This is a genomic window from Streptomyces sp. NPDC051664 (genome assembly GCF_044453545.1).
Classification (GTDB): domain Bacteria; phylum Actinomycetota; class Actinomycetes; order Streptomycetales; family Streptomycetaceae; genus Streptomyces.
Genome location: NZ_JBITCU010000014.1, coordinates 112,978 through 169,904, shown reverse-complemented (window position 1 = coordinate 169,904; position 56,927 = coordinate 112,978). Strand labels below are relative to the sequence as shown.

47 protein-coding genes and 2 pseudogenes (2 of these 49 only partly in view) are annotated in these 56,927 nt (G+C 70.6%); 18 read left to right on the top strand and 31 right to left on the bottom strand.

From position 1 onward, the window contains the following. Positions 1-1,267: the 5' portion of a dipeptidase gene (locus tag ACIA8E_RS25430; protein WP_399301622.1), read on the bottom strand. The gene continues 98 nt to the left of window position 1, outside the view; 1,267 of the gene's 1,365 nt are visible here — the first part of the coding sequence; it begins with the start codon at positions 1,265-1,267; its stop codon lies beyond the left edge, outside the window. A gap of 184 nt (positions 1,268-1,451) precedes the next feature. Between ACIA8E_RS25430 and ACIA8E_RS25425 the strand changes: the two genes are divergently transcribed. Then, on the top strand, positions 1,452-2,666 hold the full coding sequence (locus tag ACIA8E_RS25425) for a geranylgeranyl reductase family protein (RefSeq protein ID WP_030920920.1): 1,215 nt from the start codon (positions 1,452-1,454) through the stop codon (positions 2,664-2,666). Between the two features lie 417 nt (positions 2,667-3,083). Here the strand turns inward: ACIA8E_RS25425 and ACIA8E_RS25420 are convergent, their stop codons facing one another. Next, entirely contained in the window at positions 3,084-3,533 is a 450-nt protein-coding gene (locus ACIA8E_RS25420) for a nitroreductase family deazaflavin-dependent oxidoreductase (RefSeq protein ID WP_399301621.1), read from the bottom strand. 130 nt (positions 3,534-3,663) lie between these two features. Between ACIA8E_RS25420 and ACIA8E_RS25415 the strand changes: the two genes are divergently transcribed. The 3 genes from ACIA8E_RS25415 to ACIA8E_RS25405 all read left to right on the top strand — a co-directional run bounded on the left by ACIA8E_RS25415 (position 3,664) and on the right by ACIA8E_RS25405 (position 6,577). Beyond that, entirely contained in the window at positions 3,664-4,401 is a 738-nt protein-coding gene (locus ACIA8E_RS25415; RefSeq protein WP_399301620.1) for a TetR/AcrR family transcriptional regulator, read from the top strand. 128 nt (positions 4,402-4,529) lie between these two features. After that, entirely contained in the window at positions 4,530-5,915 is a 1,386-nt protein-coding gene (locus ACIA8E_RS25410; RefSeq protein WP_399301619.1) for a sensor histidine kinase, read from the top strand. Continuing rightward, complete coding sequence (locus ACIA8E_RS25405; protein ID WP_399301618.1) at positions 5,912-6,577, top strand: response regulator; 666 nt, start codon at positions 5,912-5,914, stop codon at positions 6,575-6,577. Before ACIA8E_RS25410 ends, ACIA8E_RS25405 begins: the two co-directional genes overlap by 4 nt. On the opposite strand, the gene ACIA8E_RS25400 is transcribed toward ACIA8E_RS25405, so the two are convergent. Next, positions 6,538-6,852 carry a DUF6332 family protein gene (locus tag ACIA8E_RS25400; RefSeq protein WP_399301617.1) on the bottom strand — a complete coding sequence of 105 codons (315 nt, stop codon included), beginning with the start codon at positions 6,850-6,852 and terminating at the stop codon, positions 6,538-6,540. The two genes, ACIA8E_RS25405 and ACIA8E_RS25400, sit on opposite strands and share 40 nt — an antisense overlap. Before the next feature lie 102 nt (positions 6,853-6,954). Next, entirely contained in the window at positions 6,955-8,469 is a 1,515-nt protein-coding gene (locus ACIA8E_RS25395; protein WP_399301616.1) for an MFS transporter, read from the bottom strand. An 87-nt stretch (positions 8,470-8,556) separates the two neighbouring features. Here ACIA8E_RS25395 and ACIA8E_RS25390 point away from each other — a divergent pair, with 87 nt between their 5' ends. Beyond that, entirely contained in the window at positions 8,557-8,958 is a 402-nt protein-coding gene (locus ACIA8E_RS25390; protein ID WP_030975065.1) for a MarR family winged helix-turn-helix transcriptional regulator, read from the top strand. A 44-nt stretch (positions 8,959-9,002) separates the two neighbouring features. On the opposite strand, the gene ACIA8E_RS25385 is transcribed toward ACIA8E_RS25390, so the two are convergent. The 3 genes from ACIA8E_RS25385 to ACIA8E_RS25375 form a co-directional block, all read right to left on the bottom strand. Further along, positions 9,003-9,764 (bottom strand): maleylpyruvate isomerase family mycothiol-dependent enzyme, encoded by a 762-nt coding sequence (locus ACIA8E_RS25385; RefSeq protein ID WP_399301615.1) that lies wholly within the window; start codon positions 9,762-9,764, stop codon positions 9,003-9,005. A 21-nt stretch (positions 9,765-9,785) separates the two neighbouring features. Then, positions 9,786-10,154, bottom strand: a complete 369-nt coding sequence (locus ACIA8E_RS25380) for an SCO4225 family membrane protein (protein ID WP_399301614.1) — start codon at positions 10,152-10,154, stop codon at positions 9,786-9,788. 121 nt (positions 10,155-10,275) lie between these two features. Continuing rightward, on the bottom strand, positions 10,276-11,493 hold the full coding sequence (locus ACIA8E_RS25375; RefSeq protein WP_399301613.1) for an MFS transporter: 1,218 nt from the start codon (positions 11,491-11,493) through the stop codon (positions 10,276-10,278). Positions 11,494-11,732: 239 nt separating this feature from the next. Between ACIA8E_RS25375 and ACIA8E_RS25370 the strand changes: the two genes are divergently transcribed. Then, a complete protein-coding gene (locus ACIA8E_RS25370; RefSeq protein ID WP_399301612.1) occupies positions 11,733-12,947 on the top strand; it encodes an ROK family protein in 1,215 nt (404 codons plus the stop codon). A gap of 98 nt (positions 12,948-13,045) precedes the next feature. On the opposite strand, the pseudogene ACIA8E_RS25365 reads toward ACIA8E_RS25370, so the two are convergent. After that, a pseudogene (locus ACIA8E_RS25365) lies at positions 13,046-13,648 on the bottom strand (phosphotriesterase); the annotation flags it as partial. Between the two features lie 174 nt (positions 13,649-13,822). Here ACIA8E_RS25365 and ACIA8E_RS25360 point away from each other — a divergent pair. From ACIA8E_RS25360 to ACIA8E_RS25350, 3 genes and pseudogenes are all read left to right on the top strand, one after another. Beyond that, a complete protein-coding gene (locus ACIA8E_RS25360; RefSeq protein ID WP_399301611.1) occupies positions 13,823-14,125 on the top strand; it encodes an SHOCT domain-containing protein in 303 nt (100 codons plus the stop codon). Then, entirely contained in the window at positions 14,122-14,892 is a 771-nt protein-coding gene (locus ACIA8E_RS25355; protein WP_399301610.1) for an ABC transporter ATP-binding protein, read from the top strand. The genes ACIA8E_RS25360 and ACIA8E_RS25355 overlap by 4 nt, the downstream gene beginning before the upstream one ends. Positions 14,893-14,896: 4 nt before the next feature. Next, positions 14,897-17,461: pseudogene (locus tag ACIA8E_RS25350) on the top strand (ABC transporter permease); the annotation flags it as partial. Positions 17,462-17,580: 119 nt separating this feature from the next. On the opposite strand, the gene ACIA8E_RS25345 reads toward ACIA8E_RS25350, so the two are convergent. Both ACIA8E_RS25345 and ACIA8E_RS25340 read right to left on the bottom strand, forming a co-directional pair. After that, positions 17,581-18,102 (bottom strand): ATP-binding protein, encoded by a 522-nt coding sequence (locus ACIA8E_RS25345; protein ID WP_399301609.1) that lies wholly within the window; start codon positions 18,100-18,102, stop codon positions 17,581-17,583. A gap of 241 nt (positions 18,103-18,343) precedes the next feature. Next, the gene (locus tag ACIA8E_RS25340) at positions 18,344-18,661 is read right to left on the bottom strand and encodes a hypothetical protein (protein WP_399301608.1); all 318 of its coding nucleotides are present in this window, start codon (positions 18,659-18,661) and stop codon (positions 18,344-18,346) included. Between the two features lie 252 nt (positions 18,662-18,913). Here ACIA8E_RS25340 and ACIA8E_RS25335 point away from each other — a divergent pair, with 252 nt between their 5' ends. Next, the gene (locus ACIA8E_RS25335) at positions 18,914-20,047 is read left to right on the top strand and encodes a PLP-dependent cysteine synthase family protein (RefSeq protein ID WP_399301607.1); all 1,134 of its coding nucleotides are present in this window, start codon (positions 18,914-18,916) and stop codon (positions 20,045-20,047) included. A gap of 29 nt (positions 20,048-20,076) precedes the next feature. Here ACIA8E_RS25335 and ACIA8E_RS25330 read toward each other — a convergent pair whose 3' ends face one another. From ACIA8E_RS25330 to ACIA8E_RS25320, 3 genes are all read right to left on the bottom strand, one after another. Next, positions 20,077-20,562 (bottom strand): SRPBCC family protein, encoded by a 486-nt coding sequence (locus ACIA8E_RS25330; RefSeq protein WP_399301606.1) that lies wholly within the window; start codon positions 20,560-20,562, stop codon positions 20,077-20,079. Positions 20,563-20,664: 102 nt separating this feature from the next. After that, positions 20,665-21,111 (bottom strand): SRPBCC family protein, encoded by a 447-nt coding sequence (locus tag ACIA8E_RS25325; RefSeq protein ID WP_399301605.1) that lies wholly within the window; start codon positions 21,109-21,111, stop codon positions 20,665-20,667. Between the two features lie 85 nt (positions 21,112-21,196). After that, positions 21,197-22,042: a DeoR/GlpR family DNA-binding transcription regulator gene (locus ACIA8E_RS25320; protein WP_399301604.1), complete on the bottom strand. Its 846-nt coding sequence runs from the start codon at positions 22,040-22,042 to the stop codon at positions 21,197-21,199. A gap of 290 nt (positions 22,043-22,332) precedes the next feature. Between ACIA8E_RS25320 and ACIA8E_RS25315 the strand changes: the two genes are divergently transcribed. After that, positions 22,333-24,669 (top strand): hypothetical protein, encoded by a 2,337-nt coding sequence (locus ACIA8E_RS25315; protein ID WP_399301642.1) that lies wholly within the window; start codon positions 22,333-22,335, stop codon positions 24,667-24,669. Here ACIA8E_RS25315 and ACIA8E_RS25310 read toward each other — a convergent pair. The 3 genes from ACIA8E_RS25310 to ACIA8E_RS25300 form a co-directional block, all read right to left on the bottom strand. Continuing rightward, positions 24,639-27,065, bottom strand: a complete 2,427-nt coding sequence (locus tag ACIA8E_RS25310; RefSeq protein ID WP_399301603.1) for a right-handed parallel beta-helix repeat-containing protein — start codon at positions 27,063-27,065, stop codon at positions 24,639-24,641. The genes ACIA8E_RS25315 and ACIA8E_RS25310 overlap by 31 nt on opposite strands. A 151-nt stretch (positions 27,066-27,216) precedes the next feature. Then, positions 27,217-27,825, bottom strand: a complete 609-nt coding sequence (locus ACIA8E_RS25305) for a hypothetical protein (protein ID WP_399301602.1) — start codon at positions 27,823-27,825, stop codon at positions 27,217-27,219. A gap of 388 nt (positions 27,826-28,213) precedes the next feature. Next, positions 28,214-28,687: a DUF6643 family protein gene (locus ACIA8E_RS25300; protein ID WP_399301601.1), complete on the bottom strand. Its 474-nt coding sequence runs from the start codon at positions 28,685-28,687 to the stop codon at positions 28,214-28,216. Between the two features lie 257 nt (positions 28,688-28,944). Here ACIA8E_RS25300 and ACIA8E_RS25295 point away from each other — a divergent pair, with 257 nt between their 5' ends. After that, positions 28,945-30,264, top strand: a complete 1,320-nt coding sequence (locus ACIA8E_RS25295) for a TerD family protein (RefSeq protein ID WP_399301600.1) — start codon at positions 28,945-28,947, stop codon at positions 30,262-30,264. A gap of 52 nt (positions 30,265-30,316) precedes the next feature. Here the strand turns inward: ACIA8E_RS25295 and ACIA8E_RS25290 are convergent, their stop codons facing one another. After that, the gene (locus ACIA8E_RS25290; protein WP_399301599.1) at positions 30,317-31,495 is read right to left on the bottom strand and encodes a glycosyltransferase; all 1,179 of its coding nucleotides are present in this window, start codon (positions 31,493-31,495) and stop codon (positions 30,317-30,319) included. A gap of 58 nt (positions 31,496-31,553) precedes the next feature. Between ACIA8E_RS25290 and ACIA8E_RS25285 the strand changes: the two genes are divergently transcribed. Together ACIA8E_RS25285 and ACIA8E_RS25280 are read left to right on the top strand one after the other, a co-directional pair. Next, a complete protein-coding gene (locus tag ACIA8E_RS25285) occupies positions 31,554-32,339 on the top strand; it encodes a glutamate racemase (protein ID WP_399301598.1) in 786 nt (261 codons plus the stop codon). 68 nt (positions 32,340-32,407) lie between these two features. Further along, the gene (locus ACIA8E_RS25280) at positions 32,408-32,971 is read left to right on the top strand and encodes a hypothetical protein (protein WP_399301597.1); all 564 of its coding nucleotides are present in this window, start codon (positions 32,408-32,410) and stop codon (positions 32,969-32,971) included. A 38-nt stretch (positions 32,972-33,009) separates the two neighbouring features. Here ACIA8E_RS25280 and ACIA8E_RS25275 read toward each other — a convergent pair whose 3' ends face one another. Continuing rightward, entirely contained in the window at positions 33,010-34,167 is a 1,158-nt protein-coding gene (locus ACIA8E_RS25275) for an O-antigen ligase family protein (protein WP_399301596.1), read from the bottom strand. A 193-nt stretch (positions 34,168-34,360) separates the two neighbouring features. Here ACIA8E_RS25275 and lnt point away from each other — a divergent pair, with 193 nt between their 5' ends. Both lnt and ACIA8E_RS25265 read left to right on the top strand, forming a co-directional pair. Beyond that, positions 34,361-35,953, top strand: coding sequence for an apolipoprotein N-acyltransferase (gene lnt, locus ACIA8E_RS25270; RefSeq protein ID WP_399301595.1), 1,593 nt, complete (start codon positions 34,361-34,363; stop codon positions 35,951-35,953). 33 nt (positions 35,954-35,986) lie between these two features. Continuing rightward, the gene (locus ACIA8E_RS25265; protein ID WP_399301594.1) at positions 35,987-36,466 is read left to right on the top strand and encodes an NUDIX hydrolase; all 480 of its coding nucleotides are present in this window, start codon (positions 35,987-35,989) and stop codon (positions 36,464-36,466) included. Positions 36,467-36,560: 94 nt separating this feature from the next. On the opposite strand, the gene ACIA8E_RS25260 is transcribed toward ACIA8E_RS25265, so the two are convergent. The 4 genes from ACIA8E_RS25260 to ACIA8E_RS25245 form a co-directional block, all read right to left on the bottom strand. Beyond that, positions 36,561-37,943, bottom strand: a complete 1,383-nt coding sequence (locus ACIA8E_RS25260; RefSeq protein ID WP_399301593.1) for an MFS transporter — start codon at positions 37,941-37,943, stop codon at positions 36,561-36,563. A 413-nt stretch (positions 37,944-38,356) separates the two neighbouring features. After that, positions 38,357-39,124, bottom strand: a complete 768-nt coding sequence (locus ACIA8E_RS25255; protein WP_399301592.1) for an FAD:protein FMN transferase — start codon at positions 39,122-39,124, stop codon at positions 38,357-38,359. After that, positions 39,117-39,560: an FMN-binding protein gene (locus tag ACIA8E_RS25250; RefSeq protein ID WP_399301591.1), complete on the bottom strand. Its 444-nt coding sequence runs from the start codon at positions 39,558-39,560 to the stop codon at positions 39,117-39,119. Before ACIA8E_RS25250 ends, ACIA8E_RS25255 begins: the two co-directional genes overlap by 8 nt. Before the next feature lie 11 nt (positions 39,561-39,571). Beyond that, positions 39,572-40,933 (bottom strand): ferric reductase-like transmembrane domain-containing protein, encoded by a 1,362-nt coding sequence (locus ACIA8E_RS25245; protein WP_399301590.1) that lies wholly within the window; start codon positions 40,931-40,933, stop codon positions 39,572-39,574. 170 nt (positions 40,934-41,103) lie between these two features. Here ACIA8E_RS25245 and ACIA8E_RS25240 point away from each other — a divergent pair, with 170 nt between their 5' ends. Next, a complete protein-coding gene (locus tag ACIA8E_RS25240; protein ID WP_399301589.1) occupies positions 41,104-41,838 on the top strand; it encodes a response regulator transcription factor in 735 nt (244 codons plus the stop codon). Beyond that, positions 41,835-43,259 (top strand): ATP-binding protein, encoded by a 1,425-nt coding sequence (locus ACIA8E_RS25235; protein WP_399301588.1) that lies wholly within the window; start codon positions 41,835-41,837, stop codon positions 43,257-43,259. Before ACIA8E_RS25240 ends, ACIA8E_RS25235 begins: the two co-directional genes overlap by 4 nt. Positions 43,260-43,607: 348 nt before the next feature. On the opposite strand, the gene sbnA is transcribed toward ACIA8E_RS25235, so the two are convergent. The 9 genes from sbnA to ACIA8E_RS25190 form a co-directional block, all read right to left on the bottom strand. Continuing rightward, positions 43,608-44,690 (bottom strand): 2,3-diaminopropionate biosynthesis protein SbnA, encoded by a 1,083-nt coding sequence (sbnA, locus tag ACIA8E_RS25230; RefSeq protein ID WP_399301587.1) that lies wholly within the window; start codon positions 44,688-44,690, stop codon positions 43,608-43,610. A gap of 211 nt (positions 44,691-44,901) precedes the next feature. Continuing rightward, on the bottom strand, positions 44,902-45,972 hold the full coding sequence (gene sbnB / locus ACIA8E_RS25225) for a 2,3-diaminopropionate biosynthesis protein SbnB (RefSeq protein ID WP_399301586.1): 1,071 nt from the start codon (positions 45,970-45,972) through the stop codon (positions 44,902-44,904). Next, positions 45,969-46,973 carry a TauD/TfdA family dioxygenase gene (locus tag ACIA8E_RS25220; protein WP_399301585.1) on the bottom strand — a complete coding sequence of 335 codons (1,005 nt, stop codon included), beginning with the start codon at positions 46,971-46,973 and terminating at the stop codon, positions 45,969-45,971. The genes sbnB and ACIA8E_RS25220 overlap by 4 nt, the downstream gene beginning before the upstream one ends. Positions 46,974-46,996: 23 nt before the next feature. After that, on the bottom strand, positions 46,997-50,251 hold the full coding sequence (locus ACIA8E_RS25215; protein WP_399301584.1) for an amino acid adenylation domain-containing protein: 3,255 nt from the start codon (positions 50,249-50,251) through the stop codon (positions 46,997-46,999). Positions 50,252-50,313: 62 nt separating this feature from the next. Next, positions 50,314-52,848 carry a Pls/PosA family non-ribosomal peptide synthetase gene (locus tag ACIA8E_RS25210; RefSeq protein ID WP_399301583.1) on the bottom strand — a complete coding sequence of 845 codons (2,535 nt, stop codon included), beginning with the start codon at positions 52,846-52,848 and terminating at the stop codon, positions 50,314-50,316. Positions 52,849-53,392: 544 nt separating this feature from the next. Beyond that, positions 53,393-54,583, bottom strand: coding sequence for a thiolase family protein (locus ACIA8E_RS25205; RefSeq protein WP_399301582.1), 1,191 nt, complete (start codon positions 54,581-54,583; stop codon positions 53,393-53,395). A 112-nt stretch (positions 54,584-54,695) separates the two neighbouring features. Beyond that, positions 54,696-55,340, bottom strand: a complete 645-nt coding sequence (locus ACIA8E_RS25200) for a CoA transferase subunit B (RefSeq protein ID WP_399301581.1) — start codon at positions 55,338-55,340, stop codon at positions 54,696-54,698. Beyond that, the gene (locus ACIA8E_RS25195) at positions 55,340-56,122 is read right to left on the bottom strand and encodes a CoA transferase subunit A (protein WP_399301580.1); all 783 of its coding nucleotides are present in this window, start codon (positions 56,120-56,122) and stop codon (positions 55,340-55,342) included. The genes ACIA8E_RS25200 and ACIA8E_RS25195 overlap by 1 nt, the downstream gene beginning before the upstream one ends. Positions 56,123-56,211: 89 nt before the next feature. Further along, on the bottom strand, positions 56,212-56,927 hold the 3' portion of the coding sequence (locus tag ACIA8E_RS25190; protein ID WP_399301579.1) for an FAD-dependent oxidoreductase. The gene runs 1,048 nt beyond the window's last position; the window shows 716 of its 1,764 coding nt (coding positions 1,049-1,764); its start codon lies off the right edge, out of view; its stop codon occupies positions 56,212-56,214.

Here is a 56,927-nt window from a genome sequence, read left to right as displayed (position 1 = left end):
GGATCTGGGCCTCCGGCTCGCTCAGGCCGATCAGCAGGATCTCCGCCTCCGGGTAGAGCGTCGCGAGAGTGTTGCAGAGCGGGATCGAGCCGCCCATGCCGGACGACTGCATCTTCTCGCCGGGGTAGGCGGTCTCCATGGCCTGCGCCATCGAGGTGTACGCCGGGCTGGAGATGTCCGCGCGGAACGGCTGGCCCTGGCCAACCTGCTCGACGGCCACCCGTGCACCCCACGGGGCATGCGCCTTCAGATGGGCGGTCAGCAGCTGCGTCGCCTCGGCGGCGTCCTGGCCCGGCGGCACCCGCAGGCTGACCTGCGCCCGCGCCGTCGCCTGCAGAGACGGCGTCGCGCCGACCACGGGCGGGCAGTCGATGCCGATGACGGTGACGGCCGGTCGGGCCCAGATGCGGTCGGCGACCGTATCCGTCCCGATCAGCTCCACACCTTCCAGCACCTTCGCGTCGGTGCGGAACTCGGCCTCCGGGTACTGCAGTCCCTCCCAGTCGGCGTCCGTGGCGAGCCCGTCGACGGTCGTGGTGCCGTCCTCGGCGCGCAGCGACGCCAACAAGTGGATCATCGCGGCCAGTGCGTCGGGCGCTGCGCCGCCGAACTGTCCGGAGTGCAGGTTGCCTTCGAGGGTGTCGAGGGTGACGCGGAGCATCGTCATCCCGCGCAGCGTCGCGGTGACCGTCGGCAGACCGACCCGGAAGTTGCCCGTGTCGCCGATGACGATGGTGTCCGCGGCCAGCAGATCGGGGTGCGCCTCCGCGTACCGCTCCAGACCGCCGGTGCCCTGCTCCTCCGAGCCTTCGGCGATCACCTTGACGGAAACCGGGACGCCGCCGTTCGCCTTGAGCGCGCGCAGGGCGAGGAGGTGCATGACGAAGCCGCCCTTGCAGTCCGCCGCGCCGCGGCCGAACCAGCGGCCGTCGCGCTCCGTCAGCTCGAACGGCGGGGAGAGCCAGGCGCACTCGTCGAGCGGCGGCTGCACGTCGTAGTGCGCGTAGAGCAGCACGGTCGGGGCGCCGGCCGGACCCGGCAGGAAGCCGTAGACCGACTGGGTGCCGTCGGGGGTGTCGAGCAGGGCGACGTCCTGGAAGTCCTCGGCGCGAAGCGCGTCGGCGACCCAGTTGGCGGCCGCCTCGCATTCGCTCTTCGGGAACTGCGCGGGATCCGCCACCGACTGGAAGGCCACCAGCTCGGCCAGCTCCGCCTTGGCGCGGGGCATCAGCGAGGCGACAGTCTCGGAAATCGGATGGGCGGTCATGGGCACGCTCCTCGTGGGTGCGACGTTATGTGTACGAATCCGTCTGCACGAACGCCGTGGGTGCGGCGTTGCATGTATGGCGAACGCACGGTCGATCCTCCCACAGCGGGGGACGGCCGCAACGCGCCGTAGGATGCCGTGAGCAGTGTGGACCACTGGTCGGGATCGGGAGCAGAAGCACATCGTGAGCAGCGAGAACGCAGACGCCGGACGTGAGCTGGAAGAGTCGTCCGTGTGGGACGTCGTCGTAGTCGGCGCCGGACCGGCCGGAGCCTCCGCGGCATACGCGGCGGCGGTTGCCGGCCGGCGGGTATTGCTGCTGGAGAAGGCGGAACTGCCCCGGTACAAGACCTGCGGCGGCGGCATCATCGGGTATTCGCGTGATGCGCTGCCGCCCGGGTTCGAACTGCCGTTGCAGGACCGGATCCACGCGGTGACGTTCTCGCTCAACGGCAGGCTGGCACGGACGCGCCGTTCCAAGCGGATGCTCTTCGGGCTCATCAACCGGCCCGAGTTCGACGCGGGCCTGGTCGAGGAGGCGCAGAAGGCGGGCGCCGAACTCCGGACCGGAGTGACGGTGACACGGGTCGAGCAGCACGGCGCCGCGGTCCCGGACCGGCGCACGGTCGCCGTGGTGCTGTCCGGCGGCGAGACCGTCCTCGCTCGTGCAGTCGTCGGCGCCGACGGCAGCGCGGGACGCATAGGAGCCCATGTCGGGGTGAAGCTCGACCAGGTGGACCTCGGCCTGGAGTCGGAGATCCCGGTCCCGGCCACGGTCGCGGAGGACTGGGCGGGGCGGGTGCTGATCGACTGGGGCCCGATGCCCGGTAGTTACGGCTGGGTGTTCCCGAAGGGCGACACCCTGACCGTCGGTGTGATCTCGGCGCGCGGTGATGGCGCGGGGACCAAGCGGTATCTCGAGGACTTCATCGCCCGGCTCGGCCTCGCCGGTTTCGAGCCGAAGATTTCCTCCGGCCATCTCACGCGCTGCCGCAGCGACGATTCGCCGCTGTCGCGCGGGCGGGTGCTCGTCTGCGGCGACGCGGCGGGCCTGCTGGAACCGTGGACCCGTGAAGGCATCTCGTTCGCGCTGCGTTCGGGGCGGCTCGCCGGTGAGTGGGCGGTCCGGATCGCGGAGTCGCACGACGCGGTGGACGCCCGCCGCCAGGCGCTCAACTACGCGTTCGCCATCAAGGCCGGACTGGGTGTCGAGATGGGTGTCGGCAGGCGCATGCTGAAGCTCTTCGAGCGCCGCCCGGGCATACTGCACGCGGTGCTGACCGGATTCCGCCCGGCCTGGAAGGCGTTCGCCGGGATCACCCGCGGGACGACTTCGCTGGCCGAGCTGGTCCGTACGCATCCGCTGGCACAGCGGGCACTGTCGGCGATGGACCGCTAAGGCCTCTCGTCTGGGTCATGCTGGGCTCGGGGGGTCCGGCACGCACATCTGCGGCGTTGTCGTCGGTCTTCGCCCAGTTCTCGGCTTCGCTCGAGCAGGGGAGACCTCATTCGCTCCGCGTGGGCACTTTCCTCCGCCTTGCGGCTGCGCGCACCACGGTGACATCAGCCGCTCCGCGGCGAGCCCTATCTGATCCAGCCTGACCCGAGCGAAAGACCCTGGACGGACCAGGGGAAGGTTCCGCACCACCGGCGGGCCGAATGCCCGCGGAGTCCGGCGAAGCCGGAAGGTTCGGAAAGGCGGACCGGCAGGTACGTGGCGGCCGGGACGGGCTGGAAGGTCCTCAGCGGTGGGCCGGAGGGACGGCGCAGGGCGCGGCCGGCCCGGTCCCGGGCCGGATGCAGGTACTCCGGTCCGTCAGGCCTCGATCGTTACCCGGAAGATCGGGTGGTCGGGGGCGATGCGGCGCAGCTCCTCGACGGACGAGTCCGGGCCGATGCCGCCGAAGAAGACGCCGACCTCCGCCTTCCACCGCTTGAGGTACGCGCGCAGCAGTTCGGGCTTCTCGTCGTCGGGAACCTCGGTGGCGGTGAAGACGTCGACCTTCTTGCCCAGATGGAGCTCGCCGCCCCCGGCCGCGCGCATGTTGTGCGTCCACTGGACGTGGCCACGGGGCGCGACGAGGTACTGCAGGCCGTCCACGGTCAGGAGGTTGACCGGGGTGCGGCGCCACTCGCCGCTCTTGCGGCCGCGGACCGCCAGGACCCGCGAGCCCCAGACGCTGATGCCGCGTCGGGTGATCCAGGCGACGGTGCGGTTGAAGACGTTGACGGTGAACCAGCCGGGCTTCTGAACGTGCACGGACATCGAGATTCCCCTTCGGAAAGTGTGAGCGCTGCTCTCGCTTGAGATCAGTGTGCACGGGCTTACTGCTCAAATGCAAGAGCATTGCTCTCGTTATTGGTCGGTGCTCCAGGTTCATGGCAGACTGATCACCATGAGCGCCATCCGAGGAGCCAGGGAACGGGCCCGTATCGAAGTCACCGCCGCCATCAAGGACGAGGCGAGGAAGCAGCTCGCGGCCGACGGCGCCGCAAGACTTTCGCTGCGCGCCGTCGCCCGTGAACTGGGCATGGTCTCGTCCGCGCTCTACCGCTACTTCCCCAGCCGCGACGAGCTGCTCACGGCCTTGATCGTGGATGCGTACGACGCGGTGGGAGAGGCCGCCGAAGCCGCCGACCGGGCATCCTGCGCAGGACCGTCCGCCCCGGCCCGCCACCTCGCCCGCTGGACCGCGGTCGCCTGTGCGGTACGCGAATGGGCCCTCGCCCACCCCCATGAGTACGGTCTGATCTACGGCTCGCCGGTGCCCGGTTACACCGCGCCCCAGGCGACGATCGGCCCCGCCTCCCGCGTCGGCCTCGTCCTCATCGCGATCGTCGGCGACGCCCACCGCACGGACGGTCTCGCGCTGCCGCCGCTCGCCGCCGAGCTGCGTTCCGAGGCCGAACGGATGGCGGCCGACCTCGCTCCCGACCTCCCCCCGGCGGTGGTCCCCCCGCTCGTGGCCGCGTGGTCGCAGCTCTTCGGGCTGATCTCCTTCGAGATCTTCGGGCAGTTCAACCGCGTCGTCGAGGCACGGGAGGCCTTCTTCCGGCAGGCCGTCGGTGAACTGGCGCGTCACGTCGGACTGCTCGGCGACCGGGGCGGCCGCAAGATGGGCACCGGCACCTGAGCCCGCCGCGGCCCCTTGCTCCCGCCCCCGCTCGTACGCCGCGCCGGCGGCGTACTCCGCTGGGAGTATCCGTGATCACCACGCCCGGCTGACGCCGCTGCCGTGGCCCTCCGTCTAGCGTTGCCGGTATGGAAGAGCAGCGCTCACACGGAAGCGGCGGTCCCCCTCGGGTGCAGGGCGGACCGCCGCAGCGGCGGTCCTGGATGCACGCGGGCCCCGGCGGACCGTGGGAGCACGGCGGGTCACCGCGCTGGCTGACAGCGAGGAGCGCGCGGTCCGCCGCCCGCCTGCCGTGGCCGTCCACCCTCCTGCTCGGCGCGATCGTCATGATCGGCTCGTCCGTCGCGGCCCGGGGCCAGCTCGGCGAGCGCGCCCCGTTGGACCTCTTCGCCCGGGCGCTGCTCTTCATCGCTGTCGCCGTACTGCTGCTGCGCCACCGCCACCCCGTCCTGACGGTGTTCGTCTCCGCTGCCGCGGCCATGATCTACCTCGGGGCCGGTTATCCGTACGGTCCGGTCTTCCTGGCCGTCGCCGTCGGATGCTTCAGCGCCGTTGTCGCGGGGCACCGGCGGGCCGCCTGGTCGGCGGTGGGGATGGTGTGGGTGGGGCATCTGCTGGTGGCCCACTGGCTCTACCGCTGGCTGCCGCCGAGCGGCGACTCGGCCGCACCATGGGGGCAGGAACTGGGCGTCGCCGCCTGGGTGGTGGCGATCGTCGCGGCAGCGGAGTTCGTGCGCGTACGCCGTGAGCAGTGGGCAGCACAGCGGGCCGAACGGGACGCTGCGGAGAAACGGCGGGCCGACGAGGAGCGGCTGCGCATGGCCCGGGAGCTCCATGACGTGCTCGCCCACAGCATCTCCGTCATCAATGTGCAGGCGGGCGTCGGACTCGCGCTGCTCGACTCCGACCCCGAGCAGGCGCGTACGGCCCTCACCACGATCAAGGCAGCCAGCAAGGAGGCGCTCGGCGAGGTCCGTCAGGTCCTCGACACGCTCCGTACCCCCGGCGACGCGCCCCGGGCCCCGGCCCCCGGCCTCGACCGGCTGCCCGAGCTGGTCGATCAGGCGGCGAGTGCCGGACTTACCGTCACGGTGGAGACGGACGGTGTACGGAACGCCGTCCCGCCCGGTGCGGATCTGGCGGCCTTCCGGATCGTGCAGGAGGCGCTGACGAATGTGGTGCGGCATTCGGGCTCGCGCGGCGCGCGGGTCCGGATCGGTTACGGGGCCGGCCGCATCCGGCTCCGTGTCGACGACGACGGACCCGCCACCGGCAGTGACGCCGGGGGCAGCGGCAACGGGCTGGCCGGCATGCGGGAGCGGGCCGCCGCGCTGGGCGGCTCGATCGAAGCGGGGCCCCGGCCCGACGGCGGCTTCCGGGTACAGGCCGAGCTTCCGCTGCGCCCGGCGTCACCGGAAGGCACCGCCCTGGACGCGACGGGGGGCCCCGCGCAGGAAACGACACGGAACGCGACGGGGGACACTGTGCAGGACACGACGGAGGAGACACCGTGATCCGCGTACTGCTCGCCGATGACCAGCTGTTGGTTCGGGCCGGTTTCCGCGCCCTGCTGGACGCCCAGCCGGACATCGAGGTGGCGGGGGAGGCCGCCGACGGCGAGGAGGCCGTACGTCTGGTGCGCGAACTGCGGCCGGACACCGTGCTGATGGACATCCGGATGCCGCATCTCGACGGCCTCGCCGCCACCCGCAGGATCACCGGGGATCCGGAGCTCGACGACGTCAAGGTGGTCATGCTCACCACCTTCGAGCTCGACGAGTACGTCTTCGAGGCGATCCGCTCCGGCGCCTCCGGCTTCCTGGTCAAGGACACCGAACCCGAGGAGCTGCTGCGGGCGGTACGCGCCGTGGTGGGCGGCGACGCCCTGCTCTCGCCCGGAGTGACCCGACGGCTGATCGCCGAGTTCGCGGCCCGCTCCAAGGAGCCTGCGGCCGCGACGGGACTGAGCGAACTCACCGAACGGGAACGGGAAGTGATGGCGCTGGTCGGCATCGGTCTCTCCAACGAGGAGATCGCCCGCCGACTCGTCGTCAGCCCGCTCACCGCCAAGACCCATGTCAGTCGCACCATGGTGAAGCTCGGTGCCCGCGATCGGGCCCAACTCGTGGTGCTCGCCTATGAGTCGGGGCTCGTACGCCCCGGTTGGCTCGGCTGAGACGGGGCCTGCGGGCCGTGCGTGGCGGCCGGACGCCGACTGCCCCGGCGGGGAAAGCCCCACAGCACATCGACGAGGCGGGCGACGAAGACGACGGCTGCGACGACGGCCCCGATCCGGTCCAGTAGATGTTCGGCCGTACGGGGCAGATCGAGGTACACGGTGGGCGCGGCGACCGCGACGAACGCGGCCGCGGCCAGAAAGGCAGCGCTCACCAGGGCGAAACCGATCTCGACGGTCACGGCGTCCCGGTCTTCCTGACTTCGGCGTCCCATGTCCGAAGTGTCACAGGGGCGGTGGGCGACCGACAGGGATGCCTCGCCGTCCACCGCCCCGTTCCCCCTCGCCGGTCAGCCATGGGGGCAGTGCCGGGTCGGTCAGTCCCGGACCGCCACCTTCTGTGCAGCCGACTGCCGGGCGGCCGATGCCTCGGCGGCGGCCCGGTCGCCCTCGGACGACGCGACCAGCACGGAGTGCTGCACGGGCCTGCGGCGACGCAGCCCGGTCAGCGTGATCAGCAGCCCGGCGAACGCGATCGCCGTCACCACCACGAGGCCCGGCCGATAGCTGTCGAGGACCGCCTGCGAGGAGCCGTCGCCGCTGCCGTGCGCGGTGATCACCGCCGTCACGACGGCCAGGAAGATCGCCCCGCCGACCTGGATCGAGGTGTTCAGCAGGCCCGACACCATGCCCTGCTCGTCGTCGTCGACCCCGTTGGTGGCCTGGATGTTGAGCGACGGGAAGGTCAGTGCGCAGGCCGCGCCCAGCAGCAGCATCGAGGGAAGGATGACCGCCGCGTACGACGGGGTGAGGGTGATCCGCAGGAAGAGCCCGTAGCCGACGACAAGGAAGGTGAAGCCGGCCGCGATCACACGCGGCGTCCCGAACCGGTCGACCACATCACCGATCTTCGTCGACGACAGCGCGACCAGCACCCCCGCGGGCAGGAACGCCAGCGCCGTCTGCAGGGCCGACCAGCCGAGCAGCGACTGCATGTACTGGGTGACCAGGAACTGGAAGCCGACGTAACTGCCGAAGAACGCAGCGGCGCCCAGCTGCGCCCTGACCTGGCTGCCGGAGCGCAGCACGCCGAGCCGGATCAGCGGGTTCGCGGTGCGTCGCTCGATGGTGACGAAGACGGTCAGCAGTACGGCGACGGCGAGGAACGACAGCAGGGTCCGGGCGGAGGTCCAGCCGGCCTCCGGGGCCTGGACGACGGTGAACACCAGCAGCAGCATGGAGGCCGTGCCGGTGACGGCGCCCGGCAGGTCGTAACCCCGATGGTTGTCCTCGCGGTCGCTGTGCGGGATCAGCCTCAGCCCCGCCACCAGGGCGATCAGCGCGATGGGGGCGGGCAGCAGCATGGTCCAGCGCCAGGACAGCTGGGTGAGCAGACCGGACAGCACCAGGCCCATGGAGAAGCCGGTGGCCGCGCACGTGGTGTAGATGGACAGCGCGCGGTTGCGCTGCGGGCCTTCCTTGAACGTCGTGGTGATGATCGAGAGCCCGGCCGGTGCGGTGAACGCGGCGCTCAGCCCCTTGATGAAGCGGCTGGCGATCAGCAGCGGCCCGGAGTCGACGAATCCGCCGAGCAGCGAGGCGAGGGCGAAGACGCCGAGCGCGATCAGGAAGACCTGGCGCCTGCCGAGCAGGTCGGCCGCGCGGCCGCCGAGGAGCAGCAGTCCGCCGTAGCCGAGGATGTATCCGCTGACGATCCACTGCAGGGTCGAGGTGGTCAGGTCGAGGTCGTCGGCGATGGACGGCAGAGCGACGCCGACCATGGAGACGTCCAGCGCGTCCAGGAACATCGCGGCGCAGAGCACGAGCAGGGTGCCCCACAGGCGCGGGCTCCAACGCGCATGGGGATCGGAGACGTTGAGCGGAGAGGTCATGACCACGAAGGTACATGCATACGCATTGAATGCAAGTGCATTTAATTCCGATGCAACAAACGGCTCCATCTCTGCTAACGTGCGGTCATGGCAGCGAACAAACCCGAGCGGGTGCTCGTCGAGGAGTGGCGGGACATCCTTGCGCTGCATGCCAGGACGTTGTGCGAGCTCGATCGTGAGCTGCACCGGCACGGCCTCGGCGCCAGCGACTTCGAGGTGCTCGACGTCCTCGCGGAGGGCGCGGCGGAGGACGGCGGTGCCGCCTATCGAGTACAGGAGCTGGCCTCCCGGGTCCATCTCAGCCAGAGTGCGCTGTCACGCCTGGTCGCACGGCTGGAGAAGGACGACCTCGTGTGTCGCGGGATGTGCAGCGAGGACCGGCGCGGAGTCCGGGTCGAGCTGACGGCGAAGGGCAGGGCGCGTCATGCCGAGGTCAAGCCGCTGCAGCGGTCGGTGCTCGCCCGGATGCTGGACGGCGCGACCGGCTGAGTGCGGTACCGGCCTCGGCAGGGTCCCTCGTTCCCGTAGGTCCGTCAGGACCAGGTGACCCCGGAGTTATCGCACCACAGGCGGGCCAGTCCCCGGTCGCCCGTCACCGTGACCGCGGTGAGCGGCAGCCTGTTCCAGAGCGTCAGATAGAGCCCCTCGGCCGTCCCGCTCAATTCGCAGTCGCCGGACCCCGCTCGGTGTACGTCGGCCTCCGATTCGCGTACGGCCTGCGGCGGCTCCGACGAGAGCCGTACCGTCCATGCGTCGCCCGTGTCCGTGGCGCGTACCCGCAGCGTGCGTGGTGCATCGGTGCGCACCCTGCTCTTCGGGCGGGCGTGGAACCCGCGCAGCAGCTCGTCGATCCCGTCCAGCGCCTGACCGGCCGCCACGCCCGAGAGCGGGCCGCCACGCGCGGACTCGGCGTCCACCCGGTGAATCGTCGTCTCGTGGGCCTGCCGCCGTGCCCAGAACGCCAGCGGGGAGGTTGCGGGCAGAAAGGTCCAGCACTCCAGGTCGGCCGAGGCACTCTCCAGCGCGTTCACCAGCAGGCTGTGCCCCTCGCGGAACCATTCGAGCAACTCCCCGCCGTCCAGCTGGGGTTCGCCCCCGTCGGGGTGGTACGAGGTGTGCCCCTCGGCGACGTACGCGGTCGCCCAGCGGTGCACCATGCCGGTGTGCCGGAGCAGATTGCGCATCTGCCAGCCCGGGCAGGTCGGCACCGAAGCGCCGGGCCCGGCCTGCTCCGCCGCGGCGGACAGCAAGTGTCCTGCGTCCATGAGGGACTTGACGTGGTCCGTGGTCTCCATGACGGAGATTGTGCCAGTGGCTCAGACGCCCTGGGGATGGGCGGAACGGGACTGTCCCCCGCCGCGCACCAACCGTACGAACCAGCCGAGGGCAAGCGCCTGCACGAGGACGGACACGACGAGGGCGAGATATATGAACCAGGCCGGTCCGGCCGCGTCCGCTCCCCACAGCTCGCTGCCGACGAAGAACACGAACACCGTCGGCGCCGCGAGCAGGAACAGCCAGACGCCCGCGAACGAGGCGTCCTCGTGCGGGACGAACAGTGTGTCCACGGCGACGAACACCGCCGCCGCCAGCACCACCCCGAGGTAGATCAGCGAGGCGGCATTGCCGAAGGTCAGCCGTGCGAGCGTGCGGAGGTGCTGCTTGTTCATGACCGGCTTGTTCATGGCCTGCTCCCCGTGGATGGTCGATGCCTCCATCGTGCGGCCGGGGAGCCGGTCCTGCCTGAGTACGCCTACTCAACCGGGCAGCTGTGCGTGTAGTGGAGGTCTGTCGCGCGTACGGCGATCAGGTGCGGGCCGTCGCATGCCGTGCCGCGTACCCCAGCGCCGCCGCGGCGCCGGCGAGCACCGCCACCGTCGTGAGGGCCAGCGGCAGCGAGAACCAGTCGGCCAGGAACCCGATCGCGGGCGGCCCGAGCAGCATCCCGCCGTAGCCGATCGTCGACGCGACGGCCACTCCGCTCGGGCCGGCCAGCTCGCCGGCCCGGCCGACCGCGACGGGGAAGATGTTCGCCAGGCCGAGTCCGGCGACGGCGAAGCCCAGAAGGGCGAGCCAGGTGGTCGGTGCCAGCGATCCGAGGAGCATCCCGGCCGCGCCCGTCGCGCCGCCCGCGACGAGCGTACGGGTCTGGCCGAGCCGTTCGAGCAGGGCGGTACCGGTGAGCCTGCCGGCGGTCATGGCCAGGGCGAACAGCGAATATCCGGCGGCAGCGACGCCCGGACGGGCGTGCAGGTCCTGAGCCAGATGGAGCGCGCTCCAGTCGGCCAGGGCCCCTTCCCCGTACGCGGTGCAGAGCGCGATCACGCCGAACAGCAGGACCAGGTTGCGGGCCCGCCCCGCCATCCGGCGTGGCGGCCCGGCAGGGTCCGCCGCGGTCGTCGTCCGGGGAGCCGGGTGCCGGAGCAGGGTCGGTCCGGCGGCGGCGGTGACCAGCAGTCCGGCCCCGGTGAGGATGAAGAGATGGGTCGCGGGGGAGAGGCCGCCCGCGACCAGTCCGCCGAGCCCGGCGCCGAGCATGCCGCCGAGGCTGAACGCCGCATGGAAGCTCGGCATCACCGGGCGCCGCAGCCCGGCGACCAGATCGACCGCGGCGCTGTTCATCGCGACGTTCAACGCGCCGTACGCGGCGCCGAAGACCAGCAGGACCAGACCGAGCGCGAGGGCCGAATGCGTCTGCGCGGGCAGGGCGATGGCGAGCGAGAGGAGCGCTCCGCAGACCACCGTCAGGGGGTGGCTGCCGAACCGCCTGCACAGCCTTCCGGCGAGCATCATGGTGATGACGGCTCCGGCGGAGACCCCGAGCAGGGCGAGGCCGAGAGTGGATGCGGAGGCGCCGGTCTGGTGCTTGATGGCCGGGATGCGGACCACCCAGCCGGCGAAGAGGAAACCGTCTAGGGCGAAGAACACGGTCAGCGCGGTACGGAGGCGGGCCGACGAGGGTGGGGCGGTGTCTCCGCCTGGTCCCCCCGGTAGGGCCGTCCGCAGTTTGTTTAGTTGCGGCACAAAAGAAGCATAGGGGCCCGTGGACAAGGGACGCAAGACGGCGGACCGCCAGGGCCGACGGTCGGAAGGTGCGATCACGGTGCCCTGGAGGAGCAATGACAGCGACGGGAAGGGGTGATCACGGTGTCCAGGAGGGGTGGCCGCCGCGGGCCGGAACGGCGTCCGCCGTGGCAGCACGCGGGCAGGAGCGCCCGACCGGAGCGTCGGCAGTCGCTCCGGATCATGGGAGACTCGCCCCCATGAACGGCAAGGCGACCACCACCCGGACGAAGTTGGAGAGGGGCCGGAGCGCGCTCGGGCCCGCCCTGGAACTGGTCCACACAGGACGCGCGCCCACCCGCGCCGTGCTCACCTCCGAGCTCGGCGTCACCCGCGCGACCGCCGGTGCCGTCGCCGCGGAGCTGGAGGCGCTCGGTCTCATCCGCGTCGACTCCAGCCCCGGTTCCGCGGCAGGTTCGCAGGGCCGCCCCTCGCACCGGCTGGCCATCCGCGAGTCCGGCCCGGTCGCCATCGCCGCGCAGGTGCATGCCGACGGGTTCCGTGCCGCGCTGGTGGGGCTCGGTGGCCGGCTCGTCGCAACGGATCCCGGCTGTGTCACCGTCACATCGGACCCGGCCCAGGTCGTGGGCGAAGTCGTCGACGCATGCGCCCGCTTGCTGCGCGACAGCGGGCTGCGCTGCGTCGGTGCGGGCCTCGCCGTCCCCTCCGCCGTGGCCGAACCGGAGGGCACCGCTCTCAACCCGCTGCACATCGCCTGGCCGGCAGGTTCCCAGGTCCGTGAGATCTTCGCCACGTGTGTACGTCAAGCGGGCATCCCCGGCCCCGCGTTCACCGGAAACGATGTCAACCTCGCCGCGCTCGCCGAGCACCGGCACGGCGCCGGACGCGGAGCTCAGCATCTGCTCTGCGTGGCCACGGGCCACCGAGGCGTCGGCGGCGCCCTCGTCCTCGACGGTCGTCTGCACACCGGCAGTTCGGGGCTGGCCCTCGAGGTCGGCCATCTCACCGTGAACCCCGAGGGGCGTCCGTGCCACTGCGGCGGGCGCGGCTGCCTCGACGTCGAGACCGACCCGCTGGCCTTCCTCGTCGCCGCCCGCCGCGAACCGGGCCCCGAGGAGTCACTGCTCAAGCAGGCGAGCGACCTGCTGCGCACGGAGTACGACGACGCGGCGGTACGGGCCGCGTCCGACGAACTCATCGACCGGCTCGGCCTCGGACTGGCCGGACTCGTCAACATCCTCAACCCGGACCGGATCATCCTCGGCGGACTGCACCGCGCACTGCTCGACGCCGACCCGGAGCGGCTGCGCGCCGTCGTCGCCGATCGCAGCCTGTGGGGGCGCAGCGGCAGCGTGCCGATCCTGCCGTGCACCCTCGATCACAACAGCCTGGTCGGCGCGGCCGAACTGGCCTGGCAGCCGGTTCTCGACGACCCGCTGGCCGCGCTGGCCTGAACCGGCGGCCGCGGAGCGCCGGTGGGGGAAGCCGCGTGCCGCCGCTCCGCGGAGCCCGCATACCCGCAGCGACGCGCGCTCGCGCACGGGCGGCAGGACTACGCGTTCGCCCCGAACGCGAACGCCCGCGCCGGGTTCTCGACCAGTATCGCGTCCAACAGTTGCTCCCCCAGGGTGTGTTGGAGCCGCGGCCGCAACCGGCGCAGCAGATGCGGCATCCCCGGCGTCTCCGGCACCGTGGTGTCGCCAACGAGCAGCAGCTGCCCGCCTGACCCCGCGTCGGCCGGCGCCGCGAGCTCCTCCGGCAGGCGCCGGTCCGTCGCGTGGTTCGCCCACGCCGGACCGTCGAAGGCGAGAACGGCCCCCGCACGCGCCGCCTCACGCTGGGTGAAGCCGTCCGGCGGCCGGCCCAGGTGGCGGAGGATCACGTGCTGGGGAGCCACTCCCAACTCCTCGCACAGCAGGTCCAGTACATCGAGTGCCGCCGTGCCCAGCTCCAGATGGACCGCGATCGGTGCACCCGTCCGTCCGTGGGCGTCGGCGGCCGCTGCCATGGTGAGCCGGGCATGGTCGTCGACGGTGTGTAAGGCGCCCGCGACCTTGATCAGCCCCGCCCGTACTCCCGTGGTGCCGATGCCTGTCGTCAGCTCCGTGACGAAGAGGTCGGCCAGGCCGTCCCGGACACGGTCGAGCAACTCCGGTGTGGGGCGGATCTTGGCCGGTCAGCGGGAGCAGCTGCCCCATGGCCGCGTACTCCCACGGGGGTACGCACACGGCCGCTGGCCGTACGACGACTCGGACCCCCTCCCGGAGCCAGGCTCGTCAGCGACAGAACAACAACACAACAGAACCTCGCACCGAGGGAGCTGACCGAGATGAACACCCTGGCGTACTCCGGTGGACCCGGACCGTGGATCCTCCTCTTCCCGCTGATCTGGGCGGCCGTCGTCGTCACCGTTGTCACCGTGCTGCGCCGTACCGGCCGGCGCGGCGGCCGGCCTGGCGCGTGGGGCCTGCGCACCGCTCACGGCGCTCCGGGTCTCCCCGGCGAACAGTCGCCCATCACCCTGCTCGGACGTCGTTTCGCGGCGGGCGAGATCGACGAGGACGAGTACTGGCAACGGCTCTCCGTGCTGGACGAGCAGTTCGGCCGTACCGGTCGGGGAGGTGTCGCATGACCACCACGGTCAGCTCCACGGCCACCTCCACCGCCGCCCGCGTCGTCGACGCCGTGAAGATCTACGGCACGGGCGACACCGAGGTCAGGGCTCTGGACGGGGTGAGCGTCGACTTCCCGGCCGGCCGCTTCACCGCGATCATGGGGCCCTCCGGCTCCGGCAAGTCCACCCTGATGCACTGCGCCGCCGGACTCGACACCCTCACCTCCGGCTCCGCCCTCATCGGCGACACCGCCCTCAGCGCGCTCGACGACCGCAGGCTCACTCTGCTGCGCCGGCAGCGCATCGGCTTCGTCTTCCAGGCCTTCAACCTGATCCCGACCCTCACGGTCGCCGAGAACATCACCCTCCCCATGGACCTCGCCGGCGAGCGCGGTGACCAGGAGTGGATCGACGCCCTCATCGACACCGTGGGCCTGCGGGACCGGCTGCACCACCGGCCCGGCAACTCTCCGGGGGGCAGCAGCAACGGGTCGCCGTGGCCCGCGCCTTCGCGGGACGCCCCGATGTCGTGTTCGCCGACGAACCGACCGGCAATCTCGACTCCCGATCCGGCCAGGAGGTGCTGCGGCTCCTCGGCCGCACCGTCCGGCAGACCGGCCGTACGGTCGTCATGGTCACCCACGACCCGGTCGCCGCCGCCCACGCCGACGAGGTCGTCTTCCTCGCCGACGGACGCCTCGTCGACCGGATGCCTGATCCCACCGCGGAGCGCGTACTCGACCGGCTCAAGGCCTTCGACCTCACACCCGGCACGACGGCGGTGACGTCATGACGAGCACCCGCGCATCCGTGCGCCTCAGCGTCTCCTCGCTCCGTTCGCACAAGCGCCGGTTCGCCGGCACCTTCACCGCCGTACTGCTCGGTGTCGCCTTCCTCGCGGGCACGCTCGTCATGGGCGACACCCTGCGGGCGAGCTTCGACACGATGTTCGCCGACGCCGCGAGCGGTACGGACGCGGTCGTCCGCAGCCGCAATGTGGTGACGGTGTCCGGCGAAGGGGAGGGCACCCGGCAGCCGGTGAGCACCACCCTGGTGAAGAAGATCGAACAGACACCCGGCGTCGCCGCGGCAGTCGACATCCAGGGCGCCGGCCAACTGATCGGCGCCGACGGCAAACCCATCGGCGGCCAGGGCCCGCCCACCCTCGCGGGCAACTGGATCCAGGACCCGGAGCTCAACCCGTACGAACTCGCCGAAGGGCGCGCCCCGTCCGCGTCCGGTGAGGTCGTCATCAACCGCGGTACCGCCGACAGGGGCGGGCTGAAGATCGGCGACACGACCGTGCTGCGCACCCCGGACCCCGTGCGTGTCACGGTCGTCGGCCTGGCCACCTTCGGCGGCGAGGACGGCATGGGGCAGGTCACCTACACCGCGATGACGCAGGCCGACGCCGAGAAGTACCTCACCCCGAAACCCGGCGAGGCCGCCGGCATCCTCGTGCGTGCCGGGCCCGGCACCAGCCAGCAGGAGCTGGTGGACGCGCTGACTCCGGTGCTGCCCGAGGACACCGAGGCCATCACCGGCCAGGCCTCCGCCGCGGAGAACCAGGACATGATCTCCGGCGCGTTTCTCGGCCTGTTCACCACGCTGCTGCTGGTGTTCTCCGGGATCGTCCTGCTGGTCGCGACCTTTTCCATCCACAACACGTTCGCGATCGTCGTCGCGCAGCGCACCAGGGAGAACGCCCTGCTGCGCGCCCTCGGTGCCTCCCGCCGGCAGATCCTCGGGTCGACCCTCGTCGAGGCCGCCGTCGTCGGCGTGATCGCGTCCGCCGCGGGACTGGCCGCCGGCATCGGCATCGCCGCCGGGCTGCAGGCGCTGTTCCCCGCCGTCGGCTTCCCGTTCCCCGAGGGCGCGCTCGTGATCAGCGGTGCCTCGCTGCTGCTGCCGCTCGCCGTCGGCGTCATCGTCTGCCTCGGCTCCGCCCTCCTGCCCGCCGTTCGCGCGGGACGCACCGCACCGCTCGCGGCCCTGCGCGAGACCGCCGTCGACGACTCGGCGGCCTCCCGGACCCGCACCGTCACCGGCGTCGCGCTGCTGCTCACCTCCGTCGGCGCGATCTTGACGGGCATCCTGGCCGATCCGTCCGTCTGGCTGTCGGCCGCGGGCGCGGTCCTGGCGCTCGCCGCGTTCGTCGTGCTCGGTCCCGTCGCCTCCTCGTACGCCGTACGGGTCCTGGGCGCACCGCTCGACCGGCTGCGCGGGGCCACCGGCGGACTCGCCAGGCGCAACGCCCTGCGCAGCCCGAAGCGGACCGCCGCCACCGCCACCGCGCTGATGATCGGCGTTGCCGTCGTCTCGCTCTTTACGGTCTTCGGCGCCTCCCTGAAGGCCACCATGAACCAGACGGTGGACCGCTCCTTCGCCGGTGATGTCGCCATCAGCGCGCCCGCGTTCGGCGCAGGTGGCAGCGGGCTCAGCCCCGGGCTCGCCCCCGCCGTCGACCGGCTGCCCGATGTGGCCACCGCGGTCGGCCTCGGCAAGGGCGTGGCGGAGGTGAACGGGGCGGGGCGCGCCCTGACCGTCACCGACCCGGCCGCGCTCGCCAAGGTCTTCGACCTCGGCACGGTCCGGGGATCGATGAACGCACTGGGCGCGAACGGCATCGCCGTATCCGGCACCGAAGCTGCCGAACGGAATCTGCACACCGGTTCCCCCGCTCGGCTCACCTTCACCGACGGCAAGCAGCAGACCTTCACGGTCCGCGCGCTCTACGACCGGTCGGAGCTGGCGGGCGACTATGTGATCACCCGGCAGGCGTGGGCTCCGCACCGTGCGCAGGACTCCGACACGTTGGTCGCCGTGACGTTCGAGGACGGGGTGTCCACCGCCGACGGCAAGGCGGCCGTGGAGAAGACCGCGGCGGCGTACGGCAGTCCGGACGTACAGACCCGTGGCGAGTACGCGCAGTCCTCGGCCGGCTCCATCGACATGATGCTCACACTGGTCTACGCGCTGCTGGCGCTCGCGGTACTGATCGCGCTGCTCGGCATCGCCAACACCCTCACCCTGGCCATCCATGAACGCACCAGGGAACTGGGCCTGTTGCGGGCCGTCGGACAGACCCGGAGCCAGCTGCGGGCCATGGTCCGCTGGGAGTCCGTCCTGGTCGCCGCGTTCGGCACGGCGGGTGGCCTGCTGCTCGGCGGATTCCTCGGCTGGGTGCTGGTCAAGGCGTCCGAAGGCGCGGGTGACACCCCGTTCGCCTTCGCGCTGCCGCCGGCACGGCTCCTGGTGGTCGCCCTGGTGGGGATCACCGCCGGGGCGCTGGCCGGATGGCGACCGGCGCGGCGTGCGGCACGCCTGGACGTGCTCCGCGCGATCGCTGCCGATTGGACGAACGACCGCGGGACGTACGAGGAGCGGAGCGCCTCCGGGCGCTCCGCTCCTCGCGGCGTCTCTGATCCGAAAGGGAAGCCCTGACGCGCCCGCCAGGGATTACGGGACAGCCCTCAGCCCACCGCGGCGGACCGGGCGTCGGTGTGGGCCACCCTCTCCAGGGACGGGGGGTCGACATCACCGAACGGACCGTCGGTCGTCGCCCCGTACACCGAGTGCGGCCGCACCGCGGCGAACAGGGAAGGGGCCGGAAGGGTGAACCAGACGACCTTCCCGGCCCGGCCCCGCGGCAGGACCCCCCAGCTCTCGCTGACCGCGGCGATCAGGGCCAGCCCGCGCCCCGATGTGCTGGACGCGTCGGCCTCGCGCACGGTGGGCAGCCGCGGGTCGTGGTCGTGGACGGAGACAGTCAGTCGTTCGAGCAGGAACTCGATCTCTACCGTGCACGTTTTGTCCGGCTGTGCATGCCGGTGGACATTGGTCAGCAGTTCGGTGACGCCCAGCGCTGCCTGGTCGATCAGAGGGTCCAGATGCCAGTAGCGCAGTTGCGCCGAGATGATTCTGCGGACCTGGCCGATCCGCGACGGCAGGGCCTGGAGCTCCACCGTGCAGTGCCTGCTTGGCTCGCTGATCACGGCTGCGACTCCCCGAAATAGGTCCGGAAGAAGACGGCGGAACGGAGTCGGCGGAGAGCCGGCTGTCGTTCCCGGGCCGGCGGACTGGATCGCAGTGTCACCGCCGGTGAACCATGAGTGACGTGTATCCAATGTCGCTCAGGGGTAATGGCTCCGCAACTTGCGGTGTCCGGACGGCCCCGTTCCGTCAGTGCCGCTCCGTCGGCCCTGCGATATCGGCTGTGCGAGGCGGCCTGTGATGTCAGTCCAGTCGGGCGCCCGTAGTGCGCAGTGCCTCGAGGAACCGGTGCGACGGACACGTTCGGTCCCGCCCGTGATCGCGCTGTCCCATCGTCAGCCGGTATCGCGTCCCGTTGAATCGCGCCACCGCCGAGTCCGTACCGGCGAACCAAGGGCGGCCCGCGCTGACCACCCCTACCGGGGCGCTGTCGATCTCCCGGCCGTAGCTGGTCAGCAGCACCACCCGGCCATCCTTCACGATCACCTGCCCGGCCCTCGTGAGCGAGCGGGCCCATCGTTCGATCCGTACCCCCGTCGCGCTGAACTCCGCTTCCGTCATGACTGCTTCGCCCCCTTCCTCATGCTTCCGACGGCAAGTCTGCATGTGGCTCGGCCGGTGCACCAGACCGTATCGGGGTCGGATGTCGCAATTGCGCCAGGGTGGGCGGCAGCCGTCCGGGCCGCCGACGCCAAGGCAGGGCTATGGACCCCCAAAGTCAATGTTTGTGCAGGTAGGGGGCATATCGTTGATGTGCAGAGTCCGGGGGGCCGGGGGTCCGGCAGCCCGGTGACGACGAGCAGGAGCGTGCTGATGGACACCAATGGGCACAGGCTTGACGGCCAGGTCGTCGCGACCGTCGACATCGACCGCACCGACCATGAGTACCGGGCCTGGCTGAATGACGCCGTGCGCAAGGTCCAGGCCGACGCCAACCGTTCCGCCGACACGCATCTGCTGCGCTTCCCGCTGCCCGAGGCCTGGGGGATCGACCTCTACCTCAAGGACGAGTCGACGCACCCCACGGGCAGCCTCAAGCACCGGCTGGCCCGCTCGCTCTTCCTCTACGGGCTCTGCAACGGCTGGATCCGGCCGGGCAAGCCGGTGATCGAGGCGTCCAGCGGCTCGACGGCCGTCTCGGAGGCGTACTTCGCGAAGTTGATCGGAGTGCCGTTCATCGCAGTGATGCCGCGCACCACCAGCGCCGAGAAGTGCCGACTGATCGAATTCCACGGCGGCCAGTGCCACTTCGTCGACGACGCCCAGAAGCTGTACGAGGAGTCGGCCATGCTCGCCGCCGAGACCGGCGGTCACTACATGGACCAGTTCACCTACGCCGAGCGGGCCACCGACTGGCGCGGCAACAACAACATCGCCGAGTCGATCTACCAGCAGCTGAGGCTGGAGCGCTACCCGGAACCCACTTGGATCGTCGCCACTGCCGGTACCGGCGGCACCTCGGCGACCATCGCCCGCTATGTGCACTACATGCAGTACGACACCCGGATCTGTGTGCCCGACCCGGAGAACTCCTGCTTCTTCGACGGCTGGACCCACCACAACGCCCGCGCCACGAGCGACTGCGGTTCACGCATCGAAGGAATCGGCCGGCCCCGGATGGAACCCAGCTTCGTGCCCGGCGCCATCGACCGGATGATGAAGGTGCCGGACGCGGCCAGTGTCGCCACCGTACGCGCCCTGGAGCAGGCCATCGGCCGCAAGGCCGGGGGCTCCACCGGCACCGGGCTGTGGAGCGCGTTCAAGCTCGTCGCCGAAATGCTGGAACAGGGCCGCACCGGCAGCGTCGTCACACTGCTCTGCGACCCGGGCGACCGCTATCTCGACAAGTACTACTCCGACAGCTGGCTCGCCGGACAGGGCCTCGACATCGCCCCGTACGCCGCGACGATCGAGCGCTTCCTGGCCACTGGCATCTGGCCCCGCTGAAGCCCGTCCCCCACCCGCGATCCGAGCCTTCAGGCGGAGGTGGCGGCGAGCCGCTCGTCGAGATTGCGCACCGCGTCCCGGAACGCCCGGGCCAGCCCGGCCCGGCCCAGCCGCAGGGTGAACCGGAACGGCGCCGGCCCGTCGGCGGCGAAGGTCCACTGCACCCTCGTGCCCGTCCCGGTCGCGGCCGGGGAGAGCCGCCACTCCTCCAACAGGGCTTGCAGTGCGGGTGCGTTGGTCTCGTCGACCCGATAGGAGTACCGCTCGCCCGGCTCCCTCGCGAGAACCGTCTCCTGGAACACGGTGCCGCCCTTGAGCCGGATCTCGCGGCCCGCACCGGCTGCGGTCGGGCGGGCAGCCGTCACCGCGGTGAACCAGGAGGGCCAGCCCTCGACATCCTCGGCGAGCGCCCGGTACACCACCTCGGGGGGTGCGGACACCTCGGCGGCGAACACCAGCCGCAGCGGAGCGACCGGGACGAAGTCGAGGTCCACGGAGCGGAGTCGACGTGCCATGGAACGCACCTCCCGTGCGATCGGCCGCGGACGCACCCCGTCCGCGAGGAGTCACACCATATCTGGCGCACCGTCAGATGTCCGCACCGGTACGAGCTGCAGCTACGGCCGCACCGGGCCGTCCAGGAGACCGTCCAGCACCCGGCGGAAGATCCGGCGGCCCGCGCCGGAGATCAGGGCGTCTCCCCACTGCGGCAGCAGCCGGATGTGAAGCTCCTCCACCCACACCACATGCGATCCGCACTCCGCCGGATACACGTCGATCGAGGCCCGGCCCAGCACCACCGAACCGCGCTTCTCCAGCCGGCAGAGCCCGGCCCGGCCGGCCGCGGGTGGGGCCCAGCGCACCACTTCCATCGGGTCGTCGAACCCCAGCGGGCCCACGCCCGTGCGGGCCACGAAGACGCTCCCGATTCCGGTGGGAAGCCCCGGCGGGACGCTGATCCGGGTGAGCGGGAGATGTGCGGCGTGCCGTTCCCAGTCGGTCACCCGGCGCCACGACTCGGCGGCGGGAAGGGGAGTGAATCGCTCGATCCGGAAGACGGCCACAGCACGATTCTAGGACGTGACGGGCACGGCGCGCGCATAGCGGAACGTGTCGCTCGGCTCTGCACCGCCCAGTACGGGACGGCCCTCAGCCGCCGGACGGTTCGTCCTCGGCGGTCTCGCCCGCCACCACCAGGCCCGGCAGGTGCTCCTCGATCTCCTCGCGGGCCTGCGCCGACAGACCGGAATCGGTGACGAGGGTGTCCACCTGTTCCAGTGTCGCGAACGAACTCAGGCCCACCGTGCCCCACTTGGTGTGGTCGGCGACGACCACCACCCGCCGGGCCGAGTGCACGAACCGCCGGTTGGTCTCGGCCTCCGCCAGATTCGGCGTCGACAGCCCGGCCTCGACCGAGATCCCGTGCACCCCGAGGAACAGCACATCGAAGTGGAGCGAACCGATCGCCTGATCGGCGACCGGGCCGACCAGGGAGTCCGACGGAGTCCGTACCCCACCGGTGAGCACCACCGTGGCGGCCCCGGCCCGCGGTCCGCCCGTCGCCGCCGAACGCTGCGCGGTGTGGAACACATCGGCGACCCGCACCGAGTTCGTCACCACCGTCAACTCCGGTACGTCCAGCAGATGCTGGGCAAGCGCATACGTGGTCGTACCACCGGAGAGCGCGATCGCGCTGCCGGGTACGGCCATGGTCGCGGCCACCCGCGCGATGTCCTCCTTGGCGGTCAGCTCCAGCGTCGACTTCACCTCGAAGCCGGGCTCGTGCGTGCTCGCCTCGACGACCGGCACCGCGCCGCCGTGCACCTTCTCGATGACACCCTGACGGGCAAGTGCGTCCAGATCCCGGCGGACGGTCATGTCGGAGACGCTGAGCTTGCGGGTCAGCTCATTGACCCTGACCCCGCCGCGCCTGCGCACCTCGTCGAGGATCAGGGCACGTCGCTGCTCCGCGAGGAGGTTCTGATTCTCGCTCAACGCCGGGGCCGGTCCTTCCCTCTCGCCTGTAGCAGGCTGGCCGTCTGTCGGACGGGGTCATCCTGCCACGCAGCTCCGTCCGGTGCCGCACTGGGGAGATTCGGTGAGACAGGTGCCACCGCGGCCGCTGTTCCGCGATTCTGGTGACTTCGCATCACTTCACCGCCCGGAACGTCGCGACAGCGAGAGAGCGAGTCACCCACGTGCCCCCTGTCACCCAGGCCCCGCAGAGCACGGGGACCGCGCTGGAACTGCTCGTCCACGGCGTCGGTGGAGCCACCCCCCAGGGCATGCTCGACGATCCGCGCATCGCCCGGGTCACCGGTGACGCGACGGCGGCCATCTACCGTCGCACCGGGGACATCGATGCCGAGCAGCACCCCGAGCGCTACCGGGACCGGCCCATCGAGGAGGCCTACTGCTGGTCCAACCTCACCTCCGGCAACGGTTCCCGCGCGCTCTGGCTCCTGCTGCTCCCGTTCATGGTGGTCAACCTGGCCCACTGGATGCGGCCCACCGCCAAGGGCCGCACCCGAGCGGTGCGGCTGTACGGCGTGCTCGTCCGGCTCGTCGCCCTCAGCCTCACCGTGCTGTTCACCGCGGCAGCCTGCGAGGTCGCGCTCGATCTGGTGGCCTGGCAGTGCGCGGGCGTACCCGACTGCTCGAACCGGCGGTCCTGGATCGGCTTCCTGTCGACGGTGCAGGGCGGCTGGTGGTCGCAGCCGGGCCGCCGGCTCGCGCTCGCGGCCCTGGTGCCCACCGCGCTGGTGGGACTGCTCTGGTTCCTGTCCAACCGGACCTGGAGCGCGTACGAGTCGCAGCGCCCGCTCAGCGGCGCCGTGCCGGACGACAACGCTCCTGACGAAGACGGTCCCGACTACGTTCCTGCCGACCCTCCCCGCGGTCGCTCCGGCGGGACCGACGCCACCCCCGCCCCCGTCGTCCGTCCCGCCCTCGGCCGCCCCGGCTTCTGGTACGGCCGACGGCTCGTCGCCCGGCTGCGGGCCGCGCACACCGCCGCCGGGTTCCTGACCGTGGCGGCCTCCGTCGCGGGCGCCGCCGCCCGGCACGACCGAGCCGTCAGCGGCCCCGTGCCCGGCCTCCTCGGCCGGCTGATCGAGGCACTGCTCGTGCTGGGCACCCTCGTTGTGCTCTGGGTGGTCTGCCGTCGTGGCCGCAGCGAGCGGCGGATCGACAACCGGCTCGACCGCGCCGTCATCAGCTGTCTGCCGGGCGCCGCCCTCGCCCTGCTCGTCCTCGCCGTCGTGTACGCCGCCTGGTCCCGCCCCGGCTGGGTCTCCGCGGGCTCGCTGCCCGGAGACGTCACGTTCCGTGTCCTCACCGTCGGCCAGGGTGCTCTCGTGGTCGCCCTCACGGTGGTGGCGCTCGGCCTGTACCGCCGGACGCCCGAGCCGCGGACGGTCATGTACGGACTCGGTGGCCCCGCGGTCGCGATGCTTGCCTGTGCCCTCGGCGGCGTCATGTCCGGCGGAGTCGCCCAGCGCGTCGCCGACTGGCTCGACGGCTCCGGCACCCCCGGCATGGGGCGGGCGTCCGTCATCGACGGGCCGCCGGTGCTGCTGAGCTGGCAGGCCTCCGTGATCCCCGTGCTCCTGGTGCTGTTGCTGGTCCCCGCCGTCGTGCTGGGCGTACGCACCTGGCTCGCAGCCCGCGCCCTGGAACCGAAGGTGGACCTGGAGTACGGGCAGAAATGGCCGGACGCCGCCCGCACCCGGCAGATCGCCAGGACCCGGGCCATGGCCGGGCTGACCGACTCCGCACCCTGGCTGCTCGGCCTGGTCTCCGGCGCCACCCTGCTGCTCGGCGCGGGGGCCGTCGCCGGCGCATGGGCGAGCGGAGAGGTGCCGGGACTGGCTCTGGACGGTGCCGGCCCGTTCATCGAGTCGGTGGCGGAAGCGGCCCAGTCGACCGGATCGTGGATGTTCGGTTTCGGCTTCATACTCTTCGTCACCTGGGGGCGGCGCGCCTACCGCGATGCTTCCGCCCGGCGCACCATCGGCATCCTCTGGGACGTCGGTACGTTCTGGCCGCGCGCCGCTCACCCCTTCGCACCGCCGTGCTACGCCGAGCGCGCCGTCCCCGACCTGGCGTCCCGGATGTCCGGCTGGACCGGCCGCACCCGCGGCAGGCTCGTCATCTCCGGTCATTCCCAGGGCAGCGTCCTCGCGGCGTCCGCGGTCTGGCAGCTGCCCGCCGAGGCCCGGAAGCGGGTCGCCCTGCTGACCTACGGTTCGCCGATCGAGCGGCTGTACGGGCGCTGGTTCCCGGCCTACTTCGGTCCCGGACCGCTGCACGGACTGCATCGTTCCGTTCACTGCTGGCGCAATCTGTGGCGGGCCACCGACCCGATCGGCGGCCGGGTCCGGCTCGACGGCGGGACCGAGCCCGAGGTGGACCGAGGGCCCCTGCGGGACCCGCTGGTCTACGGGCGTACGCCGGAACATCCGCTGCCCGAACCGGTCCTGGGTCACTCGGACTACCAGGCCGACCCGGTCTTCGCCGAGGAGAGGGCCGCGCTCCTCGCCCGGCTCGGCCCGCTCCTGCCCCGCCAGGCCGACGGGGGCTCCGGCGAGGCTCAGGGGAGTTCCGGCAGGTCCTCCGGGTAGAGCAGGGTGAGGTCGTCCGTGCTCGGCTCGGCGAGCTGGGCGACCCGGCCCGCATGCCGCTCGACCATCGACTCGAAGGTCTGGCGGGCCGTGCGGCCGTTGCCGAACGCGGGGCCCTTGGGCAGCTCGGTGAAGTACTTCAGCAGTGCGTCCCCGGTGCCCTCGGCCAGGCTGTACTCGTGCTCCTCGGCCTGCTGCTCGACGATCCGCAACAGTTCGGCGGGCTCGTAGTCGCTGAAGGTGATGGTCCGTGAGAAACGGGACGCCACACCGGGGTTGACGGTGAGGAACCGCTCCATCTCGTGGGTGTAGCCGGCGACGATCACGACCACCGCATCCCGGTGGTCCTCCATCAGCTTCACCAGCGTGTCGATCGCCTCGCGGCCGAAGTCCCGGCCCGAGTCCTCGGGCGACAGGGCGTACGCCTCGTCGACGAACAGCACGCCACCGCGCGCCCGGTCGAAAGCCTCCTGGGTGCGGATGGCGGTCGAGCCGATGTGCTCGCCGACCAGATCGACCCGGGACACCTCGACTAGATGCCCGCGCTCCAGCACGCCCAGCGAGGCGAGGATCTCACCGTACAGCCGGGCCACGGTGGTCTTGCCGGTGCCGGGGGAGCCGGTGAAGACGAGATGGCGCCGCACCGAAGCGGCTTTGAGCCCGGCCTCCAGACGGCGACGGCCCACCTCGATCATGTCCGTGAGGGCCCGCACCTCGCGCTTGACGCTGTCCAGGCCCACCAGCGCGTCCAGTTCGCCGAGAACGGCGCCCGACGTACGCACCGGCTCGGCGGGCACGTCGATGACGGAGGGCACGACCGCACGCTGCGTGGGTACCGCACCGAGCACCCCGGGGGCCGCCTCGGTCGCCGTCAGTACCGTGGGCGGCGGGGGAGTGCGCAGCCCGCTCTCGTCGCTGGTGCAGTCCTCCACGACCGGGCCCACCCCCTGACCGTCGGCGTGCGAGCTGCCTTCGGCGAACTCGTAGCCCCCGCGGGCACATCGCTCCGTGCGGCATCGGGTCAGCGTCGTACGGCAGCCGTCCATGACATGGAAGCCGTATCCGTCGCTTCCGGTGACCCGGCAACTGTGGAACGTCCCGCGACCCTCGGCCGAGACATAGAAACCGGCCTCGGCGGGCGAGGTGACCGTGCAGCGCTCGATCGTCGGATCGGCGCCCTTGGTGACGATGACGCCGGTCTGCGCCGCGTCGATGGTGCAGTTGTTCAGTGTGCCGCCGCTGCCGTGGTCACGGAACCAGGCACCGGTCGACGCCTCCCGGATCCGGCAGTCGTCGAGCTGCGCGGTCGCCCCGTCGCTCACCGACACCGCCGTGTTGCGGACCTGGGTGAGATCGCTGTCGACGACATCGGCGCGCGAACCCCGGTCGAGGACGAAGATCGCGTCCGGCACGTCGTGGACCCGGCAGGAGTCCAGTATCACGGTCGCCCCGTCGCTCACCCAGACCGCCGGGTAGTCACCCGTACTGTCGTGGATCTCGCACTGGTTGGCGTCGACCCGGGTGCCCGGGTCCCACACGGAGAGGCCGTTGCGGCCGAAGCGGCGCACCGTGGACCGGGTCAGCGTGAGGACCGAACGGGAACGCAGATCCACCGCGTTCTCCGGGATGTCATGGATGTCGCAGTCGGCGAGCGTCAGCACCGCATCCGTGTCGAGCGTGACCCCGTCCGACGAAGTGCGGTGCACCGTGCAGTCGGTGAGATGGGCGGCGGCGCGGGCCGTCACCTGTATTCCGCTGCCTTTGATCTCGTACACCTCGCAGCCGACCCCCTCCAGAGCGCTGCCCTCACCGGTGACACTCAGCCCCGCTCCCGACGCGTGATGGATGCGGCAGCGCTCCAGCCGCGGATGCGCACCGTTGCGCACCGAGACCCCGGCCTGTCCGGCCGCGACGATCTCGCACTCCTCGAACACCCCGCCCGCACCGTCGAGTACGGCGATGCCGACACCGGCGGGGTTGTCGACCGTGCAGCGGCGCACGGTGGGGCGGGCCGCACCGCGCACCTCGATCCCGGCGGCGGACCGCGTCACGATCCGCAGATCCGTCAGTTCCGGAGCGCCGTCCTCGACGAGAAGCGCGGGGGCCGCCGAGTCCTGGCCCTCCACATGCAGATCCTGGACTACGGCGGAGGCGCGGAGCGTCAGCGGTACGCCGTCGACCGGCGCGATCCGAACAGAGCCGACGGAGCCCTCCGGGCCGCGCAGCGTCACCGCGCGGTGCAGGACCAGATTCTCCCGGTAGGTGCCCGGCGCGACGGTGAGGACATCACCGTCCGCCGCGGCCTCCAGGGCCGCGGTGAGGGAGGCGTATTCGCCAGTGCGGCGCCGCCACCGCGATGTGCCGGTGTGCGTCACCTGGACCGTGCCCTGTGCCATGGCGCTGCTGTGCCCCCACCTCGTGCGTGTGCGATGCCCTGACCACCGGTCTCTCGGCAGCGGTCATTCCGGGTCCGCCCGCCGAAGAGGCGGGCGGGCCGGTCCACCGTAGCGCGCGCGGAGGGCGGGAGTTGACGCGATCAGCAGCTCGTCAGCTGCCGGTGCCCGTCCTGCCCCAGTCCGGACCGGCCTCCGCCCATGCCCGGTCGAGTTCTGTGTACCGCCGTTGCACCATGCGCCATACGACCAGACGCCGTCCGGCCTCGACCAGACCGACACAGATCAGCGTCACCCCGAACCCGGCCAGCGCCGCATGCGTGCGAGCCGTCGCCGCGTCCATGGGGCGCGGCGCCGGGCGACCCTGTGGATCGGTCCAGATCCGCACCCGGGCGCCGGGTTCCGTGACCCGGGAGGAGGTCACCACCTTGCCCCTGAGGGGTGTGCCGTCCGGGGCCTTCCAGCGCGCCAGCACCGACGTCTGTGTCGCACGCTCCGAAGGCACCTCGGGATCGATGACCAAGTGCCGCGCCCTCGGCGCCCGGCGCACCACGACCGCCGTCGTGGCATGGCGCTGCGTCTGCTGGAACCGTACCGACTGCTGCAGGACCTCGTCGGTGAGCGCCCCGCACAACCAGCCGAGCGCCGGCGCCGCCAGCACCATCAACAGCAGTGCGACCAGAGCTACCCATGCCTCACGCCGGTCGGTGGCGCGGCGCAGCGGATTGTGCCTCCAACGCCAGACTCCCGATACCGCTCGCACAGTTCTGCACCCCCTTCCGCATCCGTCATAACCTGATACGGCACAGTTCGCGCGCTGGAGCAGCGAAGAGAGAGCCACTTCACCCCGTCCAACGCGCGGGCGACCCCGGTGAGTTCCCCCTCGACCGGTCCGTGGCGTTCAGGTGGTGATGAGACGGCCGGCCGGTGCCGTGCGCGGCTGCTGACGTGGTGTGACGGCCCGGTCCGCGGCGTCGGAGGGCATCCGGCGGCGGACGCCGTCGAGTCCCCATGGCTCGACGGCGCGCTGACTGGATGCATGGGCACAGCACGCAGTGCGGAAGGACGCATGCGTGCATCCTGCCGGTCCCAGGACAGGCCCGTGTGCGGCGGGTCGCTCCGGGCGGGTGCGCCTTGCTCCGTCCCTCGGCTCAGTACCCCCGGCCCTGGTACGGGCGGTTGTACGGGTCCTCGTAAGGAGAAGGCGTGGGTGCGGGCCGCGGCGACGCGGGACGCATCGACTCGTACCCGGTGCCCGGGGCGGGGCGCTGCTGCTGGGGCTGAGGCGCCTGATAGCCGCCACGCATCCCGGTCGGCTGCTGCGGGATGTACGGCGTCGGGGCGTGCTGGAGGTGAGCCGGCTGCATCGGCGCGTAACCCTGCTGCTGCGGGTAGCCGTACGAAGGGTTGGGCTGGGAAGGTGCCGCGGGAAGAGCCGGCAGAGCCGCCGGGAGTGCCGGCAGGTAGCTGTTGTAGCTGTTGCCGCTGTCATAGGCGGCAGGCACTCGGATCGGGGCGATCTGAGGGCTGCCCCGCTCCGCGACCAGGGAGTCGTAGATCGGGGTGTCGGGGAACGACGGTGCGGCGTAGTAGCCGCTGCCGTAGGTGGAGCGGGGGGAGGTCATGGAACATAAGTTAAGCCCACGATGTGCTGGTTGGGGAGCCCGATAAGAGGGTTGGTTTACGAGATGTGAGTGAACCAGGATCCCCAATGCGAGCGAACTTGGGAAAAAAGGGCGTCCGAGCGCGTTGGAATCGTGTAAAGGGCGAGTTCACGGGGGGTTACCGGCAGATCGCCGGACAGGGTCGGTCATGGCTGTGGGCTCCGCGACGGAGGGCGGATTAGGTTGGCCCAGGAAAGACTTCGGCAGCCGTAGTCGCGATGGGGGCGAGCATGACCATGCTGAAAGGAACCAATGTTCCGGTGGCGGCTCAGGCCGTGCGGGTCGAATTGGGGTGGCGTACCACGCCGGGCGCACCGGACGTGGATGGATCGGCGCTCCTTCTCGTGTCGGGAAAGGTCCGCAGCGACGCGGACTTCGTCTTTTACAACCAGCCGGTGCACGCCTCGGGTGCGGTGCGTCACGAGGGCAAGCGGAGCGTGGCCGACGGCGTCACGGACAGCCTCGCGGTGGACCTGGAACGGGTGGAGCCCGCCGTCGATCGCGTCGTCCTGGCCGCCTCGACGGACGGTGGCACATTCGGGCAGGTGACGGGGCTCCACGTACGGATCATGGACGCGTCGGACGGCACCGAGATCGCGCGCTTCGACAGTGCCGACGCGACGGTGGAGACCGCATTCATCCTCGGTGAGCTGTACCGGCGCCAGGGGGCCTGGAAATTCCGGGCCGTGGGCCAGGGATACAGCACCGGTCTCGAAGGTCTCGCAACGGACTTCGGTATTTCCGTCGACGAACCCCAGCAGCCGCAACTGCCGACGCGAGTCGACCTGCCGCCCCCGCCGCAGGTGCCCCCCGGGCAGCACCCCCAGTCCCCGCCTGCCGCCGCGATGGCACAACCCGCACCTCCGACACCCCCTGCCGCCCCGCCGGTCGCTCAGCCCGTCCGGCTGACCAAGGTGACGCTCACCAAGGAAGCGCCCTCGGTCTCCCTCGCCAAGCAGGGCGGCACTTCGGGAGCCATGCGCGTCAATCTCAACTGGCAAGTACGCAAACAGTTCACGGGCTGGGGCAGCAAACTCGGCAGAGCCATCGCCAACCACGCGGACCTCGATCTTGATCTCTGCGCCCTCTACGAACTGACCGACGGCAGGAAGGGAGTTGTCCAGGCGCTCGGAAACGCCTTCGGCGCTCTCGGACAGCCCCCCTATATCCATCTCGACGGAGACGACCGCACCGGCGCCGTCTCCACCGGCGAGAACCTGACCATCAACCTCGATCACAAGGACCGGCTCCGCCGTGTCCTGATCTTCGTCACCATCTATGAAGGCGCCCGGAGTTTCGCCGATCTGCACGCGACCGTCACCCTGCAGCCGCAGCACGGCGCCGCGATCGACTTCTCGCTCGACGAATGCACCGTCCCCTCCACGGTCTGCGCGCTCGCACTCATCACCAACAACGGGGGAGACCTCACCGTGCGGCGCGAAGCCCGTTATCTCGTACCCGAGCGCGGGGTGAGCCCGCAGCGCACCATCGACTACGCCTACGGGTGGGGGATGAACTGGACACCCGGCCGTAAATGACCCCCGGCCCGTCCGGTCCCGCCACCGTCGGCGGACCGGTACCGCCATCCGCTCAACGGTCCGGCGCGGCCTCGGGACGGGCGTAGGTACGCCCCTTCCAGGCCGCGCCACGGCCCCGGTAGTGCTGCAACGCCGAATCGGCCGTCATCAGCAGATAGAGCACGGCGGTGAACGGCAGCAGCGGGGCCAGCCAGAGCGACTGCCGGTAGAAACCCAGCATCGGCATGTACGTCCCGGCCATCACCGCCCACGCCACGCCACCCGCCCACGCGGCCGGCGGATCCCCGCCCAGCAGCCCCGCCGCGAGCGTGACCGGCGGCGCGAGATAGACGAGCGCGAGGCCCAGCACCGTACCGACGAGCAGCAGCGGGTTGTGCCGCAACTGGGCGTACGCGCTCCGCGAGACCATCCGCCAGAGATCCGCCAGCCGGGGATACGGCCGCACACTGTCCACCCGCTCCGCGAGCCCCAGCCAGATCCGGCCGCCGCTGCGCTGCACCGCACGCGCCAGCGAAACATCGTCGATCACCGCCTGCCGGATCGACTCGGGCACCCGCGCACGCTCCGCGGCACCGGTCCGCAGCAACACGCACCCGCCCGCCGCGGCGGCGGTCCGCGCCGTCGCCCGGTTCACCCACCGGAACGGATAGAGCTGCGCGAAGAAGTACACGAAGGCCGGCACGACGAGGCGCTCCCCGGCACTCGCCACCCTCAGCCGTGCCATCTGCGAGACCAGATCGAACCCGCCCGAGCGGGCAGCGGCGACCAGCTCCCGCAGACTGTCCGGCTCATGCGCGATGTCCGCATCCGTCAGGAGCAGGTACTCCGGCGCCGGCTCCCGGGCCCGCGCCAGGGAGATCCCGTGCCGCACGGCCCAGAGCTTGCCCGTCCACCCCGGCTCGGGCTCCCCGGGCGACACCACCGTGACCGGAAGCCCGCCGTAGCGCACGGACAGTGCACGGGCAAGATCCCCGGTGCCGTCCTTGCTGCAGTCGTCGACCAGGATGACCTCCGCGGCCCCCGGATAGTCCTGGGCCAGCAGCGACGGCAGACTCACCGGCAGCATGTCCGCCTCGTCACGAGCGGGCACCACGATCGCGACCGACGGCCAGCTGTCCGGCGCCGTACGCCGCGGCAGCCGCTGGTCGGTCCGCCAGAAGAACCCTTGTCCCAGCAGCAGCCACACCCATGCGGCCAGCGAACCCACGGCGATCCAGGCAACGGCGCTCATTCGCCGCAGTCTGCCCCACTGTGACGAGACCGCAAGGGCGGTCGACTATGGTGACCGGGTGAAGATCGCGCTCATGGACTCCGGAATCGGCCTGCTCGCGGCGGCCGCCGCGGTACGCCGGCTGCGGCCCGACGCCGATCTGGTGCTCTCCTCCGACCCCGACGGCATGCCGTGGGGTCCTCGTACGCCGCAGGACGTGACCGCACGCGCGCTCGCCGTGGCCCGCGCGGCCGCCGCCCACCGGCCCGACGCACTGATCGTCGCCTGCAACACAGCCTCCGTACACGCCCTGCCGACGCTCCGCGCCGAGCTGGAACCCACGCTGCCGGTCGTCGGCACCGTCCCCGCGATCAAGCCGGCCGCGGCCGGCGGCGGCCCGGTCGCGATCTGGGCCACCCCCGCCACCACGGGCAGCCCGTACCAGCGCGGACTCATCGGTGACTTCGCCCGCTCGGTCGCCGTCACCGAAGTTCCGTGCCCCGGTCTCGCCGACGCCGTGCAGAACGCGGACGAAGCCGCGATCGACCGGGCCGTCGCCGCGGCGGCCGCTCTCACTCCACCGGACGTAAGGGCCGTCGTTCTGGGCTGCACCCACTACGAACTGGTCGCCGAGCGGATCCGGGCCGCCGTACAGCAGCCCGGTCTGCCGCCCGTCACGCTGCACGGCTCCGCCGGGGCCGTCGCCGCCCAGGCGCTGCGCCGGATCGGCGCCGCACCCGCTCCTTCGGCCGAACCGGCCACCTCGCTCACCGTGCTCCTCAGCGGCCGCGCCGCCGAGCTGCCGGACGCCGCCCTGGCCTACGCCGAGGGCCTGCTGCTGGGGGCAGTCAGCCCTGCCCGCTGAGCCTGCGGCGGCCAGGTGAGGGCCGTCGGACCCGTCGCGGCTGCCCGGATTCTGAGTACGCTGCTGGCATGAGGGACCACCCCCGAAAACCGACGCATGCCGGAGCCGAGACACCTCCTGCCGTCTGGACCGGCCGGGCCACCAACAAGGCCCAGTGGGTGCTCGCCGCCGCCGGTGCGGCCTGCACGGCCCTGGGTATTCAGCTCGCCGTGAGCTCCAACTGGACCTCCGGCGTCATCCCGCTGCTGATGTCGGTGATCGGCTGCGTGGCGGCCGGACTCCTCATGCTGTTCGGCACGCTCGCCTTTGTGAACGTGGCCGTCCGGGTCGACGGGCACGCCCTCGAAGTGCGTTGCGGCCACATGGGCCTGCCGCGCCGTCGGATCCTGCTCACCCACGTGGTGGGCGCGGATTTCGTACCCCGGGTCACCCCCCGCCAATGGGGCGGCTGGGGCTACCGCTGGCGCCCCGAGCAGGGCACGGCCGTGGTGGTCCGCAAGGGAGAGGGCCTGGTGCTCAGGCTCGGCGACGGCAGGACCTTCACGGTCACGGTGGACAACGCGGAGGCGGGCGTACGGTTCATCCGCGAGCAGCTCCAGCTGCCGGCGGCCGGCGCAGCGGCCGGTGCCTGAGCGGGTGGGAACCCGAGTGGTTCAGCCGTCCCGGTCGGTCAGCGCGGGGTGGGATCCGCCCGCGGGCCGTGCTCGGCCGTGGTCCGCGTCCCGTGCGCGGAACGCCCCGCATCCTCGTCACGCTCCGTACGGGTCCCGTCGGCCGCTCCCGCCGTGTCCGAAGCGGCGCTGCCGTCCCCGATGGGCAGCCGGGCCGATGCCAGCCCCGCGAGCAGTCCTGCGCCCGCCGTCACGGGTGTGAAGCTCAGTGCGTTTCCGACACTCGCCAGGGCCGCCAGCGCGGTGAGCGCGGCGCCCGCCGTCAGGACGACTGCCGTGGAGCGGGGGGAGCGCCAGAGCACGTACAGCAGCCAGCCGAAGGCCGCACCCAACAGCGTCACCCCCACCACGCCCTGCTCGGCGGCCTGCTGCAGCGGCGCCGAGTGCGGCTTCCCGTCGGACCGCAGGGTCTGCCGGGCGGTCGGGCTCATCTCGGCGAACCGGTCGGGTCCGACGCCCAGCGCCGGATGCTCCTTGGCGAGTGTCACCGCGTCCTGCCACAGATGCACGCGGTTCCCGGTGAGCTGGCCCTCCAGGGAGGTCATCAGGCCGTCGGGCAGCGCTTCCTCCGCCACCGCCCATGACGCACCGACGACCAGTGTCGTGACCAGTGCGAACCCGGCGAGCCCGAGCAGCCTGCGGCGCATTCTCGCCGCGGCCAGCGAACAGAGCAGTACCCCGAACGCCGCGACGAAACCGGCCACCGACCGCATGGTCAGAGCGGCGCAGGCGGTTCCGAACGCGAGCAGCCGCAGTGTGAGGCGCAACGGAGCCCGCCGGGCCGCCGCGGCCGCGCAGCAGGCGGCGCCCGCAGCCAGGACCAGCAGCGCGGCCGCCGCCCCGGTGTGACCGGGCGCGATGTCGACGGCGGCGGTGGCACCCGGCATGCCACTGCTGCGGGAGAGGAGGGCCATGACGAGGGCGGCGACGGCGGCGGCCGTGGCGGTGACCACCGGCAGCAGCGTGCCGCAGATCCGACCGCAGGCGAAGCCGGCGGCGACGGCCAGCAGTGCCAGCAGCACGCCCTCCGGCCTGGTCTCCCGCCCGGCCGCGCTGACCAAGGACCAGATCGCGCAGGCGGCGAGAATCACCGCTCCGGCTCCGTCGGACGCGTTGCCACGTTCCCGAGCCGCGTACCCGCCTGCCGGTGCAGTCATCCGTCCGACCCCCGAACTGTGACCGTCCCGTCCGCGACGGCCGGATGCGGCCGGTCGGCGGGGGACTGGCGCACACGGTAACGGCAGTGGTGCGACTTTGTGGAGGAAAAGCGCAGGAACGATCCAGCAGGGAGGATTCCGGCAACGGCACGGGACTGCCCCGCACACAGCCGACCACCGTAGACTCCGCCTGGTGAGCGCCACCATCACCCCAGTCGACGACCCGCAGTCCACCTCTCCGGCCGAGGGCAGACGGCTTCTGCCGGGGCTCGTACGGCCTGCCGCGGCCGTGCTCTCGGGGGTGATGCTGTATTTGAGCTTCCCGCCCCGGCCCCTGTGGTGGCTGGTTCTGCCCGGCTTCGCACTGCTCGGCTGGACCCTGCACGGCCGTCGGCTGCGCGCCGGTTTCGGTCTCGGCCTGCTGGCCGGCCTCGGCTTCATGCTGCCGCTGCTGCACTGGACGGGTGAGGAGGTCGGCCCGGTCCCATGGCTGGCGCTCGCCGTCGCCGAAGCGCTGTTCGTCGCGGTGGGATGCATCGGGATCGCCGCCGTGTCCCGGCTCGCCTGGTGGCCGGTCTGGGCCGCCGCCGTCTGGACGCTGGACGAGGCGGTCCGGGCCAGGGTGCCCTTCGGCGGATTCCCCTGGGGCAAGATCGCGTTCGGGCAGGCGGACAGTGTGTTCCTGCCGCTCGCGGCCGTCGGTGGCACACCGCTGCTCTCGTTCGCGGTGGTGCTGTGCGGCTTCGGCCTCTTCGAAGCAGTGCGTTCTTTCCGTACGTACCGAAGCACCGGTCAGGTCCCCCGGGCCGCGGTCGCCGCCGCGGCCGTGACCGTCCTCGTACCCCTTGCCGGGGCGCTGGCCGCGCTGCCGCTCGTCGACGACTCGGCGGAGGACGGCACCGCGACCGTCGCAGCGATCCAGGGCAATGTGCCCCGCCTCGGACTCGACTTCAACTCCCAGCGCCGCGCCGTCCTCGACAACCACGCACGCCGTACCGAACAGCTCGCCCGCGAGGTGAAGGCGGGCAAGGTGCCGCAGCCCGACTTCGTCCTGTGGCCGGAGAACTCCTCCGACCTCGACCCCTACCGCAACGCGGACGCGCGGATCGTCATCGACGAGGCCGTGAGGGCGATCAACGCCCCCACCGTGGTCGGCGCGGTCGTCGAGCCCAACACCGGCAAACTGCGCAACACCCTCATCCAGTGGGACCCGAACGGCGGCCCCGTCGCCACGTACGACAAGCGCCACATCCAGCCCTTCGGCGAGTACATGCCGATGCGGTCCGTCGCACGCCTCTTCAGCTCGGACGTCGACCGGGTGCAGCGCGACTTCGGACCTGGCAAGAAGGTCGGCGTCTTCGATCTGGCGGGCACCCAGGTGGGGCTCGTCACCTGCTACGAAGCCGCCTTCGACGATGCCGTACGGGACACCGTCGAACACGGCAGTCAGCTGATCGCCGTCCCCAGCAACAACGCCACCTTCGGCCGAAGCGAGATGACCTACCAGCAGCTGGCCATGAGCCGAGTGCGGGCCGTCGAGCACAGCCGGTCCGTCGTCGTCCCTGTGACCAGCGGGGTCAGCGCGGTCATCCGCCCGGACGGGACGATCGTCCAGCAGACGAAGATGTTCACCCCGGACGCGCTGGTGGACAAGGTGCCGCTGCGCTCGTCCCTCACCCCCGCGACGCGGCTGGGCACGCTCCCCGAAGCGCTGCTCGCGCTGATCGCCGTGGGGGGACTGGGTTGGGTGGCTGTCCGGTCGGTACGGGTCCGCCGGGGGCGGTGAGCCGCACCGGGCGGGCCACGTATGGTCGTCCCCATGGCCACTCCTGACTTCATCCGCGAACTCCGTGTCACCGCCGGTACACAGCTGCTCCTGCTGCCGGGCGTCACTGCCGTGGTCTTCGACGACGAGGGCCGGGTGCTGCTCGGGAGACGCGCCGACACCGGCAAATGGGCGGTCATCGGCGGCATCTGCGAGCCGGGGGAGCAGCCGGCCGTATCTGCGGTCCGCGAGGTGTACGAGGAGACCGCCGTGCACTGCGTGGCGGAGCGGGTGGTGCTCACGCAGATGCTCGATCCCGTGCAGTACGCGAACGGCGACCGGTGTCAGTTCCTGGACGTCACCTTCCGCTGCCGGGCGACCGGGGGCGAGGCGCGCGTCAATGACGACGAATCGCTGGAGGTGGGCTGGTTCCCGGTCGACGCCCTGCCGCCGTTGAACGAGTTCGGGCTCCTGCGGATCAAGCAGTCGCTCACGGACGAACCCACCTGGTTCGAGCCCGCGGGGCAGCTGTGACGCAGTAGCGGCAGCCGCTCATGCAGACGCCGGACGGGCTCGACCACTCAGCCCGTCCGGCGATTCCATGGCCCACAGCCAGATGCTCAGATGCTCATGCGGTACGGGCGTCGGCGGCCACAGCCGCGGCCGCGTCCGGCTCCGGTGCCGCCTCGATGTTCTCGAGGTCGCGGTGCCGGGTCTCCTTCGCGCAGACGACCGCCAGCACGGTGATGAGCGCCGCGGCGATCACATAGAGCGAGATCAGCGTCGAGCTGTGGTAGTTCTCGAGCAGCGCGGTGGCGATGAGCGGTGCCGGGGCGCCGGCTGCGACCGACGAGAACTGAGCACCGATCGACGCACCCGAGTACCGCATCCGGGTCGCGAACATCTCCGAGAAGAAGGCCGCCTGAGGCGCGTACATCGCCCCGTGGAAGATGAGTCCGACCGTGACGGCGAGCAGCAGGCTCCCGAAGCTGCGGCTGTCGATCAGCGCGAAGAACGGGAACATCCACAGCCCCACACCGACCGCCCCGATCAGATAGATGGGCTTGCGGCCGAACCGGTCCGACAGCGCGCCCCACCCCGGGATGACCGCGAAGTGGATGGCGGAGGCGATGAGCACGGCGTTCAGCGCCGTCTGCTTGCTCAGCTCAGCGGCAGTCGTCGCGTACACGAGGATGAACGCCGTGATCACGTAGTAGCTGATGTTCTCCGCCATCCGGGCCCCCATGGCGATGAGCACATCCCGCCAGTGGTGCCGCAGCACGGCGACGAGCGGCATCTTCTCGGCCGCCTCGGCGGCCCCCTTGCGCGCCTCGGCCTGCGCCAGCGCAGCCTTGAACACCGGTGATTCATCGACAGAGAGACGAATCCACAAGCCGACGATCACGAGCACACCGGAGAGCAGGAACGGGATGCGCCAGCCCCAGGCCCCGAAGGCGGAATCCGACAGCAGCGCGGTGAGCGCGGAGAGCACCCCGGTCGCGAGCAGCTGCCCGGCCGGCGCCCCGGTCTGCGGCCAGGAGGCCCAGAATCCACGCCGCTTCGCATCCCCGTGCTCCGATACGAGGAGCACAGCCCCACCCCACTCACCACCGAGGGCGAAACCCTGCACCAGTCGCAGGACCGTGAGCAGTACCGGAGCGGCGGCACCGACGGTGGCGTGCGTCGGCAGCAGCCCGATGGCGAAGGTCGCCCCACCCATCAGCAGCAGACTCAGCACCAGCAGCTTCTTGCGGCCGAGCCGGTCGCCGTAGTGTCCGAACACCAGGGCGCCGAGCGGCCGGGCTGCGAAGCCGACCGCGTAGGTGAGGAAGGAGAGGAGCGTTCCGACGAGCGGGTCGGACTCGGGGAAGAACAACTTGGGGAAGACGAGAGCGGCTGCTGACCCGTAGAGAAAGAAGTCGTACCACTCGATGGTGGTCCCGATGAGGCTTGCGGCGACGATGCGCTTGAGCGAGCGGGTGGTCGGTGGAGCGGATGCCGAGGCGGCCATGGGTACCACTTCCGGACGGTTGCGGGGACGATTCCGTGTCGCCACACCGTAGGAAGGGGCAGGTCAGAGGCGTATGTGGCGGGACACCATAGTTCGGGTGGGTGGTGTGCGGGCGGGCGCTACGGGGAGATGTTCGGGACAGCCGCGCCTTGAGGACGACGACCTGTTCACCGGCCCGGAAGTGCTGGTGTGTGATTTCCCGGGCGGGGTGGGCGGGTCGGGTGTCCGTGCGAGCACCGGGGTGTTCGGAGGCAGGCACGGCTCGGTCGTACGGGGTCCGTCCACGAGGGCTGGGGGGATCGAAAGTCTGGAGGATCGCCGGTTCGGCTGACGAGTTGGGCTCGTGCGGCGCCTTAGGTGCGTGACGGGGCGCGCACCGTTCCCTGCGGTCGGGAATGAGTCCGTGTCGTGTCTCATGATCCATATCGACGGAATCCTGGTGTGCGCCATTCCTGGCCGTCGGGCAGCACGGCGAGAGCTTCGTAGCCGTCCAGTGATTCCAGCCAGTCCTGTGCGCCGTCGCCTCTGGCGAAGGCTGCGGTGGCATAGGTGTCGGTCACCGTGAGGCGGCGGCCGATGAGTGTGAGTGAGGCGAGTGCAGTGGCGGGTGTGCCGTGGTGCGGGTTGAGGATGTGGGCGCCGCGCTCGGCCGTACCGGAGGTGGCCACAGCCAGGTCGTGGTCGGCGGTGACGACGGTGGCGAGTTCGCCGGGGAGCAGAGGGTGGGCGATGCCGATGCGCCAGGGGGTGCCGGGGCTCGCCTGGCCGCGGAGCTGGAGGTCGCCGCCGCCGTTGACGCACGTGTGGTGCGCGCCTGCGTCGTAGAGGAGTTGGGATGCGGCTTCGACGGCCCAGCCCTTGACGAGCCCTGAGGGGTCGAGGGTTCCGGCGGGGACGACGCTGAACCAGCCGTCGGTGACGTGGGTGGCCTGTGCACAGAGGGACAGGACTTCGTGGACTTCGGGAGGGCAGTCGTCCAGGTGGATCTCGCCGCGGCCGAGGCGGCTGATGAGGCTGTCGGCCCGGTAGGTGGAGAACACGGTATCGACCCGGTGGAGGTGTTGCACGGCCTCGGCGAGGGCGCGGTGGATGGCGGTGGTCGGCTTGTCGCGGATGTCGAAGGAGAAGACGGTACCCATGACGTGCTCGACGTGGCGCAGCCCGTGCGCGGTGTCAGGCATGGGCCTGGTCCAGTGCACTCTGCAGGGACTGGATGTAGCCCTGGCTGGTGTAGCTGGCGCCGGAGACGGCGTCGATGTGCGCGCTCTGCGCACCGATGGCCTCCTGGGTGAGGCGGGGTAGCGCGTAGGCGGCGATCTGCTGGTCGCGGCCGTTCTGGTCCGGTGCCTGGAGGACCTTGACCGAGGTGATCTTTCCCTTGGAGAGGGTGGCGGCGACCTGCACCGTCCCGTACTGGGTGTCGATGGGATCGCCCGTGAACGTGCCTGTCCCGGTGGACGCACCCGGAGCGGCGCTCGCGGGGGTGTGCGGGGACGAGGAGGCCGCGGGGGAACGGGGGGCCGGCCCGGGGAGGGCGGGGAGCTGGTGGGGTTTGAGGGCGAGCAGCGCGACGACGAGGGCGCTGATCCCGGTGGTGGCGAGTACGGCTCGGCGCACGGTGATTCTCCTCAGAACGCGAACGACTCGTGGTGGATACGCCGCGCCGGGACGCCGGCATGGCGCAGGGCATGGATCGCGGCCTGAGCCATGCCGGGTGGCCCGCATACGTAGACGTCGTGCGCGGCCAGATCCGGCACCAGAGCGCTCAGGCCGTCGGCGGTGAGGGGTACGGAGTGTCCGTCCGGTTCGTCGACGATGTAGCGCACGGTGGCCCGGCGGCCGGCGGCTATCGCGTCGAGTTCACCGCGCAGGGCGAGATCGTCGGCGTGGCGGGCCCGGTAGACGAGGGTTACCTGCCCTGGCAGGGTCTCGAAGAGTGTGCGCAAGGGAGTGATGCCGACGCCGCCGGCCAGGAGCAGGACCTTGGGGACGGTGCGCCGGTTCGCGGTGAAGCTTCCGTACGGGCCCTCGGCCCACACCCGGGTGCCGGTCGCGAGGTGGGCGAGCGCGGCACTGTGGTCACCTGCGGTCTTGACCGTGATGCGCAGGTGGCGGGGGTGTGCGGGGGCGGAGAGTGAGTAGGGATTGGCGGTCCACCACAGCCCGCGGGACATGAAACGCCAGCGCAGGAACTGCCCCGGCTCACCTCCCAGTTCGTCCAGGTGCTCGCCGGCGAGGTGGACGGAGACCACGCCCGGCGCCTCGGGGTGGACCGCGGTGACATGCAGGCGGTGGCGCAGTCCACGTCGCACGGGGACGGCGAACCGGTACCAGGCGACCAGCGCCGCGACGCCGAGGAACAGCGCGTACCAGGCCGCCTGGGCGGCTCGGTTGCCGACGAAGTCGGCTCCGTTGGAGAGCTGGTGCCCGAAGGTGAGGAAAACGGCCAGGTAGGTGGCGAAGTGCAGGTAGTGCCAGGTCTCGTAACTCAGCCTGCGACGGGCCGCGCGGGCCGAGAGGACCCCGGTGGCCAGGAACAGCAGGAAGCCGGCCGTGCCTTTGAGGAGGTCTGGATAGTGCAGGACGAGCGAGGAGGTCTGGCTGACCAGCTGCGTGTGGGAGCTCAGGGAGTAGCCCCAGATGATCAGCAGGGTGTGGGCGAGCGCCAGGGAGATGGTGCAGCGGCCGCCGAGCGCGTGCCAGCGGGCGAGCCGGTCCGTGCCGATGGTGTGGTCCAGAAGCGGCATGCGGGCCATGAGGGCCAGGAGGACGGCGCAGGCGTAGCCGGCCAGGAGCCCGGTGATGCGTCCCGCGCCGGTGAGCCAGCCCGCCGGGCCGACCACCGAGGTCGTGTCGCTCCACCACAGGGCGAGCACCCCGGCGGCGCCGGCCCAGATCACGAGCGGCGCCAGGATCGGCACGACGCTGCGGCGCGGGCGCCGGTGGCGCATCCCACGGCTCGCGTACGTGGTGGTGGATGTGGCGGTCATGGCGCTCCTCCGGATGAGACACGCTCCGGTGATGGGCGGCCAGCCTCACAGCCCAACTTCTGGGTACCTTCTGAAACAGCCCTGTCGGCCGCCCTCAGCGGCGATTCAGAGGAAATTCAGAGGCACGGCCGGCCCTGCCGTGGCCTGCGCCGGGGGATCCTGAGGGGACCATGGACGAGCCGCGCATGACCTCGCTTCTGCACCGCCCCGACGGAGGACCGGTGCGGGTCCTCGTCGTCGATGACGAACCCGACGTCACAGATGTGCTGGCCGGGGTCATGACCGGGGAGGGCTGGCAGGTCCGCACCGCCGCCGACGGCGCGACCGCGATCGTGACAGCCCGTGATTTCCACCCCGATGCCGTGGTCCTGGACTGGATGCTGCCCGACTTCGACGGCCTGCAGATCTTGCGGGCCCTTCGGCGCGAGGCACCCAGCGTGTGCGTGCTGTTCCTGACCGCCCGCGACGCGGTCGAGGACCGCATCGCCGGTATCACCGCAGGCGGCGACGACTATGTCACCAAGCCATACAGCCTGGAAGAAGTCCTGGCCCGGCTGCGGGGGCTCCTCCGGCGGGCCGGGATGACCGCGGAGCCGGGCGTGCAACGACTGACGGTAGGAGACCTGACCATGGACGAAGAGGCCAGGGAAGTCAGACGCGGCGGGGCCATGGTCAATCTGTCGCGGACCGAGTTCGAACTCCTGCGGTTCCTCATGCGTAATCCGCGCCGGGTGCTGTCCAAGGACCAGATCCTCGACCGGGTCTGGGCTTACGACTTCGGTGGCCGCGCCCATGTCGTCGAGCTCTACATCAGCTACCTCCGCAAGAAGATCGATGCCGGGCGCACCCCGATGATCCACACGGTGCGCGGTGTCGGCTACGTCCTCAAGCCGGACTCCCCATGAGGCGTCTGCCGCCCCGTACCCTGCGCGGCCAGCTCACCGCCGGACTTGTCACCCTGCTCGCCCTCGCCTGCCTCGCCGTCGGCATGACCACCGCCCTCGCCCTGCGAGGCTTCCTGATGGGGCGCCTCGACGAACAGCTCTCCGCCTCCGCCGGCAGGTTCGCCGCCAGCCTGGAACACGAGGCCAGTCCCGACGCGGACAACCGTCCCGACACGCGCGGTCAGGCCGAATCGACCTTCGGCGCCCGCCTCCTGAACGGCACCGTCACCCAGGCCGCCGTCGTCGACGACGCCACCGACCGCCCCCTCCACCTCACCCCCGCGGATCGCCGCGCCCTGGCGGGGATCCCCGTCGACGGAAGCGGACACAGCATCCGCCTCTCCACACTGGGGGGCTATCGCATCACGGCCGTTGACGGCGACGATCAGGACATCCTGATCACCGGCCTGCCCCTGCACCCGGTGGAAGAGACCGTTCACCGTCTCGAAGCGGTCGAAGCGGTGCTGTTCGGCGCCGCCCTCGTGGTCACCGGCACCGCCGGGGCCTTGTGGGTACGGATCTCGCTGCGCCCGCTCCAGCGGGTGACCGCCCGGGCAGCGGAGGTCGCCGGGTTGCCGCTCGCCAGCGGCGAGGTCGCCATGCCGGAACCACTTCCCGACACCGACCCGCGCACCGAGGTCGGCCAGGTCGGCACCGCCCTCAACCACATGCTCGGCCGCGTCGAGGACGCCCTCCTACGGCGTCAGGCCAGCGAGGAGCGGCTCCGGCACTTCGCCGCCGACGCCAGCCACGAACTGCGCACCCCCGTCGCCAACATCCGCGGCCACGCCGAACTCGCGCTGCGCCATCACGGCCCCGTCCCCGGCGAGATCCGCCACGCCCTGGAGCGTATCGGCAGCGAATCGCAGCGTATGAGCTGCCTCGTGGACGACCTGCTCCTCCTCGCCCGCCTGGACGCTGGACGCCCCCTCGAACACGAGACGGTCGATCTGACCCTGCTGATCCTGAACGCGACGGACGACGCACGCGCCGCGGGACCTGACCACCGCTGGCTCCTCGAACTCCCCGAAGAGCCCATCACCGTCACCGGAGACGCCCACCGGCTCCAGCAGGCCATCGGCAACGTCCTTGCCAATGCCCGCACCCACACCCCGCCCGGTACCGAAGTGACCGTCACCCTCGCCGCCGAACCGACTGGCGTCTCCGTGAGCGTGAGTGACGACGGTCCAGGCATCCCTGAAGAACTCCAGCCGGAGGTCTTCGGCCGTTTCGTCCGCGCCGACCATGCCCGCTCCCGCAGCACTGGGAGCACCGGTCTGGGCCTTGCCATCGTTCACGCCGTCATCACCGCCCACGGCGGAACCGCCACCGTCACCAGCAGCCCCGGGCACACCACCTTCCGCCTGGCACTCCCCGACTGACACCGTACGGCCCGGCCGGCGCACCGACAGGTCGGGCCGGGAAGCTGCCCCATCATGTTTCGTCCGGGGCCGTGGACGAGATCGTGATCCGACTGAAGGAGCTGCTGTTCCCGTCGGTCGCGGACGTCGCGGTGCTGTCGGTGAGCGTGTCCGGGTGGCGCAACAGCGGCGCCGCACGGTGATCACGAGGGCTGGGGTCTGTCAGCCGACGCGCATCGCGACACTGCCCGCGCCGTGACGGGGTTGTGGCCAGGCAGCCCGCCGCCACGGCGGCGAGATCGGCGTCGGCCGGCGGGCTGCCCCGCTGACGACGGTGTCGTCCACCCAGGTGCGCCGGGCGTATGCGGCTCAGGTTTTACGATCCTGCAGCTGATGGTGCTGGTCGCCGTTGCGGTCGCCGGTCTGCAGGTCCAGCCGCCGGCGCCACCGTGCCGTCGGCGCGGTGGAGTCCGCCCAGGAACCGGCGTGCACCTCGCGGGAGTCGAGCACGTCCTCGCCGTAAATGTCCTGCAGCCAGTTGGTGTGGTAAATGGTGTCGAGATAGCGCTCCCCGAGGTCCGGGCCGATCGCCACCGCGGTGACTTCGCGCGCGTCATGCCGGGCCAACCAGTCCGTCGCGCCGCTGACCACCGTGCCGGTGGAGCCGCCGAACAGGAATCCGCGCCTGGCCAGACGATGACAGGTACGGATGGTGTCCGCCTCCTCGACACGTATCACCTCGTCCACATAGGACTCGTCGAGCAGCGGCGGTCGCATACTCATCCCCAGGCCGGGAATCATCCTGCGGCCCGGCGAACCGCCGAAGGACACACTGCCGACGCTGTCCACCGCGATGATCCGCACCGGCCGGTGCCATTCCCGGAAGTAGCGCGCGCAGCCCATCAGGGTTCCGGTGGTGCCGGCCCCGACGAACAGCACGTCCAGCCGGGGGAACTGGCGGGCGATCTCCGGCGCCGTCGTGCGGTAGTGCGCCTTCCAGTTGCTCGGATTGGTGTACTGGCTGAGCCACACGTACCGGTCGTCGGAGGCGCACAGTGCGCGGATGTACTCGATCCGCGCGCCGAGAAAGCCGCCGTTGGCCTCCTGGTCGGCGATCACGTGCACCTGGCTGCCCAGCGCCTCCATCATCAACCTGGTCGAGAGGTTGCCGCGGGCGTCCGTCACGCACAGGAACCGGTAGCCCTTGCTCGCCGCGATCATGCTCAGTGCCACGCCGAGGTTTCCGGACGAGGACTCGACCAGGATCGATTTCGGCGTCAGGACTCCATCTCGCTCAGCGTTCTCCACCATCTCGGTGGCGGCCTTCAACTTGATCGAGCCGGCGAAGTTGAAGCCCTCACACTTCAGGTAGAGCGAGTGCCCGAAGGTCGACCGAAGGTCGACATAGAGCTCCTCTTCGTTGAAGGCGTAGGGAACGGATATGACGGGCACCGTGGTCTCCTCCATCTGGCGCAGAGCAGTTTCGGAACGTCCATCCACCGTGGGCGGGCTTCTCGCTTTTTGCGGTCGGGAGCCCGGGTCCGACCGAGCCGGACGGCCCTGCGTCAGCAGCCGCTGTTCCGTACGTCCTGACTTGCTGCGACTTGACCGGGGATCTCTCCTGGAACTGGCCCTGCACAAGCCTCCTGGGTTCCGGGCCGGCTCATCCGTACCGGCTCAGTTCGTGAAAGAAGTCGTCGACGACGTGCAACTCGCCGCTGCGGACCACTTCGTCGTAGACGTCCTTGCCCACCGCGAGGTCGAGCACCCCGAGGCCGAAGGGCGAGAACACCACCGGCCGGTCCGTCGGCACCGTCACGCGCGCGGCCATCACGTCGTCCAGTGTGCCGTGCAGGAAGTCCCGGTTGCCCGTGAGCTGTTCGGCCAGATGCGGCGAGGTGTCGGCCTTCAGGCAGTGCTCGACGTCATCGACGATGTTGGTCGAGGCGAGCAGGATCTCCGGCGCGAGGTCGCGCAGCGACACGTGCAGCACCAGTGGATTGTGTGCGAACCATGACAGGTCGCTGACATGCGGCTGGCCGGCGACGGTTGCGAAGACCACCAGGTCGCTGTGTCGGATCAGCTGCTCGGCGCTGTCGTGCACGGTGACCCGGCCGGTGGTGCCCGACTGTTCCAGGTAGCACCGGAAGCCTGCCGCACTGTCGGCGGACAGGTCGTGCACGCCGATCTCGTCGAACGACCAGCCGGTGCCGGCCAGGAAGGTGTGGATGTAGCGGGCGATCAAGCCCACCCCGAAGAACCCGACACGTGTCGGGCGGAGCCGGTCGCGGCTGAGCCAGTCGGCAGCCGACGCCGCCGACGCCGCCGTCCTGGTGGCGCTGATGATCGAGCTTTCCAGACAGGCGAACGGGTAGCCGGTGTCAGGGTCGTTGAGGATCAGCACGGCCGAGGCCCTCGGGATGCCCGCCGCCACGTTCTCCGGGAAGCTGGAGATCCACTTCAGGCCGTCCACCCGCACCTCCCCGCCGATCGAGGCGGGCAGCGCGATGATCCGGGAGGACGGGCGGTCGGGGAATCGCAGGAAGTACGACGGCGGGTTCACCGAATCACCGGCGCCGTGCACCCGGTAGGTGGCCTCGACCAACTCCACGATTCGTTTCTCGCGTCCGTGCAGCGCGCGCTGGACCTGGGCACCGGAGATCACCGCGAACGGTGGCACGGTGACCGGCGCGGACAGTGCGGACTCCGTTGCGGTGGAGGCGACGGCGGTCATCCTGCGGTCACCTCGACGGTCGGCGAGCAGTCGCCCAGATGCACCGGGTCGGCCATGGCGACGAGCACTTCGCGCGGTCCCTCGAAGGGCTCCCTGCTGTGCGCGGTGCGGATGTTGTCGACGAGCATCAGGTCGCCGGCCTGCCACGGCTCGCGTGCGGTGTTGGCCTCGTAGACGCTGTTCAGCAGCTGCACGACGTCCTCGGCGATCGGGTCGCCACTGCCGAAGCGGGTGTTGAACGGCAGGCCGTCGGCGCCGTAGAGGTCCATCAGGTACTCGCGCACCTCGGGGGCCATCGTCCACTCGTTGAGGAACGCGATCTGGTTGAACCAGCAGCGCCGGCCGGTGACCGGGTGACGCACCACGGCGCTGCGGCGTTGTCTGGTGCGCAGTCCACCGTCGGGCTGCCACTCGAACGTGATCGCGTTGGCGCGGCAGTAGCTCTCGACGGCGGCACGGTCATCGGTGCCGAACGCCTCGGCGACGGTCGCCCCGATCTCGTCGTTGTAACTGCGGGTGAGCAGCCAGCCCTCCCGCTCGAACCGCTCGGTCAACTCTGCGGGCAGCGCGTCGAGCACGGTTGGTGAGTCGGCCACCGCGGTCGCCCCGCCGTCGGTGGGCGCGCTGAGACAGGCGAACATCATCATGCCGGGGAACTCAAGCGTGTAGCTCAGTTCGTGGTGCATGCACATCGGCTGGTTCGGCGGCCACTTCGATGAGGAGTACACGCCGTCGGAGTAGGTCCGTCGGGGTGCGAAGACCTCCTTCTCGGTCATCAGGCCGGTGGCCAGCCTCGAGAAGACGGCGCCGGTTCCGGCCGCGTCGCGCAGCCCGAGGCCGCGGACCAGGACCGAACCGTGCTCGGCGACGAAAGCGCGCAGCGCGTCCCGGTGCTCGGCCGCCCAGCTCAGCGCGTCACCGGTGGCCTCGGCCCGCAGCAGCGGAAGTTTGCCGGGTTCACGTTCCACGTCGACCAGCGACGCCGTGGATAGGGACGACATCTCGATGTCCTTTCAGTTGCCACTCAGGAAGAAGCGAACAGATCGGCGGCGCGCAGCACGGCCTCCGCCGCCTCGGTCGGTCGGGTGCGCAGGAAGTAGTGGCCTCCGTCGGCGAGCTCGTGCAGGTCGACCTGCTCGGCCAGGAGCTGCCAGTCGCGGTACCGGCGCGGGTACTCCGCTGTGCTCGGGTCGTCGGCGGCAACGACCACGGTGACCGGCGCGGACAGCTTGAGCGCCGGTGGGCTGTCCAGGGCGTCGGCGAAATAGTGGTGTGCGGACACGCAGTCGTGCCGGTAGGCGGCACCGATGTGCTCGGCGTGCCGCGCATCCAGCTCGCCGAGCTCGGTGTACCCGCCGTCCGCGGTCAGCCTCGCGGCGATCTCGGCGTCGCTTCGCCCGGTCAGCTCTGTGATGGTGGCGCGCCGGTCGGCGGCGCTGCCGAGCAGCTGCGCGCCGAGGAACACCCGCTGGACGTCCACCCCGCGCTCCTGCAGCTTTCTGGCTGTCTCCACGGCCAACGCGGTGCCCGAGGAATGGCCCCACAGCAGGACCTTGGTCAGGCCATGCCGGATGATCTCGACGACGACCTGCTCGACCACCTGTGCCATCGGCGCGAACGGCTCGCTCTCGGCAGCCACGTCGTGACCGGGCAGCTCGACGGCGTGGACCGCCGGGCCGCCGGCCGACAGTGCCCTGGCCATCGGCTGGAAGTTCACCGCGTTGCCGCCTGCGTAAGGGAAGCACACCAGGGCAGCGGGCTGCGTACCGTCCGATTCCGACAGTGACTGAAGCAGCCCGGAGCGCCGCTCGGACCTGCCGTCGACCAGCCCGGCCAGATCGGCAAGGACCGGGTGACGGGTGACGTCCTTGAGGGACACCGCACGGTCCAGGGTGATCGCCAGCTTCACCGCCGACAGCGACGTGCCGCCCCGGTCGAAGAAGTGGTCCCGCCGTCCGATCTGGTTCTCCGGGATGCCGAGCACCTTCGCCCATGCGGCCGCCAGTTGCTGTTCGGTCGGCGTGGTGGGCGCGCGGTACTCGTCCTGGACGGCGCCGAGTTCTCCGGCGAGCGCCCGCAGAGTCTTCCTGTCGATCTTGCTGTTGGCCGTCAGCGGCAGACTTTCGCGCCAGTGGAAGGCCGACGGCACCATGTACTCGGGCAGCGACTCACCGAGCCGGTCCAGCAGGACGCCGACCTCGAGTTGCCGCCGACCGGAGTAGAACGCCACCAGGTGCTTGCTCCGGTCGGCCCGCTCGGTGACCACCACCGCACCGTCGCGAACACCGGGGACCCGCAGCAGGGTGTTCTCGATCTCGCCGATCTCGATCCGGAAGCCACGAATCTTCACCTGGTTGTCCCGGCGGCCGAGGAACTCCAGCTTGCCGCCGGGCTGCCAGCGGCCGTAGTCGCCGCCCCGGTAGAGCCGGGCACCCTTACGGTGCGGATCGGTCAGGTAGGCCTGCCGGGTGCGCTCGGGGTCGTTGACGTATCCGCGACCGACGCAGACGCCGGAGAAGACGATCAGACCGGGGGCGCCGAGCGGCACCGGGGTCAGGTGCTCGTCGACGACATACACGTGCACGTTGTTGACCGCGGGACCCAGCAGGATCCGGTCCCCGTCGGGCACGCGGTCCATGACCTCGTGGTTGGTGTCGTCCGAGGTCTCGGTCAGCCCGTAGGCGTTGACCAGCTTGATCCCGGGCTGGGCGGCGAACCAGCGCTGCGCGAGCTCCTTCTTCAGGGCCTCGCCGGTGACCGACACGCACCGCAGGTCCGGCAGCTCGCGGGGGTGCTGCTTCAGACAGGACACCACGACGTCCAGGTAGGAGGGTACGACCTGGAGGACGGCGACCCGGCCGTCGACGATCTTGTCGACGAACAGCTGGACGTCCAGGATCGCCTCCTGCTCCACCAGCAGGGTCCGCCCGCCGACCAGCAGCCCGGACACCAGTTGCCACAGCGAGATGTCGAAGCACTGAGGTGCGGTCTGGGCGACCACCTGTCCCTCGCCGATCTCCAGGTCGTCGATCTTGGCGTAGAGGTGGTTCAGCATGCCCGCGTGCTCGCACATCGCACCCTTGGGCTCACCCGTGGAGCCGGAGGTGAAATAGATGTATGCGAGCTGGTCCGGTGCGACGCGCAGGCCCAGATCGTCGTCGGCATGGTCCTCCTCGTAGGCTGCGCCGACGAAGACATTCTGGATCCCGGACAGCGAGCCGAGGGCCTGGTCGAGGGTGGAGGTGCTCCCGGGTTCGGTCAGCACGAGTCCGCATGCGGCACGGGAGAGCATGGTCGCGACGCGATCGGCCGGGAAGTGCGGCTCGATGGGCAGGTACACGCCGCCGGCCTTGAAGACAGCGAGGACGGCGGCCATCCAGTCCAGGTTGCGCTCGGTCACCACCGCGACGACACCCTCGGGGCGCAGCCCCCGCGCCAGCAGGGCTCGTCCCACCCGGTTGGCGCGTGCGTTGAGTTCCCGATACGTCAGCTGCTGCTCCCCGTGCACCGCGGCGACGGCATCCGGGTGAGCCGCCACCCGCTGCTCGAACAGCTCGTGGAACCGTTGGTCCGGCAGCTCCCGGCGTGGACCGGCGAGTTCTTCGAGCTGGAAGCGGAGTTCCTCGGCGGAGAGCAGGCTCTGCCGCGCGTGCTCGGCGTCCGGATCGGCGGCGATGAGCGCGAGCGCGGTGAGGTGATAACCGGCGATCCTGACGGCGGAGTCCGCGTCGAGCGCTTCGGTCCGGTACCGCAGCCGCAGCACGTTGTGGCCGCCGCGTTGTGAGAATCCCACCCACAGCACCGTGTTGCCGGCGATTGCGCCGCCCGAGCCGTGCGGATCGAACACGGTCTCGATCGGCGGTTCGGACAGGCCCAGCTCGCGCCTGAGCTCATCGACCGGAAAGTCCTTGTGCAACAGCAGATCCGACGCGGCTCGATGGGCGTCCAGCAGCAGCGATCGCCACGAGCCGGGGTCGGTCGTCAGCCGGCAGGGCAGCGGCCGGGCGCCCTCCACGGTGACGTAACCCGTCGCGACCTCGCGCTCGCCGGACAGCGCGGCAAGCACCTTGGCGTGCGCGGCCAGCAGCACGGAGTCGAGCGGCACCGCCAGGTCCTTGGCCAATCGGCCCAACCCTGACACGACGTCGTCCGGGATCGTCGCCTCGTGTTCGCCGACGCCCGTCACCGGATCGAGCGTCCACCGCGGTACGGCGGTGGATCCACCGGCGAGGAGCACGGTGCGCCAGAACTCCCGGTCGGCCTGCACTTGCTTTCCCATCTGGTCGTCCCTCTCCGTTCACCGTCGCCACCGAGCCGTTCGCGCCGACATGGGCGGCGCTGCTATCCCTTCCGCGTCAGTGCCTCGGGCTGATGAGGGGCATCTCGCATCTCCGTGGCCGGGTTTCCTCCCCAGCGTGCGTGCTGTGGGACTTCCTCGCCTTTCATGAGAAAGGAGTCGGGGGCGAGTACCGCGCCGTCGCCCATCGTCACGCCGTAGTGGACGTGGGCTCCCACACCGAGGGTGCAGCCGGCGGCGATGGTGCTGCGATCGGACTTGAAGGTGCCGTCCTCCTGCGAGTGGCACTGGATCTTGCTTCCCGCGTTGAGCGTGCAGTCGCTCCCGATGGTGGTGAGCGTCCGCTCCGTCAGATAGCAGCCGTCATCGAAGACCCTGCTGCCGAGCCGAACACCCAGCATCCGCCAGATCACGTTCTTGAACGGGGTGCCGTTGAAGACGTTGAGGTACGTGTCGGGCACCTTCCAGAGGCGCTCGTGCCACCAGAAGTACGGGTCGTAGATGGAACACAACTGCGGTCGCAGCACGCGGAATGCCGCGATACCGCGTTCGACCAGTACGAAGTAGACAGCGGTGAACCCAAGACCGAACACCAGGAACACAGCGATCAGCACATGCCCGTAGGCGTCGTACAGTTCGGCGTTCGCCAGGCCGAGCATCGTGAGCACGAAGAAGTGCAGCCACCGCACGAGCAGGAAGAACACCATCGAGCGGATGTTGTAGCGGTTCTTCGCAGCGAGGCTGCGGCGCAACTCGTCGCCGGTCCGAAGGTGGTCGAACCGGGAGTCGCGCTCGACCGAGCGGGGAATCTCGAAGCACGGCGAGCCGAGCAGGCCCACACCCTCGCGCACCTCGCCGTCGAGCGGAACCATCACCTTCGTCGCAAGGAGACAGTTCTCGCCCGTTCTGGCCCCTGAGGGAAAGGCGATGTTGTTACCGAGAAAGTTGTATGGCCCGATCGAGGCCCGGGACACCCGGAAGGACGTGCTCGAGAAGTCGGCGTTCACGATGGAGAGCCCGTCAGCGACCATCGTCCCGCTGCCGACAGAGCACAGATACGGGGTCTCGTGCTGCACTTCCGTGCCGAAGTTCGACCCGGTCTGCTCGACCCGGGACAAGTCGTACCCGAGGCCGCGCAGATAATGGACGATGTAGGAGCTGTCACCGAACAGCCATTTGAAGAACTTGATGTTGGTCATGCGCCCGATCGCCCGGTGCGCCGAGTAGTGAAACCCGTACAGCGGATAGACCTTGTCCGGCTTGACGACCAGGTTCAGCAGGCGCGGAACGGTGAACAATACGGCCAGACCCACGACGACGAAGCCGAAGAACAACACCAGGGAAAGGATCAGCGCGTCGACGTAGAGATTCGTCGATGTGAACCCCATCGTGCCCGGGCCCAGCCGGTTGTGCAGCGCCGGAACCAGGGTCACCAGCATGTACGCGCCCCCGACAGTCAGCGGTACGTAGAGGAAGAACAGCTGAAGGACGGTGACGAGGCCGAAGCCCGCCCGGCGCAGCGTGCTGCACCTGGCCGGCCCGATCCTCAGGTAGTCGTGCTGCGTGGGCTGGGCCGGGGATCCGTGCCAGCGCTGACCGCCCGGGACCGCCTGGCCGCTGTACAGCGTGGACGTGTGGCCGAGCTGGGCCCCGTCACCCATCGATGTGTCGATGTCGAGGACGGTCTTCTCGCCGATGAACACGTCCCGGCCCAGGGTGACGCGGCCGGTCTGGATGCGGCCGGCGTGCGCCCGGTAGCAGAGGAAGAACGAGTCCTTGCGGATCACCGTGCCGGCGCCGATCGTGAGCAGGTCGGGGCAGACCGGAACGTTGCGGGAGAGGATCGTGACCCCCTTGCCGATCCGTGCGCCCAGGGCCCGCAGGTACAGCACGTACAGGGGATTGCCGACGAAGAAGATCATCGGGTTGGCGTGGATCAGTACCTTGACGGTCCAGAAACGCAGATACGTCAGACCCCAGACCGGGAACTCACGCGATTTCCACCGGCCGATGAGGAGCCATTTGGCCGCGATCGGGAAGGTGCACAGACCGATGAAGCCGGCGCCGCCGAAGACGAACGATCGCAGGTAGATGTCGATCACATCCGAGCCGGCGGAGACCCATGCATAGCCCAGGTCGGCAACAAGTCCGGCGAGGAATGAATATCCCAGGAAAAGCAGGAACTGCAGCGTTCCGCAGAGGGCGTACTGCACCGTGCCGGCCGGGGTCACCACCTCGGTCGACGCCGGTACCGACGACTCGACAGGGACGGGCACGGCTTCGGCGAGCCCCGTCGCCAGGCTTCGGATCGTCGGATTCCGGTAGATATCCTTCATCGACGCCGAGGGGAGGTCCGCACGCTTCCGGACCCGCGCGCAGAAATGGGCCATCACCAACGAGTTGGCGCCGAGGTCATCGAAGAAGTGGCTGTCGACCGATACCCGTTCGACGCACATGACGTCGGCCAGCACCTCGGCGAGATCTCTCTCGATGCCGGTCTCCGGGTCGGTGTACGTGCACTTGTCGATCGCAGTTTCATTCGGCCCGGGGGTCAGGACTTCGAGGGATTTCTCCTCCATGCGAGCTCCTTGAGGAACTTTCGAGAATCGTCGGCCATGACGGTCGGAGCCCTGTACGCGCATTTTTCTCTGGCCGGACCGAGTGGTCCGGAAGTCATGAGGCCGGGATCTGTTGTCCGGTTCCAGAACCGTTGCCTCAGTCTCAGCCGACCACCGTCGGGCTGCCACTCGAACTGCCCGGTCCATTCTTCATCCACGGTCCCGACCGGCGGGACCATGGATGAGCTGCGCATGGGTCTTGCCCTACTGCATGCGAGTGGCGTGTGCCTGACCCGGGAGGGAGCTGCGCCGGGGGCACGTGACAGCCAATTGGCTGAGCGCCGCGGGGTGGTGACGGCACCCGAGAGGCCGCAGCTTTGATACGGCGGTGCGACGCCCACACGCTTCTCAGTGGTGGCGCGGTGGTACACCCGGCCGAAACCATGTGACTCGATCCAATGAGGTACGGCCATCCGGGGGTGACAACCTCGCCACCGCGGCCCTCACCTGGGTGCCCACCGCGCCCCGGCCACCGACATTCCGCGGGTCGCCGACAGGCCTCGACTCAGCGCTCCAGGACAAGGGCCTGGCCCTGCCCGACACCTATGCACAGCGCGGCCAGACCCGTGCCCGAGCCCGCTTCGGCGAGCTGGTGGGCGACTGCTCCGGCGATGCGGGCGCCGGAGGCGCCGAGGGGATGTCCGAGGGCGATGGCTCCACCCCTCGTGTTGAGGATGTCGGAGTCGAGGTCGGGCAGGGCCGCGAGGCAGCCCAACGCCTGGGCGGCGTAGGCCTCGTTGAGCTCGACGGTGTGCAGGTCGCCGAAGTCGCGCCCGGCCTTCGTCAGGGCCTTGCGGATGGCATCGACCGGGCCCAGACCGAAGTACTGCGGCTCGATGCCGGTCACGGCGCCGGCCCGGATCCTGGCCAGCGGCTCACGACCGATCTCGGCCAGCCCGGCCTCGTCGGCCAGCAGCAGGGCTGCCGCGCCGTCGTTGAGGGGCGAGGCGTTGCCGGCCGTGACCGTACCTCCCTCACGGAAGACGGGCTTGAGGCGGGCCAGCGCATCGAGAGACGTGTCGTCCCGGATTCCCTCGTCGCGGGCCAGGTCGACACCGTCGACGGGAACCACCTCGGCTTCGTAGGCACCGTCCTTCCACGCCCGCGAGGCCTTCTGGTGACTGGCGAGCGCGAACACGTCCTGAGCCTCGCGGGTGATTCCGTACCTGTCGGCGATCAGCTCGGCACTCTCGCCGAGCGGGATGGTCCATTCCTCGGGCATGCGCGGGTTGATCATCCTCCAGCCCAGGGTGGTGGAGTACAGCTGCTGGTTGCCTGCCGGGAAGGCCCGTTCCGGTTTGGGCAACACCCACGGGGCGCGGCTCATGGACTCCACGCCGCCTGCCACCACGATGGAGGCATCGCCGAGCGCCACTGCACGGGCGGCCTGGACGACGGCCTCCATCCCCGAGCCGCACAGCCGGTTGACGGTGGCTCCGGGGACCGTGACGGGCAGGCCGGCCAGCAGTACCGCCATGCGGGCGACATCGCGGTTCTCCTCCCCGGCGCCGTTGGAGTTCCCGAGAAGCACGTCGCCGATGAGGCCCGGGTCCAGGGCGGGGCTACGGTCGAGCAGACCACGCAGCACGCCGGCGGCGAGGTCGTCGGGGCGCACCGAGGACAGCGCCCCGCCGTAGCGGCCGATCGGGGTACGGACGGCGTCGACGACGTAGACGTCCCGCAGGTACTCGTTCATCGGGACTCCTTGTGGTGGAGAGTGATGTGGGGGGTGTGATGCCGGCCCGCCGGTCCGGGCGCTGTCCAGGAGCCTCGGCCGACGGGCGATCAGGGGGACGGGGCGACCGCGGTCAGCCGATGGTGTCGGGCACTCGTACGCGCGCGGCGGTACGGCTGACGACGTCGTCCGTGCTGACGCCGGGAGCCGTTTCGACGAGAACGAGACCGTCCTCGGTGACGTCCAGGACGCCGAGGTCGGTGATGATGCGGTCGATGCATGCCCTGCCGGTCAGGGGCAGGGTGCAGGCCTCGACGACCTTCGGGCTGCCGTCCTTGGCGCAGTGGTCCATCACGACGATCACCCGCCGGGCGCCGTGGATGAGATCCATCGCACCGCCCATGCCCTTCACCATCTTGCCCGGGATCATCCAGTTGGCGAGGTCTCCGGCGGCGGAGACCTGCATGGCCCCCAGAATCGCGGCGTCGATGTGACCGCCCCGGATCATCCCGAAGGACAGTGACGAGTCGAAGAAGCTCGCGCCCGGCAGCACCGTGACCGTCTCCTTGCCCGCGTTGATGAGATCCGGGTCCACATCCGCGTCGGCGGGGTACGGGCCGACGCCGAGGATGCCGTTCTCCGACTGAAGCACCACGTGCACCCCTTCGGCGATGTGCTCGGGCACCAGCGTGGGCAGTCCGATGCCGAGGTTCACGTAATCGCCGTCCTGGATCTCGGCGGCCGCGCGTGCAGCCATCCCGTCCCTGGTCCAAGCCATCAGCGCCGCACCGTCCCTCGTACCGGAGGCGCGGACACAGTGCGCCGTTCGATCTGCTTGTCCTCGGCCTGCTCCGGCGTCAGTTCGACCACCCGCTGGACGAAGACGCCGGGGAGATGGATCTCGTCCGGGTCCAGCTCGCCGGGCTCGACCAGCCGCTCCACTTCGGCGACGGTGACGCGGCCGGCCATGGCGGCGAGCGGGTTGAAGTTGCGGGCCGAGCGGTGGAAGACGAGATTGCCGTGACGGTCGCCCTTGGCGGCGCGGACGAGTGCGAAGTCGGTGGTGATGCCGTGCTCGAGCACGTGACGACGGCCGTCGAACTCGCGTATTTCCTTGGGCGGTGAGGCGACTGCCACGGTGCCGTCGGGTGCGTAGCGCCAGGGCAGGCCGCCGTCGGCGACCTGGGTGCCGACCCCGGCAGGGGTGAAGAAGGCGGGGATGCCGCAGCCGCCGGCTCGCAGGCGCTCGGCGAGCGTGCCCTGCGGCGTCAGCTCGACCAGCAGTTCCCCCGAGAGGTACTGGCGGGCGAACTCCTTGTTGTCGCCGACGTAGGAGCCGGTGACACGGGCGATGCGACTCGCGGCGAGGAGGATGCCGAGGCCGCCGCCGTCCACGCCGCAGTTGTTCGACACCACGCTGAGCCCGCTCGCGCCGGTCGCGTACAGCGCCTGGATCAGCACGTCGGGAACACCGCTGAGGCCGAAGCCGCCCACGGCCAACGATGCTCCGTCCATGACGCCGGTCAGCGCCTCCTCGGCGGTGGCGACCACCTTGTCCATGTGCACTGCACTCCGTTCGGGTCCGGCGGACCGCCGGACCGGCGTCATCCTCGGTTCGTGTGATCCTGTGTGGGGCCTGTGCCGTGCCGTCAGCACTGGAGCACGGCCCTCAACGCGCCGAGCAGCTCGGCGCGGGCTGCGGAGCCGGCCTGCGGTGCCCGGGAGGACCGCCAGGCGATGTGTCCGTCCGGGCGGACGAGCAGGCAACCGTCCTCGGCCGTCCCCGATGCCCGGCGCCACTCGCCGTAGGCGTCGCGGCTGTTCTCGGAGCCGATGCGCACGCACGTCAGCGGAATTCCCAGGGTGTCCCCGCATTCGGCCGCCGCGGCCTCCCACATGCCACCGGACAGCCCGGTCAGCACGGTGAAGGTGCCCTTGCCGACGATGTCCAGCGTGGACAGCCGGTTGCCGTCGCCGTCGACGAGCCAGGCGTGCGGCAGTTTCGCACCGGGCCGGGTCGAGGGCTGGTGGAACAGCTCCGGATCCCGTGCCCACACCTCGTCGGCGTCGCCGTCCGGGACGACCGCGGGAGAGACGTAACGCTGGTTCATCTCGACGCCGTGGGCGTTGAACTCGTAGTTCTTCAGCTGGATGGCCTCTTCCAGCGCCTGCCGCCGCTTGGTGCCGTCGGCCGTCTCGCTGCGGCATGCGGCGAGGCCGCCCGCGATGTCGTCCTCCTCGCTGTACTCGTCGAGTCCGAGCGCCTGGAAGATCGGGCCGAACTGGTCGCGGCTGAGGTTGGCGCGGTCGACGATCTGCTTGCCGACCGGCGCCCGCTCGGCGGTGTACGAGTCCAGCAGCCCGG

Coding starts and splice junctions, on each gene's coding strand:
- ACIA8E_RS25420 (WP_399301621.1), bottom strand. CDS start 3,533: ATGTCCGTGCACGTTCAGAAGCCCGGCTGGTTCACCGTCAACGTCTTC.
- ACIA8E_RS25415 (WP_399301620.1), top strand. CDS start 3,664: ATGAGCGCCATCCGAGGAGCCAGGGAACGGGCCCGTATCGAAGTCACC.
- ACIA8E_RS25410 (WP_399301619.1), top strand. CDS start 4,530: ATGGAAGAGCAGCGCTCACACGGAAGCGGCGGTCCCCCTCGGGTGCAG.
- ACIA8E_RS25400 (WP_399301617.1), bottom strand. CDS start 6,852: ATGGGACGCCGAAGTCAGGAAGACCGGGACGCCGTGACCGTCGAGATC.
- ACIA8E_RS25395 (WP_399301616.1), bottom strand. CDS start 8,469: ATGACCTCTCCGCTCAACGTCTCCGATCCCCATGCGCGTTGGAGCCCG.
- ACIA8E_RS25390 (WP_030975065.1), top strand. CDS start 8,557: ATGGCAGCGAACAAACCCGAGCGGGTGCTCGTCGAGGAGTGGCGGGAC.
- ACIA8E_RS25385 (WP_399301615.1), bottom strand. CDS start 9,764: ATGGAGACCACGGACCACGTCAAGTCCCTCATGGACGCAGGACACTTG.
- ACIA8E_RS25380 (WP_399301614.1), bottom strand. CDS start 10,154: ATGAACAAGCCGGTCATGAACAAGCAGCACCTCCGCACGCTCGCACGG.
- ACIA8E_RS25370 (WP_399301612.1), top strand. CDS start 11,733: ATGAACGGCAAGGCGACCACCACCCGGACGAAGTTGGAGAGGGGCCGG.
- ACIA8E_RS25360 (WP_399301611.1), top strand. CDS start 13,823: ATGAACACCCTGGCGTACTCCGGTGGACCCGGACCGTGGATCCTCCTC.
- ACIA8E_RS25355 (WP_399301610.1), top strand. CDS start 14,122: ATGACCACCACGGTCAGCTCCACGGCCACCTCCACCGCCGCCCGCGTC.
- ACIA8E_RS25340 (WP_399301608.1), bottom strand. CDS start 18,661: ATGACGGAAGCGGAGTTCAGCGCGACGGGGGTACGGATCGAACGATGG.
- ACIA8E_RS25335 (WP_399301607.1), top strand. CDS start 18,914: ATGGACACCAATGGGCACAGGCTTGACGGCCAGGTCGTCGCGACCGTC.
- ACIA8E_RS25330 (WP_399301606.1), bottom strand. CDS start 20,562: ATGGCACGTCGACTCCGCTCCGTGGACCTCGACTTCGTCCCGGTCGCT.
- ACIA8E_RS25315 (WP_399301642.1), top strand. CDS start 22,333: ATGCTCGACGATCCGCGCATCGCCCGGGTCACCGGTGACGCGACGGCG.
- ACIA8E_RS25310 (WP_399301603.1), bottom strand. CDS start 27,065: ATGGCACAGGGCACGGTCCAGGTGACGCACACCGGCACATCGCGGTGG.
- ACIA8E_RS25300 (WP_399301601.1), bottom strand. CDS start 28,687: ATGACCTCCCCCCGCTCCACCTACGGCAGCGGCTACTACGCCGCACCG.
- ACIA8E_RS25295 (WP_399301600.1), top strand. CDS start 28,945: ATGGGGGCGAGCATGACCATGCTGAAAGGAACCAATGTTCCGGTGGCG.
- ACIA8E_RS25290 (WP_399301599.1), bottom strand. CDS start 31,495: ATGAGCGCCGTTGCCTGGATCGCCGTGGGTTCGCTGGCCGCATGGGTG.
- ACIA8E_RS25280 (WP_399301597.1), top strand. CDS start 32,408: ATGAGGGACCACCCCCGAAAACCGACGCATGCCGGAGCCGAGACACCT.
- ACIA8E_RS25275 (WP_399301596.1), bottom strand. CDS start 34,167: ATGACTGCACCGGCAGGCGGGTACGCGGCTCGGGAACGTGGCAACGCG.
- ACIA8E_RS25265 (WP_399301594.1), top strand. CDS start 35,987: ATGGCCACTCCTGACTTCATCCGCGAACTCCGTGTCACCGCCGGTACA.
- ACIA8E_RS25260 (WP_399301593.1), bottom strand. CDS start 37,943: ATGGCCGCCTCGGCATCCGCTCCACCGACCACCCGCTCGCTCAAGCGC.
- ACIA8E_RS25255 (WP_399301592.1), bottom strand. CDS start 39,124: ATGCCTGACACCGCGCACGGGCTGCGCCACGTCGAGCACGTCATGGGT.
- ACIA8E_RS25245 (WP_399301590.1), bottom strand. CDS start 40,933: ATGACCGCCACATCCACCACCACGTACGCGAGCCGTGGGATGCGCCAC.
- ACIA8E_RS25240 (WP_399301589.1), top strand. CDS start 41,104: ATGGACGAGCCGCGCATGACCTCGCTTCTGCACCGCCCCGACGGAGGA.
- ACIA8E_RS25235 (WP_399301588.1), top strand. CDS start 41,835: ATGAGGCGTCTGCCGCCCCGTACCCTGCGCGGCCAGCTCACCGCCGGA.
- sbnB (WP_399301586.1), bottom strand. CDS start 45,972: ATGACCGCCGTCGCCTCCACCGCAACGGAGTCCGCACTGTCCGCGCCG.
- ACIA8E_RS25220 (WP_399301585.1), bottom strand. CDS start 46,973: ATGTCGTCCCTATCCACGGCGTCGCTGGTCGACGTGGAACGTGAACCC.
- ACIA8E_RS25215 (WP_399301584.1), bottom strand. CDS start 50,251: ATGGGAAAGCAAGTGCAGGCCGACCGGGAGTTCTGGCGCACCGTGCTC.
- ACIA8E_RS25210 (WP_399301583.1), bottom strand. CDS start 52,848: ATGGAGGAGAAATCCCTCGAAGTCCTGACCCCCGGGCCGAATGAAACT.
- ACIA8E_RS25205 (WP_399301582.1), bottom strand. CDS start 54,583: ATGAACGAGTACCTGCGGGACGTCTACGTCGTCGACGCCGTCCGTACC.
- ACIA8E_RS25200 (WP_399301581.1), bottom strand. CDS start 55,340: ATGGCTTGGACCAGGGACGGGATGGCTGCACGCGCGGCCGCCGAGATC.
- ACIA8E_RS25195 (WP_399301580.1), bottom strand. CDS start 56,122: ATGGACAAGGTGGTCGCCACCGCCGAGGAGGCGCTGACCGGCGTCATG.